48 protein-coding genes and 1 pseudogene (1 of these 49 running past the window's edge) are annotated in these 56,603 nt (G+C 74.0%); 28 read left to right on the top strand and 21 right to left on the bottom strand.

Annotation, left to right across the window (positions count from 1 at the left end):
* The 4 genes in view from ACZ7HT_RS26190 to ACZ7HT_RS26175 are tightly spaced (at most 51 nt apart) and all read left to right on the top strand, a layout consistent with a single transcriptional unit that may run on beyond the window.
* On the top strand, window positions 1-243 hold the final stretch of the coding sequence (locus ACZ7HT_RS26190; protein ID WP_471170471.1) for a HAMP domain-containing protein. It extends 2,001 nt beyond the left edge of the window; only the last 243 of its 2,244 coding nucleotides appear in the window; its start codon lies off the left edge, out of view; the stop codon is at window positions 241-243.
* A 7-nt stretch (window positions 244-250) separates the two neighbouring features.
* Window positions 251-1,831 (top strand): poly-gamma-glutamate synthase PgsB, encoded by a 1,581-nt coding sequence (pgsB, locus tag ACZ7HT_RS26185; RefSeq protein WP_471170470.1) that lies wholly within the window; start codon window positions 251-253, stop codon window positions 1,829-1,831.
* 51 nt (window positions 1,832-1,882) lie between these two features.
* Complete coding sequence (locus tag ACZ7HT_RS26180) at window positions 1,883-2,368, top strand: poly-gamma-glutamate biosynthesis protein PgsC/CapC (RefSeq protein ID WP_184930657.1); 486 nt, start codon at window positions 1,883-1,885, stop codon at window positions 2,366-2,368.
* Window positions 2,369-2,412: 44 nt separating this feature from the next.
* Window positions 2,413-3,483 carry a C40 family peptidase gene (locus ACZ7HT_RS26175; protein ID WP_471170469.1) on the top strand — a complete coding sequence of 357 codons (1,071 nt, stop codon included), beginning with the start codon at window positions 2,413-2,415 and terminating at the stop codon, window positions 3,481-3,483.
* A gap of 75 nt (window positions 3,484-3,558) precedes the next feature.
* On the opposite strand, the gene ACZ7HT_RS26170 is transcribed toward ACZ7HT_RS26175, so the two are convergent.
* Window positions 3,559-4,587, bottom strand: coding sequence for a helix-turn-helix domain-containing protein (locus ACZ7HT_RS26170; RefSeq protein ID WP_471170467.1), 1,029 nt, complete (start codon window positions 4,585-4,587; stop codon window positions 3,559-3,561).
* A 117-nt stretch (window positions 4,588-4,704) separates the two neighbouring features.
* On the opposite strand from ACZ7HT_RS26170, the gene ACZ7HT_RS26165 reads away from it, so the two are divergent.
* A complete protein-coding gene (locus ACZ7HT_RS26165; protein ID WP_471170465.1) occupies window positions 4,705-5,601 on the top strand; it encodes an alpha/beta hydrolase in 897 nt (298 codons plus the stop codon).
* 33 nt (window positions 5,602-5,634) lie between these two features.
* Window positions 5,635-6,789, top strand: a complete 1,155-nt coding sequence (locus ACZ7HT_RS26160) for a serine hydrolase domain-containing protein (RefSeq protein ID WP_471170463.1) — start codon at window positions 5,635-5,637, stop codon at window positions 6,787-6,789.
* 7 nt (window positions 6,790-6,796) lie between these two features.
* Here ACZ7HT_RS26160 and ACZ7HT_RS26155 read toward each other — a convergent pair whose 3' ends face one another.
* From ACZ7HT_RS26155 to ACZ7HT_RS26135, 5 genes are all read right to left on the bottom strand, one after another.
* Complete coding sequence (locus ACZ7HT_RS26155; RefSeq protein ID WP_471170461.1) at window positions 6,797-8,182, bottom strand: aldehyde dehydrogenase family protein; 1,386 nt, start codon at window positions 8,180-8,182, stop codon at window positions 6,797-6,799.
* A 163-nt stretch (window positions 8,183-8,345) separates the two neighbouring features.
* The gene (locus ACZ7HT_RS26150) at window positions 8,346-9,254 is read right to left on the bottom strand and encodes a dihydrodipicolinate synthase family protein (protein ID WP_471170460.1); all 909 of its coding nucleotides are present in this window, start codon (window positions 9,252-9,254) and stop codon (window positions 8,346-8,348) included.
* Window positions 9,255-9,327: 73 nt separating this feature from the next.
* A complete protein-coding gene (locus ACZ7HT_RS26145; RefSeq protein ID WP_471170458.1) occupies window positions 9,328-10,785 on the bottom strand; it encodes an FAD-dependent oxidoreductase in 1,458 nt (485 codons plus the stop codon).
* The gene (locus ACZ7HT_RS26140; RefSeq protein WP_471170457.1) at window positions 10,766-11,080 is read right to left on the bottom strand and encodes a (2Fe-2S)-binding protein; all 315 of its coding nucleotides are present in this window, start codon (window positions 11,078-11,080) and stop codon (window positions 10,766-10,768) included. Before ACZ7HT_RS26140 ends, ACZ7HT_RS26145 begins: the two co-directional genes overlap by 20 nt.
* Before the next feature lie 34 nt (window positions 11,081-11,114).
* Entirely contained in the window at window positions 11,115-12,278 is a 1,164-nt protein-coding gene (locus ACZ7HT_RS26135) for an NAD(P)/FAD-dependent oxidoreductase (protein WP_471170456.1), read from the bottom strand.
* Between the two features lie 133 nt (window positions 12,279-12,411).
* On the opposite strand from ACZ7HT_RS26135, the gene ACZ7HT_RS26130 reads away from it, so the two are divergent.
* Window positions 12,412-13,668: an NAD(P)/FAD-dependent oxidoreductase gene (locus tag ACZ7HT_RS26130; RefSeq protein ID WP_471170454.1), complete on the top strand. Its 1,257-nt coding sequence runs from the start codon at window positions 12,412-12,414 to the stop codon at window positions 13,666-13,668.
* Here ACZ7HT_RS26130 and ACZ7HT_RS26125 read toward each other — a convergent pair whose 3' ends face one another.
* From ACZ7HT_RS26125 to ACZ7HT_RS26110, 4 genes are all read right to left on the bottom strand, one after another.
* Window positions 13,669-14,598, bottom strand: coding sequence for an ornithine cyclodeaminase family protein (locus ACZ7HT_RS26125; RefSeq protein ID WP_471170452.1), 930 nt, complete (start codon window positions 14,596-14,598; stop codon window positions 13,669-13,671). It abuts the gene before it with no gap.
* A gap of 212 nt (window positions 14,599-14,810) precedes the next feature.
* On the bottom strand, window positions 14,811-15,770 hold the full coding sequence (locus tag ACZ7HT_RS26120; RefSeq protein WP_471170450.1) for a proline racemase family protein: 960 nt from the start codon (window positions 15,768-15,770) through the stop codon (window positions 14,811-14,813).
* An 85-nt stretch (window positions 15,771-15,855) separates the two neighbouring features.
* Window positions 15,856-18,210, bottom strand: a complete 2,355-nt coding sequence (locus ACZ7HT_RS26115; protein ID WP_471170448.1) for a collagenase — start codon at window positions 18,208-18,210, stop codon at window positions 15,856-15,858.
* A 218-nt stretch (window positions 18,211-18,428) separates the two neighbouring features.
* The gene (locus ACZ7HT_RS26110; RefSeq protein WP_471170446.1) at window positions 18,429-19,436 is read right to left on the bottom strand and encodes a tetratricopeptide repeat protein; all 1,008 of its coding nucleotides are present in this window, start codon (window positions 19,434-19,436) and stop codon (window positions 18,429-18,431) included.
* Window positions 19,437-19,566: 130 nt separating this feature from the next.
* On the opposite strand from ACZ7HT_RS26110, the gene ACZ7HT_RS26105 reads away from it, so the two are divergent.
* Window positions 19,567-20,256, top strand: a complete 690-nt coding sequence (locus ACZ7HT_RS26105; RefSeq protein ID WP_471170444.1) for an esterase/lipase family protein — start codon at window positions 19,567-19,569, stop codon at window positions 20,254-20,256.
* 4 nt (window positions 20,257-20,260) lie between these two features.
* Here ACZ7HT_RS26105 and ACZ7HT_RS26100 read toward each other — a convergent pair whose 3' ends face one another.
* Window positions 20,261-21,322 carry a C45 family autoproteolytic acyltransferase/hydolase gene (locus ACZ7HT_RS26100; RefSeq protein WP_471170442.1) on the bottom strand — a complete coding sequence of 354 codons (1,062 nt, stop codon included), beginning with the start codon at window positions 21,320-21,322 and terminating at the stop codon, window positions 20,261-20,263.
* Between the two features lie 139 nt (window positions 21,323-21,461).
* On the opposite strand from ACZ7HT_RS26100, the gene ACZ7HT_RS26095 reads away from it, so the two are divergent.
* Entirely contained in the window at window positions 21,462-22,475 is a 1,014-nt protein-coding gene (locus ACZ7HT_RS26095) for a LacI family DNA-binding transcriptional regulator (protein WP_471170440.1), read from the top strand.
* Between the two features lies 1 nt (window position 22,476).
* On the opposite strand, the gene ACZ7HT_RS26090 is transcribed toward ACZ7HT_RS26095, so the two are convergent.
* Genes ACZ7HT_RS26090 through ACZ7HT_RS26080 form a run of 3 tightly spaced genes read right to left on the bottom strand, consistent with a single transcriptional unit; the run spans window position 22,477 to window position 26,527 of the window.
* Window positions 22,477-24,069 (bottom strand): FAD-dependent oxidoreductase, encoded by a 1,593-nt coding sequence (locus ACZ7HT_RS26090; RefSeq protein ID WP_471170439.1) that lies wholly within the window; start codon window positions 24,067-24,069, stop codon window positions 22,477-22,479.
* Window positions 24,070-24,086: 17 nt separating this feature from the next.
* The gene (locus tag ACZ7HT_RS26085; protein WP_471170437.1) at window positions 24,087-25,046 is read right to left on the bottom strand and encodes an AurF N-oxygenase family protein; all 960 of its coding nucleotides are present in this window, start codon (window positions 25,044-25,046) and stop codon (window positions 24,087-24,089) included.
* Complete coding sequence (locus tag ACZ7HT_RS26080) at window positions 25,043-26,527, bottom strand: flavin-containing monooxygenase (protein WP_471170436.1); 1,485 nt, start codon at window positions 26,525-26,527, stop codon at window positions 25,043-25,045. The genes ACZ7HT_RS26085 and ACZ7HT_RS26080 overlap by 4 nt, the downstream gene beginning before the upstream one ends.
* 166 nt (window positions 26,528-26,693) lie before the next feature.
* On the opposite strand from ACZ7HT_RS26080, the gene ACZ7HT_RS26075 reads away from it, so the two are divergent.
* The 3 genes and pseudogenes from ACZ7HT_RS26075 to ACZ7HT_RS26065 all read left to right on the top strand — a co-directional run bounded on the left by ACZ7HT_RS26075 (window position 26,694) and on the right by ACZ7HT_RS26065 (window position 28,558).
* Window positions 26,694-27,374, top strand: coding sequence for a TetR/AcrR family transcriptional regulator (locus tag ACZ7HT_RS26075; RefSeq protein ID WP_471170433.1), 681 nt, complete (start codon window positions 26,694-26,696; stop codon window positions 27,372-27,374).
* A gap of 187 nt (window positions 27,375-27,561) precedes the next feature.
* Window positions 27,562-27,909 (top strand): annotated as a pseudogene (locus tag ACZ7HT_RS26070) (sensor histidine kinase); the annotation flags it as partial.
* 1 nt (window position 27,910) lies between these two features.
* Window positions 27,911-28,558 carry a response regulator gene (locus ACZ7HT_RS26065; RefSeq protein ID WP_471170431.1) on the top strand — a complete coding sequence of 216 codons (648 nt, stop codon included), beginning with the start codon at window positions 27,911-27,913 and terminating at the stop codon, window positions 28,556-28,558.
* Window positions 28,559-28,599: 41 nt separating this feature from the next.
* Here ACZ7HT_RS26065 and ACZ7HT_RS26060 read toward each other — a convergent pair whose 3' ends face one another.
* From ACZ7HT_RS26060 to ACZ7HT_RS26040, 5 genes are all read right to left on the bottom strand, one after another.
* Entirely contained in the window at window positions 28,600-30,216 is a 1,617-nt protein-coding gene (locus ACZ7HT_RS26060; RefSeq protein ID WP_471170430.1) for a flavin monoamine oxidase family protein, read from the bottom strand.
* A 134-nt stretch (window positions 30,217-30,350) separates the two neighbouring features.
* Window positions 30,351-32,648 (bottom strand): amidase family protein, encoded by a 2,298-nt coding sequence (locus ACZ7HT_RS26055; RefSeq protein ID WP_471170429.1) that lies wholly within the window; start codon window positions 32,646-32,648, stop codon window positions 30,351-30,353.
* Window positions 32,648-34,453: a branched-chain amino acid ABC transporter ATP-binding protein/permease gene (locus tag ACZ7HT_RS26050; RefSeq protein ID WP_471170427.1), complete on the bottom strand. Its 1,806-nt coding sequence runs from the start codon at window positions 34,451-34,453 to the stop codon at window positions 32,648-32,650. Before ACZ7HT_RS26050 ends, ACZ7HT_RS26055 begins: the two co-directional genes overlap by 1 nt.
* Window positions 34,450-35,688 carry an ABC transporter substrate-binding protein gene (locus ACZ7HT_RS26045; RefSeq protein WP_471170425.1) on the bottom strand — a complete coding sequence of 413 codons (1,239 nt, stop codon included), beginning with the start codon at window positions 35,686-35,688 and terminating at the stop codon, window positions 34,450-34,452. The genes ACZ7HT_RS26050 and ACZ7HT_RS26045 overlap by 4 nt, the downstream gene beginning before the upstream one ends.
* A complete protein-coding gene (locus ACZ7HT_RS26040) occupies window positions 35,649-36,524 on the bottom strand; it encodes a branched-chain amino acid ABC transporter permease (protein ID WP_471170423.1) in 876 nt (291 codons plus the stop codon). Before ACZ7HT_RS26040 ends, ACZ7HT_RS26045 begins: the two co-directional genes overlap by 40 nt.
* A gap of 246 nt (window positions 36,525-36,770) precedes the next feature.
* On the opposite strand from ACZ7HT_RS26040, the gene ACZ7HT_RS26035 reads away from it, so the two are divergent.
* From ACZ7HT_RS26035 to ACZ7HT_RS26020, 4 genes are all read left to right on the top strand, one after another.
* Window positions 36,771-37,730, top strand: a complete 960-nt coding sequence (locus tag ACZ7HT_RS26035; protein ID WP_471170421.1) for an AraC-like ligand-binding domain-containing protein — start codon at window positions 36,771-36,773, stop codon at window positions 37,728-37,730.
* 448 nt (window positions 37,731-38,178) lie between these two features.
* Window positions 38,179-38,829 (top strand): helix-turn-helix transcriptional regulator, encoded by a 651-nt coding sequence (locus tag ACZ7HT_RS26030; RefSeq protein WP_471170419.1) that lies wholly within the window; start codon window positions 38,179-38,181, stop codon window positions 38,827-38,829.
* Window positions 38,829-39,446: a Pvc16 family protein gene (locus tag ACZ7HT_RS26025; protein WP_471170417.1), complete on the top strand. Its 618-nt coding sequence runs from the start codon at window positions 38,829-38,831 to the stop codon at window positions 39,444-39,446. The genes ACZ7HT_RS26030 and ACZ7HT_RS26025 overlap by 1 nt, the downstream gene beginning before the upstream one ends.
* Window positions 39,443-41,629, top strand: a complete 2,187-nt coding sequence (locus tag ACZ7HT_RS26020; RefSeq protein WP_471170415.1) for an ATP-binding protein — start codon at window positions 39,443-39,445, stop codon at window positions 41,627-41,629. The genes ACZ7HT_RS26025 and ACZ7HT_RS26020 overlap by 4 nt, the downstream gene beginning before the upstream one ends.
* Before the next feature lie 56 nt (window positions 41,630-41,685).
* Here ACZ7HT_RS26020 and ACZ7HT_RS26015 read toward each other — a convergent pair whose 3' ends face one another.
* Entirely contained in the window at window positions 41,686-43,308 is a 1,623-nt protein-coding gene (locus ACZ7HT_RS26015) for a COG1470 family protein (protein ID WP_471170413.1), read from the bottom strand.
* A gap of 416 nt (window positions 43,309-43,724) precedes the next feature.
* Between ACZ7HT_RS26015 and ACZ7HT_RS26010 the strand changes: the two genes are divergently transcribed.
* The 4 genes from ACZ7HT_RS26010 to ACZ7HT_RS25995 are packed head-to-tail and all read left to right on the top strand — an operon-like array spanning window position 43,725 to window position 46,380.
* Complete coding sequence (locus tag ACZ7HT_RS26010) at window positions 43,725-45,305, top strand: phage tail sheath family protein (protein WP_471170411.1); 1,581 nt, start codon at window positions 43,725-43,727, stop codon at window positions 45,303-45,305.
* Window positions 45,306-45,365: 60 nt separating this feature from the next.
* Entirely contained in the window at window positions 45,366-45,809 is a 444-nt protein-coding gene (locus tag ACZ7HT_RS26005) for a phage tail protein (RefSeq protein WP_471170409.1), read from the top strand.
* Complete coding sequence (locus tag ACZ7HT_RS26000) at window positions 45,809-46,231, top strand: hypothetical protein (protein ID WP_471170407.1); 423 nt, start codon at window positions 45,809-45,811, stop codon at window positions 46,229-46,231. The genes ACZ7HT_RS26005 and ACZ7HT_RS26000 overlap by 1 nt, the downstream gene beginning before the upstream one ends.
* Window positions 46,228-46,380 carry a DUF6760 family protein gene (locus ACZ7HT_RS25995; protein WP_167346856.1) on the top strand — a complete coding sequence of 51 codons (153 nt, stop codon included), beginning with the start codon at window positions 46,228-46,230 and terminating at the stop codon, window positions 46,378-46,380. The genes ACZ7HT_RS26000 and ACZ7HT_RS25995 overlap by 4 nt, the downstream gene beginning before the upstream one ends.
* Before the next feature lie 1,082 nt (window positions 46,381-47,462).
* Here ACZ7HT_RS25995 and ACZ7HT_RS25990 read toward each other — a convergent pair.
* Window positions 47,463-47,681 (bottom strand): hypothetical protein, encoded by a 219-nt coding sequence (locus tag ACZ7HT_RS25990; protein ID WP_471170404.1) that lies wholly within the window; start codon window positions 47,679-47,681, stop codon window positions 47,463-47,465.
* 979 nt (window positions 47,682-48,660) lie between these two features.
* Between ACZ7HT_RS25990 and ACZ7HT_RS25985 the strand changes: the two genes are divergently transcribed.
* Genes ACZ7HT_RS25985 through ACZ7HT_RS25950 form a run of 8 tightly spaced genes read left to right on the top strand, consistent with a single transcriptional unit; the run spans window position 48,661 to window position 56,484 of the window.
* Window positions 48,661-49,230 carry an extensin gene (locus tag ACZ7HT_RS25985; protein ID WP_471170401.1) on the top strand — a complete coding sequence of 190 codons (570 nt, stop codon included), beginning with the start codon at window positions 48,661-48,663 and terminating at the stop codon, window positions 49,228-49,230.
* A gap of 36 nt (window positions 49,231-49,266) precedes the next feature.
* The gene (locus tag ACZ7HT_RS25980; RefSeq protein WP_471170398.1) at window positions 49,267-49,704 is read left to right on the top strand and encodes a phage tail protein; all 438 of its coding nucleotides are present in this window, start codon (window positions 49,267-49,269) and stop codon (window positions 49,702-49,704) included.
* Window position 49,705: 1 nt separating this feature from the next.
* Window positions 49,706-50,446, top strand: coding sequence for a CIS tube protein (locus ACZ7HT_RS25975; RefSeq protein WP_471170395.1), 741 nt, complete (start codon window positions 49,706-49,708; stop codon window positions 50,444-50,446).
* Window positions 50,443-52,257 (top strand): VgrG-related protein, encoded by a 1,815-nt coding sequence (locus ACZ7HT_RS25970; protein WP_471170392.1) that lies wholly within the window; start codon window positions 50,443-50,445, stop codon window positions 52,255-52,257. The genes ACZ7HT_RS25975 and ACZ7HT_RS25970 overlap by 4 nt, the downstream gene beginning before the upstream one ends.
* 16 nt (window positions 52,258-52,273) lie before the next feature.
* Window positions 52,274-52,672 (top strand): GPW/gp25 family protein, encoded by a 399-nt coding sequence (locus tag ACZ7HT_RS25965; protein WP_471170389.1) that lies wholly within the window; start codon window positions 52,274-52,276, stop codon window positions 52,670-52,672.
* Between the two features lie 10 nt (window positions 52,673-52,682).
* The gene (locus ACZ7HT_RS25960; protein WP_471170386.1) at window positions 52,683-54,671 is read left to right on the top strand and encodes a putative baseplate assembly protein; all 1,989 of its coding nucleotides are present in this window, start codon (window positions 52,683-52,685) and stop codon (window positions 54,669-54,671) included.
* Window positions 54,668-55,237 carry a phage tail protein gene (locus ACZ7HT_RS25955; protein ID WP_471170383.1) on the top strand — a complete coding sequence of 190 codons (570 nt, stop codon included), beginning with the start codon at window positions 54,668-54,670 and terminating at the stop codon, window positions 55,235-55,237. Before ACZ7HT_RS25960 ends, ACZ7HT_RS25955 begins: the two co-directional genes overlap by 4 nt.
* A gap of 5 nt (window positions 55,238-55,242) precedes the next feature.
* On the top strand, window positions 55,243-56,484 hold the full coding sequence (locus tag ACZ7HT_RS25950; protein ID WP_471170380.1) for an NADase-type glycan-binding domain-containing protein: 1,242 nt from the start codon (window positions 55,243-55,245) through the stop codon (window positions 56,482-56,484).
* The last annotated feature ends 119 nt before the right edge of the window (window positions 56,485-56,603 follow it).

Raw genomic sequence — 56,603 nt, 5'->3', positions numbered from 1 at the left:
GCCGCGATCATCTTCTGCCTCGGCTGGGTCTATCTGGTGGTCGTGCGGCCGCTGCGCGCCCTCGCCGGCAGTGCCGAGAAGCTCGTGGACGGCGACCTCAAGACCGTGCTGTACCCCGTGTACCAGGACGAGGTGGGCGCCGTCGTCCGCAGCCTCGAACTGCTGCGCCAGCAGGCGCAGGCCCTCAGACACAACCAGGCGCGCCGGTCCGCGGAGACCGGGCCCGGCGTCGGCGGAAGGTGACAAGGCCGTGCTCTACCTCTACTTCGTCCTGCTGATCAGCGGGGTGTTCCTGCTGATCGCGGGCATCGTGGAACAGCGCAGGCACTACGCCGCCCTCCACACGATCCCGACCCGGGTGCTCGTCAACGGCATCCGGGGCAAGTCCTCCATCACCCGGCTGTGCGCCGGAGCCCTGCGCGGCGGCGGTCTCGTGACCGTCGCGAAGACGACGGGGACGGCGGCGCGCTTCATCCACCCCGACGCGACCGAGGAGCCGGTCTACCGGAAGTTCGGCATCGCCAACGTGGTGGAGCAGATCGGCATCGTCCGCCGGGCCGCCACCTACCGGCCGCACGCCCTGGTCATCGAGTGCATGGCGGTCATGCCCGCCCTGCAGGAGGTCAACCAGAGCAAGCTGATCCGCTCCACGATCGGCGTCCTGTGCAACGTGCGCGAGGACCACCTCGCCGAGATGGGCCCGACCCTGGACGACGTGGCCCGCTCGCTGTGCCGCTCGATGCCGGAGGACGGCATCTGCGTGACCGCGGAGAAGGAGCGCTTCCACATCCTCCAGGAGGAGGCGGACGCCCGGAACTGCCGGCTGATCTACGCCGACCCCGAGACGGTCAGCGACGCCGAGCTGCGCGGTTTCAGCTGGTTCACCTTCAAGGAGAACGTCGCGATCGCCCTGGCCGTCGCGGAGCTCCTCGGCATCGACCGGCAGGTCGCGCTGCAGGGCATGTACGACGCGCCGCCGGACCCGGGCGTCCTGTCCGTGGAGCGCTACGTCACGCCCGACGACCGGCGGCTCGCCTTCGCGAACGTGTTCGCGGCGAACGACCCCGAGTCGACCCTGATGAACGTCAACCAGCTGCTCGACCTCGGCGCCATCAGCCGCCCCCTGAACGTCGTGATCAACTGCCGTCCCGACCGCGTCGAACGCAACGGGCAGATGGGCGAGATCATCCCCGACCTCCAGCCGGACAACGTCTTCGTCATCGGCCACCCCTCGAAGAGCGCCATCGACGCCATCCCCGCCGAGTGGCGGGACCGGGCGGTCGACCTCGGCGGCGACCGGCGCCCGGCCGAGGACTTCATGCCCGCCCTGCTCGGCCGGATGCCCGACGGGTCCTCGCTCGTCGCCATCGGCAACATCCACGGCCAGGGCGAGGAGCTGCTCGAGTACCTCGCCGAACTCCCGGCCGACGAGAGCGCCGACCCCCGCGCGGACCACGGCGCGGACCACGGAGCCGGCCACGGAGCCGTCCACGATGCCGGCCCCGGAGCCCGCGACGGCGCCTATGCCGTCGCCGACGAGACCGGTCCGTACGCGGCTCCGGCGGGGTACGGGTACGGCCGGCCGCAGCGCCTGGATCCGTACGCCACGTACCCGACGGCGTACGAGGAGCGGTACCAGGCCTCCCAGACCCAGGAGATCCCCATGGTGCGGATCCCCCTCCAGCCGGTCGACGAGCAGCCCGGGCCGGTGGTCCTCACGGCCCAGCGCGGTCCCGACGACGGATGGTCCGTCCCCGGGCCCGAGGATTCGTTCGGCTGGTTCCAGCAGCCGCCGCAGGAGAACGGGGAGCGGACCCACCCGCATCCCTGACCCGACGCCGACCGCCCGCCTCACCGCCCGTCACCGCTCCCGGAGCCCCCGTTGACCACCGCCGCCCTGACCCCCGAGATGGCCGCCCTGGGCATCGCCATCGGCCTGTTGTTCTCCCTGCTGTGCTACCTCACCACCAACCTCTCCCCCGGCGGGATGATCACCCCGGGCTGGATCGCCCTCACCCTCATCGAGGACCTCCAGCGCGCGGCCATGGTCGTGGGCGTCACCGCCCTGACGTACGCGGGCACCAAGCTCATGCAGCGGCTCGTCATCCTGTACGGCAAGCGGCTGTTCGCCGCGGTCGTGCTCCTCGGGGTGCTGCTCCAGGCCACGGTGATGATCGTCCTGTCGATCGAGTTCCCGCTGATGTACGGCAACCAGACCCTCGGGTTCATCGTCCCCGGCCTCATCGCCTACCAGCTCGTCCGCCAGCCCAAGGGGCCCACGCTCCTCGCGACGGCCTCCGTCTCGATGCTGGCCTACATCGTCGTCGCCGCGGGCCTGCTGCTCGGCGTCATGCCCGCCGCCGCCTGAAAACCGTCGTCCGCGAACCGCCGCCTGAGAATCAAGGAAGAACCATGGCAGGGAAGAAGAAGTCACGCACGCTCCTCTCGGGCCTCGCGGTACTCGGGCTCGTCGCGACCTCGGGCTACCTCACCGTGGAGCTGCGCAAGCAGGACGACCCGGGCGTCACCGAGGTGCGCAACGTCGGCGTGCTCAACGGGACCAAGCCCAAGACCGAAGCGACGGGCGGGGAGAGCTGGTCCCGCCTGGAGAACCCCGCGCGCAGCGTGCTCCGCGGCGCCGACGGCCAGGTGGCGGCGGTCATGACGGACGGCGCGCGCACCACGAAGCTCACCGGGCCCGCCCGTACCTTCGCCGAGCCGACCTCCACGGCGTCGAAGGTCTCCACGACCGACTGGATCCGTCTCATGCCGAAGCCCTGGGCCAAGGGCGCGGAGAAGGAGAAGTGGTTCAAGGACTGGTACGCGGAGAACGCGGACAGCAAGGAGGACGACATCTTCGCGTTCGCCTTCCAGTACGTGGCGGGGGCGCCGCAGCGCAAGGACGAGCAGGGCCGGGTCATCGCGGGCGACGCGAACTTCGGGCCGCTGAACACCACCGGAGCCGAGGGCGGCGACCTCCGCCTGGAGCAGTCCGACTTCTACGACTTCCTCGGCGTCCGCTACCCCTTCCGGGACGGCTCCGTCGGCACGCCGGAGGCACCCAAGGCCCGGTCCCTCGACTGCTCCGGCTTCATGCGCATGGTGCTCGGCTACCGTGCCCGCTACCCGCTGATGTCCTCGGACAAGTCCGGTGACGGCCTGCCCCGCACGGCGAACGGCATGGCCCGCTCCGACCGGGGCGTGGACATCCTGCCGCTGACCGGCATCGGCGCCGCGAACCGCCCCTCCACGATCGACCAGCTGCAGCCGGGCGACCTCGTCTTCTTCAAGCTCGACACGCGCACCGGGCAGCGGCTCGACCACGTCGGCATGGTCCTCGGGTACGACACCGAGGGGCACCTGATCTTCGTGTCCAGCCGCGAGGAGGTCAACGGACCCACGATCGGTGACGTCGGCGGTGTCTCCCGCCTCGACGGCAACGGCTACTACGCCAAGACGCTGCGCAGCGCGAAGCGCCTCTGACGCAGGAGCCACCCGGCGGTTTCGTCGGCGGTCAGCCGGGCCTTGGCCTCGTTGATGAGGGCCTGCCGAGCTGGATCAGCCGTGGATCAGTCTCCATGTGGTGAGGGCGAGCCGGGCGCGGGTCAGGCCTGTGGGGGCGGTGAGGTCCAGGGTGAGGGTCTTGCCGATGTGGTCGAGGCGGCGGGCGATGCTGCTGTGGTGGAGGTGGAGGGCCTCGGCCGCGCGGCGGACGGAGGCGGTGGCGCAGTAGCTGTCCAGGGTCTCCAGGTCCTCCGGGGACAGGCGGTCGATCGCGGTCACGTCGGGGTTGTCCCGTACGGCGTCCTCGGGGATCTCCGCCAGGAGGGCAAGCGCGCCCAGGTCGGTGTGGTGGACGACGGGTTCGCGGGCGGTGGTGAAGCGGAGGGCCGTGCGGGCCTGGCGCCAGGAGCGGTCGGGTCTTCCGCCGGTGCCGATGCCCGCCCGTACCCCTGAGGGGAAGCCCGTACGGTCCAGGGTCGTGGCCAGGATGACGCCCACGTCGGCGAGCGGGGCCGCCTTCACCGGCCGGGACGGGCACACCAGGGCGCCGACCCGGTCGAGCGGGAGGCTCGTGCGGACGGCGGCGACGTGGACGGGGAGGTCGGGGGCGAAGCCCAGGAGGCGCAGCGCCCGGGCCCGGGCGGCATCGTCGCTGCCGGAGCTGACGGCCAGTTCGACGAGGGCGGGGTCGGCCATGGTGGTGCGGGCGGGCCCGTAGCGTTCGGCGGCGGCCGCGGCGGCGAGCGCGAAGCGGTCGAGGAGGACCTCGTCGAGCGGGTTGGGCGGTCCGGGGCGCTCCAGCCAGACCGTTCCGATCTCCTCTTCGTCGAGGGTGACCGGCGCCTCCGTGGACGGGGGTGCCGGCGGGGTGGTCGCCTCCGTGCCGTGGGGCGAGACGCGGGTCGGGCGGCCGGTGCCGTGGAGCCGTATCCCGGCGACGCACTCGGCCAGGCCCGCCGAGGCGCGGGCGAGCGCCGGGAGGTCGACGCGGCGGCGCATCAGGGTGTCGTAGAACGCGACGATGCGCATCGCGCCGTCGACGTACGGATCGAGTCCCGACAGCCGTACGGCCAGTGCCTCCATGACAGAAGGATCGCAGACGGGCCGGGGAGCCGGGTGCGCCGTTCGGCGCCTGTTCGGGGCGGGATGCGCGACGGATGGCGGGTGACCCCTCCGGGGCCGGCCCGGAGGATGGCCGTCATGGATCCCGAACTCGAAGCCTTCGTCCCCTTCTTCCCGCAGACCGACCTGTCCGACCCGGTGGCCTCCCGCGCGTACTTCGCCGATCTGGCGGCCGCCGTCCCGGCGCCCGACACCTCGGAGTTGGACGTCGAGGACGTGCTCGTGCCCGCCGACCCGGACGTGCCCGTACGGATCTACCGGCCGCGCGGGGCGCAGGGTGCCGTGGTCTGGCTGCACGGCGGCGGGTACGTCATGGGGAACGTGGACACCGAGCACCCGTGGGCCGCCCGCATCGCGGAGACGTCCGGCGCGGTGGTGGTCTCGGTGGGCTACCGGCTGGCCCCCGAGCACCCGTTTCCCGCCGCCCTGGACGACGCGTACGCCGTACTGGAGTGGACGGCCGGGCACGCGGCGGAGCTCGGCATCGACCCGGCGCGCATCGCGGTCGGCGGCCACAGCGCGGGTGGCGGTCTGGCGGCCGGGGTGGCGCTGCGGGCGCGTGACGAGCAGGGGCCGCCGATCCGCTTCCAGCTGCTCAACCAGGCGGGGTTGGACGACCGGCTCGAGACGTGGTCGGCGCGGACTTTCACCGACACGCCCTGGTACCACCGGGGCAAGGCGTCCGCCGCGTGGGGCCACTACCTGGGCTCCCGGCCCGCCACGCCGTACGCCGCTCCCGCGCGGGTCGCCGATCTGTCCGGCCTGCCGCCGGCGTACGTCGCCTCCGCCGAGTTCTGCCCGAACCGCGACGAGGACATCGCCTACGCCGTGCGGCTGCTCCAGGCGGGTGTGTCCGTCGAGCTCCACCAGTGGCCGGGGACGTTCCACGGGTCGCAGGCGATCCTCTCGGCCGAGGTCTCGCAGCGGCAGAACGCCGAACTCGGCGCCGTCCTGCGCCGTGCCCTCGCCGACTGAACCCACACCTCCTCCGAAGAAGGGACCGATGTCATGAACATCCGCACCATGGGTACGTCCACGGGCCTCGACCCGGTGGCCCTGCAGTCCGCCCTGGACGCCGTCCACCACGCGGGAATTCCCGGCGTGTTCGCCGAGGTACGGGACGACGGCCGGATCTGGCGCGGTGCCGCGGGCGTCGCGGACGTCGACACCGGCCGTCCCGTGACGGCCGACATGCGGCACCGCGTCGGCAGCATCGCCAAGACCTTCACCGCGGCGGCCGTGATGCAGCAGGTCGAGCAGGGGCGGATCGGTCTCGACACGCCGGTCGGGGACCATCTGCCGGAGCTCGTGCCGGGCGAGCGCGGCCGGCGGATCACGGTGCGGATGCTGCTCGACAACACGAGCGGCATCCCCGACTACCTCACCTACGCCTTCCCGTCGCTCCGCGGGTTCCCCACCCGTCTGGACGTCTCGGCGCAGAGCATCGACGACAACCGGTTCCGCACGTGGCGGCCCGCCGAGCTCATCGAGCTGGGGCTCTCGGCACCTCCCACCGGCGAACCGGGCGGCCCCGCGGGGGTGTACTCGAACGTCAACTGGCTGATCCTCGGCGAGCTCCTGGAGCACCTGACCGGTATGCCGGCCGAGGAGTGCATCACCCGGAACGTCATCGAACGCGCCGGGCTCCGGCACACCGGGTTCCCGGAGGGGACGCGCGTCGAGGGACCGCACTCGCTGCTCTACGAGGCGTTCTACGGCCTGATCCACCCACCCCGTGACTACAGCGTCTACGACAATTCCTGGGTGGGCGTCGCGGCCGGTCTGGTGTCGACGATGGAGGACCTCAACCGCTTCTACGCCGAGCTGTTCGCGGGCCGGATCGTCGGCCCCGAGTCGCTCGCGGAGATGCGGCGTACGATCCCGGCCACCGCCCTGGACGGGTCGCCGATCCAGTACGGTCTGGGCCTGCACAAGGTCGAGACCCCCCGCGGCACCTTCTGGGGGCACGACGGCACCGTGTGGGGAGCCGGTGCCGTCTCCCTGACCAGCGCCGACGGCAGGCGTCAGATGTCCGTGGCGATCAACCTCATCCGGTGGAACAGGCCGGACGCCTCCGGGCGGCCGCAGCCCCACCCCATCGACGGCGCCGTCAAGGCGCTGTACCAGGAGGCGTTGTGCGGCGGGGCCGCCACGGCGTCGTGAGACGGGGTCACACCCCCTGGCCGGCCGGGGCCAGGGTGTACGTCCGGCCCGAGGTGTAGAACTCCAGGCCCGCCCTGCCCTGTTCGCGGGGTCCGTGGCTGGAGGCCTTGGAGCCGCCGAACGGCAGGTGGAAGTCGACGCCGCTGGACGGGGCGTTGATCCGGATCATCCCGGTGTCGAGCAGGTCGAGGCCGCGCAGGGCCGTATTCAGGTCGGCCGTGTGGACCGAGGTCACCAGGCCGTACGGGACGGAGTTGGCGATCCGGACCGCGTGGGCGACGTCGTCGGCGGCGAGCAGGGAGGCGACCGGGCCGAAGACCTCCTCGCGCAGCAGGCGGTGGCCCGGGGTGACCTTCTCGACCAGGGTGGGGGCGCCGTACCAGCCGGGCCTGTCGAGCACGGTGCCGCCGGCGAGCGTGGTGAGCCCCCGGCAGGTCTCGACCACCCGGTCGCGGGCGGCCTCGTGGATGAGCGGCCCGCACACGGTGGCCGGGTCGGCGGGGTCGCCGACCTGGAGGGCCCGCAGCGCTTCGGTGAGCGCTTCGCGCAGCGGGTCGAGGGCGGCGCCGACGGCGATGACCCGGCTGGTGGCGGTGCACTTCTGGCCCGCGAACCCCGCGATGGCGGCGGCGATGTGGCCCGCGGCCTGCTCCATGTCCGCGTCGGGCAGCACGAGGGCCGCGTTGAGGCCGCCCATCTCGGCCTGCGCCGGGATGCCCCGCGCGGTCGCGGCCCTGGCCACGGCCTGGCCGACGGGGGTGGAGCCGGTGAAGGAGACGACGTCGGCGGACGAGACGAGCGCGTTGCCTTCGGTGGCGCCGCCGGGAAGGACGGTGAACACCCCTTCCGGCACGGCCTGTCGGACGATCTCGGCCAGGCGCTGGGCGCAGGCCGTGGCCTCGGGGGCGGGCTTGAGGACGACCGTGTTCCCGGCCGCGAGAGCGGGTGCGGCCTTCCAGGTCGGGATGGCGAAGGGGAAGTTCCAGGGCGTGATGAGCCCGGCCACGCCGTGCGGGCGGCGCCGGGTCAGGAGCAGTCCGCCGCCCGCCGAGGTCTCGTGGACCTCGCCGGTGGGCTGGAAGGGGGCCTGCGCGTAGTAGCGCCAGATCGCGGCGGCGCGGGCCACCTCGGCCCTGGCCTCGGTGAGCGGCTTGCCGACCTCGCGGACGGCGAGCTCGGCGAGTTCGCCGGCCGCGGCTTCGACGGCGGTGGCGATCGCGCCCAGGGCGGCCGAGCGTGCGGCGGCTCCGGCCCGCAGCCAGCCGGGCTGCGCGGTGCGGGCGCGTTCGACGGTGTCGACGGCCGCGAAGGCGCCGGGGGTGGTGATCCGCAGGAGCACGTCGGCGGGATCGGCCGGGTTGCGGGAGATGAGGGTGGGAAGGACGTCGGTCATGGGAGGAGGCCTCCGGGGAAGGGGTCGCCTGGGGTGAGGGTCGGGGCGGAGCGGCACAGCGCGGACGTGGCCGACGGTGGACGTCGCCGACGGCGGGCGTCGGCGACGGCGGGCGTCGGCGACGGCGGGCGTCGGCGACGGCGGGCGTCGGCCGTGGCGCGGCTCAGCGGTGGCCGTCGGCCACGGCCTTCTCCGTGGCGGTCCGGATCGCGGCCTCGGTCGCGCCGGTGAGCGGGTGGCGCGGCGGACGGGTGGGACCGCCGGGGCGGCCGGCGATGTCCATGGAGAGCTTGATGGACTGGACGAACTCCGTCTTCGAGTCCCAGCGCAGCAGCGAGTGCAGGGACTTGTAGAGCGGGAGGGCCGTCTCCAGATCGCCGGCGACGGCGGCGCGGTAGAGGGTGGCGCAGCTCGCGGGGAAGGCGTTGGGGTAGCCGGCGATCCACCCGACGGCACCGGCCACGGCCAGCTCCAGGAGGACGTCGTCGGCGCCGATCAACAGGTCGAGTTCCGGTGCGAGTTCGGCGATCTCGTACGGCCGGCGGACGTCGCCGCTGAACTCCTTCACCGCGACGATGCTGCCGTCGCCGTGCAGCCGCGCGAGCAGGTCGGGGGTGAGGTCGACCTTGGTGTCGAAGGGGTTGTTGTAGGCGACGATCGGGATGCCGACTCCGGCGACCTCGGTGTAGTGGGCACGGACGGCCGTCGCGTCGGCGCGGTAGGTGTTGGGCGGCAGGAGGAGGACCGAGCCGCAGCCGGCCTCGGCGGCCTGCTCGGCCCAGCGGCGGGACTGCGCGCTGCCGTAGGCGGCGACGCCCGGCATGACGCGCGCGCCGTCCCCGGCCGCTTCGACGGCGGTACGGACGACCTGGGCGCGCTCCTGGTCGGTGAGGGTCTGGTACTCGCCGAGGGAGCCGTTGGGGACGACACCGTCGCAGCCGTTGGCGATCAGCCAGGCGACGTGCTCGGCGTAGGCGTCGTGGTCGACGGAGAGGTCCTCGCGGAAGGGGAGGGTGGTGGCGACCATGATGCCCCGCCAGGGCCGGTCGGTGTTCCAGGTGGTGGTGGTCATGTCGATGACCTTTCTATGGTGTGTGACATTTTATAGATGAGCCAAGAAGAGAGGCCCGCTCGGGCCTCTCCCCTCAGGAAGTCCCGGGGTGCGGATCGGCCGGCTCCTCGGGGAGCGCGGCGAGCGTCGAGAGCCGCACCGGTACCGCGAACGGGCGGCGTTCCGCGGGTGGTTCGGCCGTGCCGCCGCGGGCGGCGAGGCACGCGACGGCCGTCCCGCACATCCGGCCCTGGCACCAGCCCATGCCGGCCCGGGTGAGGAGCTTGACGGTGCGCGCGTCCCGCGCGCCCAGCTCGGTGACCGCCTCGCGGATGCGCCCGGCACCGACCTCCTCGCAGCGGCACACGTCCGTGTCGTCGGAGAGCCAGTCCGGCCAGCCGGGCCCGGGGGCGTGGGCCGCTGACATCACGTCGGCGAAGGCGCGCATCCGGTCCCGGCGCCGCCGCAGTCCGGCGATCCGGCCCTCGCCCGTCCGGCGGCCGAGGAGCCGCGCGGCGATCGCACGGGCGGCCAACTCGCCTTCCGTACGGGCGAGTCCTGCGCCGCCGACTCCCCCGGTCTCGCCCGCCGCCCACAGGCCGGGCTCCGAGGTCTCCTGGCGGTCGTCCAGGGCGAGGCCGAGGGTTCCGTCGGGGAGCCGTCGGGTGGCGCAGCCGAGGGTGGTGGCCAGTTCGATCTGCGGGACGAGGCCGTGGCCGACGGCCAGGGCGTCGCAGGCGATCCGGCGTCCGGTGCCGGGCACGGGCCGCCAGTCGGCGTCCAGGCGGCTGACGGTGACGGCCTCCACGCGGTCGGTGCCGTGTACTTGGGTGACGGCGCTGCGCAGGCGGACGGGTACGCGATGGCGGAGCAGGGCGGTTCCGTGCAGCAGGGCTTCGGCCGCCTTCGCCGGGTTGGCCAGGAGTGCCCGGGGGCTGCGGGCGTACCGGAGGTAGCCGGCGGCCTCGATCACGGCCGGGACCTGTGCGCCGGCGGCGGCGAGGGAGGAGGCGACGGCGAGCAGCAGGGGTCCGCTGCCGGCCACGACGATGCGCCGGCCCGGCAGTACGAGGCCGGACTTGAGCATGGCCTGCGCTCCCCCGGCGCCCACGACGCCGGGCAGGGTCCAGCCTGGGAAGGGGAGTTGGCGTTCGTACGCGCCGGTGGCGAGCAGCAGGGCCCTGGCCCGGATCCGGGCGGGCCGCTCCGAGGTTCCGTCGGCTCCGGTGACCGCGTGGACGGTCCAGGTGCCGTCGTCCTCCCGTACCGTGGACCACACGTGGTGTCCGGCGAGGTGGGTGACGTCGCTCGCGGCGAGGCGCCTGCGGAGGTCGGAGAAGGCCGACCAGTCGTGGTGCAGGGCCTCGGGCCGTACGGCCCCGAGGGCGGGCGCCGGGTGCCGGTAGAACTGGCCGCCGGTCTGGGCGGAGGTGTCGAGGAGGGCGACGGAAAGGCCGAGTTCGGAGGCCGTGACGGCGCCGGAGAGTCCCGCGGAACCGGCTCCCACCACCGCCAGGTCGTACGTCTCCGGCTCAGACGGTGAGGCGGTCATGGCCGTGTCCCTCCTGGGTGGTGATCGCGTCGCCGGGGCGGGCCGGGACCAGGCAGGCGCGCCGGTTGGGTTCGCCGTTGACGGTGGCGAGGCAGTCGTAGCACTGGCCGATGCCGCAGAAGGCGCCGCGCGGCCGGCGGCCGTCCCGGGTGGTGCGCCAGGCCAGGATGCCGGCGCCCCAGAGGGCGGCGGCGACGGTCTGGCCCGGCAGGGCGGTGACGCGACGGCCGTCGAAGGTGATCTCGAACGGCGGTTCGGGCTGTGCGCCGACGAGGTCGGCGGGGGTGCGGGCCACGGGCCCTCCTCTCGTGACGGTGGGTGCGCTGACCTCAGGCGACGGGTGCGGTGTCGGCGAACCGGTCGGGCCGGAACGGGTGGATGTCCAGGGGCGGTTCGTCCCCGGTCAGGCAGGCGGCGACGATCCGTCCCGTCACGGGGGCGAGTCCGATGCCCGCGCCTTCGTGGCCGCAGGCGTGGAGCAGGCCGGGGACGCGCGGGTCGGGTCCGATGGCGGGCAGGTGGTCCGGCAGGTAGGGGCGGAAGCCGAGGTAGGTGCGGATGGCCCGTACGGTGCCGAGGACGGGAAACAGGGTGGTGGCTCCGGCGGCGAGGCGGCGCAGGACGTCGGTGGAGAGCGTCCGGTCGAAGCCGACGCGTTCGCGGCTGGCGCCGATCAGGACCGGGCCCGCCGGGGTGCCCTCGACGACCGCCGAGGTCTGGAGGGCGGCGGAGCCGCTGGCGACGTCGGCCACGTAGTCGGCGGCGTACACCTTGTGGCGCACGACGCGCGGGAGCGGCTCGGTGACGAGGACGAAGCCTCTGCGGGGCAGTACGGGCAGGTGGACGCCCGCGAGTTCGGCCAGGGTGCCGCCCCAGGTTCCGGCGGCGTTGACGACGTGCGGGGCGTGGATCTCGCCCGCCGTGGTCCGCACGCCGCGGATCCGTCCGGCGGTGCCGGTGAGGAGGCCGGTGACCTCCTCACCGAGGCGCAGCCGGATCCGTCCGGCTCCGGCGCGCAGCAGCTGGGCGGCCGCGTGGGCGGGCATCACCTGGGCGTCCTGGGGATAGCGGAAGCCGCCCGCCAGGGTGGGTGCGAGGTGGGGCTCCAGGTCGTGGAGCCGGTCCTCGGGGACCTCCTGGGTGGTGACGCCCGCCTTCTCCTGGCGGGCCGCGAACGCGCGCAGGGCGCGCATCCCGGGCTCGTCCGAGGCGACGACGAGGCCGCCCTTCGCCTCGTACTCGACCTGGGGCGGCAGCCGATCGGACAGCTCGCGCCACAACGCGGTGGCGATCAGGGCGAGTTCGAGCTCGGGCCCTGGTTCCTTGTCGGAGACCAGGAGGTTTCCCTCGCCCGCCCCCGTGGTGCCGCCGGCGACGGGACCGCGGTCGACGACGGTGACGGAGAGGCCGGCTCGGGCGGCGTAGTGGGCGCAGGCCGCGCCGACGACGCCGGCGCCGACGACGATGACATCCGAGGTGTTTCTCGTGGGCACGGCAGTAATATTTCACATGGCACTCTGGTTGCCAAGACCCTTGAAGGCCCTGGTCCCTTGACAACCGCTCACCTTCATCGTCCTCATGTTCCTGACAGAAGCGGGACCACATCACGGGGGGGACGATCAGCGCATGACCAAGCCCGAGAGCACGGGACACGACTACGACGTCGTCATCAGCGGGGCGAGCCTCGCGGGCTGCACGGCGGCGATCCTGCTCGCCCGGCGCGGCGCCCGCGTCGCGCTCCTGGAACGCCGCTCGGACCCCGCGGCGTACAAGACGCTGTGCACCCACTCCCTCACGGCCAACGCCACCCCGGTCCTCGCGGAACTCGGCCTGCTCCCCGCCCTGGAGAAGGCGGGGGCCGTCCGGAACGAGGCCCGCTGGTACACCCGCTGGGGCTGGATCGAGCCGAGCGCCGCCCCGGGCCCCGAGCTCCCGTACGGGTACAACGTCCGCCGCAGCACGCTCGACCCGCTCCTCAGGTCCCGCGCGGCCGAGACCCCCGGCGTCGACCTGCTCCTCGGCCACCAGGTGACGGGGCTGATCCAGGAGGCCGGAAGGACCGTGGGCGTACGCGCGTCGACGCCCGAGGGCGAGCGCGGGATCCGGGCCCGTCTCGTGGTCGGCGCCGACGGCAAGGACTCGGCCGTCGCCAAGCTCGCCGGGGTGCCCACCCGGCAGCACGAGAACGCGCGCTTCGGCTATCTCGCGCACTTCCGGAACCTGCCCCTGCGCGACGGGATCAGCCACGCCTGGTTCCTGGTCCCCGACATGGCCTACGCGTTCCCGAACGACGACGGCGTGACGGTCGTGGCCGTACTCCCGGAGAAGAAGCGGCTTCCGGACTTCCGGAAGGACCTGGAGGGCAGCTTCCTCGACTTCGTCCGCTCCCTGCCCGACGCGCCGGACATCGACTCCGCCGAGCGCGTCACGAAGATCACGGGTGCGGTCGACTACCCGCTGCGCACCCGCAGGGCGACCGCACCGGGCCTCGCTCTCGTCGGCGACGCCGCCCTGACCGGTGACCCCCTGTGGGGAGTGGGCTGCGGGTGGGCCCTGCAGTCCGCGCACTGGCTGGCGGAGGCGGTCGGCCCGGCGGCGGCCGGCCGGGGCGACCTCGACCGGTCCCTCGCGGAGTACGCGCGGCGGCACCGGCGCCGCCTGAGCGGTCACCAGTTCCTGGCCGCGGACTTCGCCAAGGGCCGCCCGTTCAACCCCATGGAGCGGCTGATGTTCTCGGCGGCGGCACGGGACGGGGCACTCGCCCGGCACATGCACATGTTCGCCTCCCGCCTGATCGGTCCGCTGCGCTTCCTGAACCCCGTCGTCGTGACCAAGGCCGCGGCAGTCAATCTGCGGCACCGCAGGGCGGCCGGCACCCCCTGATCAGGTCGCGCGGGCCGCTCCGTACAGGGCTCCGGCGACGGCCAGGTCCTCCCAGGCCATGCCCACGCTCTTGAAGAGCCGCGGCCGCCCGGAGGGGACGCGGCCGTTCACCAGGTCGGCGAGGGTGCCCGCGACGTGGTCCTCGCCGATCGCCCCCTCGGCCAGCGGGACGAGGAGGTCGCCGGCCTCGCGGAGCGCCGCCGAGCGCGCCTCGACGTACACCTCGGCGCGGGTCACGAGGGCGGTGTCGGTCTCCCGGGCCGCCGGCTCGTGCGAGCCCACCGCGACGACGGTGGCGCCGGGGGCCACCAGCGTGCCGTCGAAGAGGGGTTCCCGGGCCGTGGTGCAGCAGACGACGAGGTCGGCCCCGTCCACGTCCTCGGGCGTCCCCGTGCGGGCGGGGACGTCGAGCGACCGCGCGTAGCCCGCGAGGGCGCGCGCACCGATCGGGCCGCGCCCGACGACGACCACCTCGGCGAGCTCGCGCACCGCGAGGACGGCGTCCAGGTGACCGTACGCCTGCGGTCCGGTGCCGAAGAGGACCAGGCGCAGCGGCCTGTCGTCCGGTGTCAGACGGCGTACGGCGAGCGCGGAGACGGCCGGGGTGCGCAGCTCGGTGAGGGCCGCGCCGTCGAGGAGGGCGAGGGGCCGGAGGCTCGTGCCGTCGAGGAGCAGGTAGGAGCCGGTGATGCGGGGCAGGCCGAGGGCCGGGTTGCCGGGGGCGACGCCCGCGATCTTCACGCCGGCGTACGGTCCGGAGGCGGCCGGCATGAGGAGGAGTTCACCGGCCGGGACGGGGACGGCCGTACGGGGCGGCGCGGCCTCCGGGTCGAACCCCGCCCGCAGGACGTCGGCGAGGACGTCGGCCGTCGCCGCCGGGGTGAGGAGACGGGCCATGGCCGGGGCGTCGATAAAGAGCAGGTCGCTCATCAAACCTCCTTTAGGGTGAATCCCCGCGCCGGTGCCGGGTGCTAGGGTCGAGAATCGCTGAGCGAGAACCAAGCCAGCGTTACATCTCCGGTCTTCGGGGAGGCCGGGCTGGTACCAACCCGGGTGGTGTCGACCGCGTAAGACTGGATCGTTCGCTGAGCGACCGAGCAGCGTGAGCCAGAAATCCCCTTCACCATGGCGAAGGGGAGGGTTCAAAGCAGGAATCCCGTGCCCAGCTCGTCGTGCGGGTCGAGGATGAAGGTATGGGTGCCGGTGCGGTGAGTCGCACCGGTCACCTCTGTGATCCCGCCGGGGAGCAGCCGGCCGGTGAACACGGTGTCGGCCACGGACTCGTGGGTGAGGACGTCCCCGGGGCCGAGGCGTCCGTCCTCGCCGAGCAGGGCGAGCCGGGCGGAGGTGCCCGATCCGCAGGGCGAGCGGTCGATCTGCCCGTCGGCGAAGACGGCGACGTTCCGCTGGTGCGGCCCGGTGGGGGTGTCGGGCAGCTCGTCGTACAGGATGACGCCGTACACGTCGTGCTCGGGGAACGCGGCGCGGATCTCCCGCCCGGCCCGGACGAGCGCGGGCAGCGAGGCCGGGGCCGTGTCGAGGCCGAGGGCGCGTGCGGGGACGGAGACGTACACGGCGCCGGAGTCGGCGAGGTCGGCCTCGACGGTGCCGTACGTGGTGGTCACGGGGACCTTGCGCGCGAGGACGCGCGTCGGGACGTTGCGGAAGGTGACGCCGGTGGTGCGGCCGCCCGCGCGGTGCACGGTCGCGGTGACGCGTCCCGAGGGCACGTCGATGCGTACGGGGACGTCGCCGTCGTCGGGTGCCGGAACGCGTCCGGTGTCGACGGCCCAGGCGCCGAGGGCGATCGTGCCGTGGCCGCAGGCGGTGGAGTAGCCGTCCTTGTGCCAGAACAGCACGCCGAAGTGGGCGCCGTCGTCGTCGGGCGGGACGATGAACCCGCCGTACATGCCCGAGTGTCCACGGGGCTCCCGGACAAGCAGGCGGCGCAGCTCGTCGAGCGGTCCGAGCCGCAGCGCGAGGGCACGGCGCTCGGCGACGGTGTCGCCGGGCATCGGCGGCAGGTCCTCGTCGACGATCCTGAACGGCTCGCCTGCGGTGTGGTAGTCGGTGGTGCGGACCGAGTGCGGGGTGGTGCTCACGGAGTACGGCCTCCAGAAGGGGGATCGAGGTGCCGGGCCGGCCCTTCCCCCCCGTGGAAGGACCGGCCCGGACGGGTGGGTGCGGTCAGCTGCGGAGGGGGCCCTCGCAGCTGAAGCTCGACGTGCCCGCGACCTTGGTGGACCAGATGTCGATCGCGCCGAAGCTGCAGTTCATGTCGGCCAGGTTGTTCGACGCGGCGCCCGCCCGGTCGAGGATGAAGTAGTCGACCGTCTCGGACATGTCCTTGAAGTTCTGGTCCTCGCTGGCCCAGTTGGACAGGTTGGCGGTGATCCGCCCGGTGCAGAGGAAGCGGCGCTTGCCGGGCTCGCCCTTCTCCACGCAGTCGGGGGTGTTGTAGGTGGCGGTGGCGAAGGAGGACCTCACCGACGCGACGTCGGCGTCGCGGAGCTGGCCGTTGGGCGTGTACGCGGTGTTGGGGACGTACAGCTGGTCGACCTTGGCGATCTGCGCGTCGAGGAAGCGGTCGTAGGCGCGCTGGAGGTTCGCGTCGGAGCCCATCCGGTCGCGCCACGCGTCGTACGCCGCGACGTCGTTCGCCCGGAGGTGGGTGTACATCTCCCGGAGGAGGGAGGGCTTCTCGGTCCAGAGGAACTCGAAGAACGTGCCCGCGTAGTTGTAGAAGCGGAAGCCGTCGCCGTCGTAGGTGGCGTGGAGGAGCTGCTGGACGCTCATCCGGGGGCCGCCGCCGGCGGTGTCGTTGATGATGCCGCGGACGAGGGACTTGCGGACGGCGATGCCGTTGTCGCGGGTGGCTCCGTCGAAGAACTCGGCGGTGCCCTCGTCCATGGCGGTGGTGCGGTCGCCCTGGTACCAGGGGCCCTCGCCGAAGGAGCCGGGGACGGCCCAGCGGCCGTTCAGGTAGTGGGTGTACTCGTGGCGGAAGAGCTCTTCCAGGGTGAGCGAGGAGTCCTGCGGGACGCGCCGCTGGTACGTGTAGAAGGTCGCGCCCTTCTCGATGTAGACGCCGCCGTTGTTGGTGCCCATGCCGGTGAGGAGGGGGTGGTAGTTCTCGTAGTCCGCGCGCGAGGCGTAGAGGACGATGTTCAGGGAGGTGTTGGAGTCGCCCGCGAGCGGCTGGTCGGTGCCCAGGACGCGGTGGTACTGCGCCTTGACCTGCTTGCTCGCGTAGTAGAGCTGGTCGACCGTGGCCCGGTCGAGGGCGGTGCGGACCTTGATGCCGCCGTTGTCGTAGGTGTACGTGTACGGGAAGAGCTGCTTCTCGATGTCCTCCTTGCACACACCGTACTGCTGGCAGGCCTCGTAGGTGTTGAGCCAGGAGACGGCCTTCGCCCACGGCTCGCTGCCGCGGCCGAAGGTGTCGACGACGGTGGTGAGCATGGCGCCGAGGTCGGCGACGACGCCGTCCTTGAGGCCCGCGACCTGGCCGAAGCGGCCGTACTCGCTCACGGCGTCACGGGCGACCCAGGCGTTGGCCGTCCCCTTGAGGTGTCCGTAGCCGGCGAAGGCCTTGAAGGTGGCGCGGTACGCCGGGTCGGCCGCGACGGCCGCGTGGAAGGCCGCGTCCTGGTTGCCCGGGTAGACGCCCAGGTAGTTGACGGACAGCGCGGCGAGCGCGGCACCGGCCCAGGCCGGGTCCTGGTTCGTGGCGGTGTGCGAGGGGTCCATGGTGGCCAGGACCCGCTTGATCAGGGCGAGCTGGTACTGGCGCAGGCCGGGCGCGCTCGCCGCGTAGAGCGCTTCGCGGAGGGTGTTGGCGTTGCTCTTCGTGACGTCGAAGGTGCGGGCGGCGGTGCCGAAGTCGGCGACGGCCTGCCGCATGGCGTTCACGGTGGGCGCGTCGGTGATGTCGATCTCGCCGCGCGAGTAGTCGTGGTACACGACGGCGTGCAGGTACGTGAACATCTCCTCCAGGTGGGAGGTGTTCCGTCCGTCGTGGGAGGCGGCGAGGCTCGATATGCGGCGGGACACGGCCTGGACGTGGGCGTCGGACATCACGGGTGCGAGCCGGGCGTCCCAGGTCCAGATGAGGCCGCGCAGACAGCCGTCGGCGGTGACCGCCGGGTCGGCGAGGAAGTCGGCGAACTGCTCGGGGGCGAGGCCGGTGATCCCGTCGAGCGTGCAGGGGACGCCGGCCTGCGTGTCGGTGGCTGCCGCGGCGAACGAGCGTGCGGTGGCGGCGGACTTCGCCGGGCCGGGAACGCGGCCGGCGGTGTGGCCGCCGGGGGCGGGGGCCGGTCCGAAGGTGGTGCGCGGGGCGGAGGCGCGGTGCTCCGCCTCGTCGAAGGGGTTGGCTCCCGGCTGCGCCTGCGGGGCCGGTGCGCCGAGGACGGGGGCCGGGGCGGCGGGCTGGTCGTCCGTGCCCGCCGCGGAGGCACCGGCCTGGCCGGCGGAGGCCAGGAAGGTGACCGCGATGGCGGAGGCGAGCAGGGACGAGCGCACACGTCTGTGGAGGGACAACGGAACTCCTGCTGATGAGGGGGGTTGATGCGGGGATGGTCCGCGAATGGTCGGTTCGCGAACTGGTCTGTGTGGCACGGCGGGTGACGGTCGATCACCGGGCCGTGTGCGGTGTAACATAGTAATGTGAAATTGCACTGACAAGCCCTGTGACGACACGAGTTCACCGGCAGGGCCGGCGGACCTCCCCGAAAGACGGTCAATCCGTCACAGATGCCTCAGGATTCGGCGGCCTTCCGGCGCCACGCCCGCGCCTGGCGGAGATGGCCCTGCGCCTCCGAGATGCGGGCGAGGTGGAGCATCGCCCCGATGTGACCCGCCTTGGCCGCCTTCTCGTACCAGCCCTGCGCCGCGTACAGATCGCCGCCCAGCTCCTTGGAACGGCCGAGCGCGACGCACGCGTCGACGTCACCCCCGCGGGCGCGCTCGGTCAGCCGCCTCTCGTACTCGCCGACCAGCTCGGCCTTGGTGAGCATCCTCCCGAGCAGCCGGTCGCCCTCCGCGTCACCGGCGGCGCCGGACTTGCGGTACCAGGCCTTCGCCGCCTCCCTGTCCCCGCGCTCGAGGGCGAGGGTCCCGAGGGCGTTCATCGCGGCGGTGCTGCCGCCGTCCGCCGCCCGGCGGGACCAGCGCTCGGCCTCCACGGTCTCGCCCCGCTCGTACAACAGCTTCCCGAGGAGGTACGCGGCGTCGGCGAGACCCGCCTCGGCGGCCCGCCGGAACCACTCCTCGGCCTCGGCCACGGCTCCCCGGTCCCGGCTCAGCTCCCCGAGGACGCCCATCGCGTACGGGTTGCCGCCCTCGGCCGAACGCCGGTACCAGAGGACGGATTCCGCGTGCTCCCCCCGCTTCCGCAGGAGATACGCGACGATCTCCATCGCCCGTACGTGTCCGGCCCCGGCGGCCGCCCGCAGCAACGGCTCGGCCTCGGCGTGCCGTTGCCAGCCGTGGAGCAGCACGCCGAGGGTCACACCGGCCTCGGGATGCCCCGCCGCGGCCGCCCGGCGCAGCCAGCGCTCGGCGCCTTCCCGGTCGTCGCGCGTACCGAGTCGCAGGCCGTACTGGAACATCGCCGCGACGTCCCCGGCCTCGGCGGCCTCGCGAAGGCGCTCCGTGTCGTCCGCGCGCCTGGCGCCGTCTCCGCGCCCGCCGTCGCCGCCGTTCCCGCTGCCGCCGCCGTTCGCGTTGTCGCCGCCACTCCCCCGGCGGCCCCATCTCCCCCGCACGTGCGCCCCCTTCACGATCGCCTTACGGACACCGGGGGCCCGACGAAGCCGCGCAGGGGGCTGGTCATCCGCCCCCGCAGCCCCCACCATGCTGCTGACTACTCGTGCGTAACTCATTTTAGGGGAAAGCGTGTTGAGACTCCGTGGCCGGATCGTCGTTGCACTGCTCGCGCTCGTCGCGCCCCTGTTCCTGCCGGCGGCAACCGTCCACGCCGAGGCGTCCTCCCGTACCCCGGTGGTGTTCGTCCACGGCTACAACGCCGACCCGGGCGTGTGGGGCGGACTGCGCGCGGACTTCAAGGCCGACGGGTACACCGACGCGGAGCTGTTCTCCTTCGGCTACGACACGCACCAGTCCGTCAACGAGGTCCTGTCGGGCCGGCTCGCCGCGTACGTCGAGGGCGTCAAGCGGCAGACCGGGGCCTCCCGGGTCGATCTCGTCGCCCACTCCTTCGGCAGCCTCGTCACCCGGTGGTACGTGAAGTTCGACGCCGCGGGCCAGTCCTCCGTCGCCCACTGGGTCTCCCTGGCCGGCCCCGACCACGGCACCTCCACGGCATGGGCGTGCGCGCTGTGGGACCAGGCCTGCCGGGACATGAGCCCGGGCTCGTACGTCCAGAAGAAGCTCGCCGAGGGCGACGAGACGCCCGGGGCCGTCCGCTACGCCACCTGGTGGTCGAACTGCGACGAGGTCATCAACCCCGACAGCAGCGTGCCGCTGGCCGGCGCCGTCAACAACGGCGCCGGCTGCCTCAAGCACAACGAGCTCCTCGGCGACGACGCGGTCTCCCAGGGGGTCCGCGCGTTCCTCGGAACCTGAGGCGTCAGAACCTCGCGAGTCCCGTCGCCGGGGCCTCGTGCGGCGCGCCGGCCAGGTAGTCGATCGCACAGTGGGCGGTGTCGAGGCCGACGGTGAGCAGGGTGCCCCACTGCTCGTGCGGGGGCTTGTGCGCGTCGGGCCGCATGCAGACGACGGCGTCGGCCCCGCCCTCGCCGCAGAAGGCCCGGGCCCGCTCGGCGGGTGAGAGGTCCGGCATCGCGGCGCGTACCGCGCGCAGGTGGGCGAGCCGCTCCGCCGTCATCGAGTCGGCCGGTCCGGTGTCCCCCGCCGCGAGTCCGGTGTCGAGGAAGTGGTTGGTGTGCAGCAGCCAGCCGTCCTCCCCCGCCGGGACCACCGCGAGTCCGGCGGGCGAGAGCTCCAGGCTCGCCGCCGAGGAGCCGGCGGTGACCACGGTCAGCGAGGTGGAGGCGCTGACGCGTGCCGTCGAGGCGATCTCGACGGCCTGGTCGAGGGTGTCCGCCTCGTCGAGGATGCGGCGGGCGACGGCGTGCACGGGCACGCCGCCCGCGGAGTCGGACGCGTGGAACAGGATGTTGAAGTGGACGCCGAGACCGGCGCTGTTCACGCCGATCTTGCCGGGGGCGCCGAACTCGGTGAAGAGCTTCACCGAGCGGCCCTCGCCCGGCGTCAGCGCGTGCAGCAGCGCGTCCGGGACGAGCAGGTCGTGCCAGTCCCAGGTCTGCACGGTCTGCGGCGCGGCCCCGGCGGGCGCGAACACCGCCGTCGAGCACTCGCCCTTGCCGGGCTCCGGGCACGCGGCGAGGATCTCGGTCCTGGCACCGACGGCGGCCACCGTCCAGCGCTCGACGCCGGCGGCGTCGGCGCAGGCGTCCGACTCCTCGGCGAGGTGCGGCGCCCAGGCCCGGAGCGCCTCGTGGCTGCGGCCGGCGAGGTCGCGGACCTGGTCCGCCGGCAGGCCGAGGACGGCGAAGTGGTCCCGGTAGAGCTCGGCGACGCGCCGGACCTGGGCGCCGAACCGGGTGCCGAGCAGCGTCCCGCGCTCGCGGGGGTCGGTGGTCTCGGTGGTGAGGGTGTGCAGTTCCACGAGGGCGTTCCTTCGGGAGGGTGAGGCCGCGGGCCGACAGGGGCGGCGCTCATCAAGCTAGGAACGTAAAACGTTTTATGCAATGCTTGGCGGAATCATTCCTTCCAGGACACCCAGGACTCCCAGGGCGGGCGGCACGATGGCACGGACGCGGGGCGTCACGATCAAGGACGTGGCGCGCAGGGCGGGGGTCTCCATCACCGCCGTCTCGCACGCCCTCAACGACAAGGGCACCCTCAGCGCGGCCACCCGCGCCCACATCCGCACCGTCGCCGACGAGATGGGGTACGAGGCCGACGCCCTGGCGCGCGGGCTTCGCCGCTCCACGATGGGGGCCGTCGGTCTGGTCCTGCGCTCGCTCGACGCCCTCGGCGACTACGCGCCGGCGGGCGTCGACGTCTTCGAGCGGTTCGTCGGCGCGTGCGCCTCGCAGGCCCTTGCCCGTGGCCTCAGCCTCATGCTGGTGCCCGACCTGACGCGGGCGCCGGTTCCGCCGCTCGCCTTCTCCCTGGACGGCTACATCGTGACCAACCCGCATGTGGACGACCCCGTCGTCGCGCGCCTTGAGGAGCGCGGCATCCCGTACGTGACCTACGGCCGCCCGCCGGGACGCCCGGACTTCACGCAGTGGGCCTCGGAGGACGACCGGGCCTCCGCCCGCCTGATCCTGGGCCACCTGGAGAGCGCCGGGGCACGCTCGGTGGCCCTGGTGCGGGGCACCGACCCGAACGCCTGGAACCTCGAACACCAGGACACGTACCTCGGCTGGTGCGCGGAGGGGGGCCGTACGCCCCGGTTGTACGAACTCCCCGAGCGCGCGGGCGTCGAGGGCGGTGCGGCCCTCGCCGCCAGGATCGTCGAGGACGGGCTGCCGGACGCCGTGTTCTGCCTCACCGGGCGGCACGCGGCGGGCGTGCAGCGGGGCCTCCTGGCGCGCGGCGTGCGGGTGCCCGAAGAGACCATGGTGGTCACCGGTTCCGACTCCGAGCACGCCCGCACCAGCCGCCCCGCCATCTCCGCGCTCGAACTGAACCCGGTCGACAGCTCGGCGGCCCTCCTCGACCTCCTCCAGTCCCTCATCGCCGGCCGCCCCGCCGACTCCCCCCGCCTCACGCAGGCCCGCTTCCGCCCGAGGGCGTCGACCCGGCGGTAGGTCAGCGGGAGGGGAGCGGCCCACGCCGCGGCACAGGACGGGCGGCGGCGAGTAGCTCCTCCCTGTCGACGATCTTCACGCGGGGGCGTCCCTGGCCCTGCCCCGCCGCGCGCTCGGCGTCGTCGATCGCACGCCAGCCGTCGAGGCCGACGGCGTCCGGGTGCCCGCCGGACACCGGACCGCCGACGGCGGGGGCGGTGAGCAGGCCGGCTTCGAGGTCGTCGAGAAGGGCGGAAACGGTCTCCTGGGCGCAGGACTTGTTGGTGCCGATGAACCCGCCGGGACCGCGCTTGATCCAGCCGGCGACGTACACACCGGGCCGGACCCTGCCCCTCTCGTGCGGCACGGTGCCGGTCGTCTCGTCGAACGGGAGGCCGGGGACGGGACGGGCGCGGTAGCCGATCGCGCGCAGGACGAGGTTCGCCTCGATGGTCTCGGTGCTCTCGGCCCCGTCCGTGGTCTCGACGGTCAGGCCGGTCACCCGGTCCTCGCCGAGGATCCGTACCGGGCGGGTCCGGAAGCGCAGGACGATGCGGCGCCGTCCCGGTTCGGGGGTCCGGGCGGCCAGTTCGGCGAGCACCCGGGTCTTGGGCGTGGCGTCGGCGGGTACGTCGGCCGGCCAGCCCTCGACGAGGATGCCGACGCCGTCGAGGGCGGCGAGGGCGAGCAGTTCGGGCAGCGTGAACGCCGCCTCGGCCGGTCCGCGGCGCCCGAACACGACGACCTCGCGGACGCGGCTGGTCCGCAGCGCGGCGAGCGCCCGGTCGGAGATGTCGGTACGGGAGAGGGTGTCGGGGTCGGCGGTCAGGACGCGGGCGACGTCCAGGGCCACGTTGCCGTTGCCGATGACGACGGCCCGTTCGCCGTCGAGGGCGTAGCGGGTGGCGCTGTGGTCGGGGTGGCCGTTGTACCAGGCGACGAAGTCGGTGGCGGAGGCGCTGCCGGGCAGGTCCTCGCCGTCGATGCCGAGCCGCCGGTCGCCGGCGGCGCCCACGGCGTAGATCACGGCGTGGTGGTCGCGGAGCAGGTCCTCGTGGTGCAGGTCCCGACCGATCTCCGTGTTGAGCCGGTACGAGAATCCCGGCTGGCTCTCGACGGCGCGGAACAGCCGGGCGACCTGCTTGGTGTCCTGGTGGTCGGGCGCGACTCCCGCTCGGGCGAGCCCGTACGGGGTGGGCAGCCGGTCGTGGACGGTGACGCTCACGCCGGGGTACCGCAGCAGCTCGTCGGCGGCGAAGAGACCGGCGGGACCGGCGCCGACGACGGCGACCCGCAACTCGGCTGCGGAGGTGCGGCGTTGCGGGGGGACGATCGCCATCGGCGCCCGGTCCTCGTGCGGTTGGGCGTCGTAGTAGGCGCGGTTGAGTTCGAGGAACGGCAGCTCCGCCTCGGTGAGCTTGGTGTGCGGCTTGAGCGCGTCCACGGGGCAGGCCGTCACGCAGGCGCCGCAGTCCACGCAGGTGCGGGGGTCCACGTACAGCATTTCGGTCTGTCCGAAGCCCGGTTCGCCGGGGGCGGGGTGGATGCAGTTGACCGGGCAGGCGAGCACGCAGGAGGCGTCGGCGCAGCACGACCGGGTGACGACGTACGGCATGGGGAGGGTTTCTCCGTTCAGGCGGCGTGCGGGGCGGGTTCGCCGCGGTGGCGGGAGGGCCGGCCGTCGATGCGGAGGGCCTTCCACACGCGCCGTGAGGTCCGGTTCATCAGGCCGATGTCCTCGGCGAGCATGCGTACGTCGGAGAAGAGGTCGCGGAGCATCTTCTCGCCGTCGGGCGACCTCCAGAAGATGTCCTTGATCACCCAGTGGGGGACGCCGATCGTCTCGGCGGTCTTCTTGTCGGGGACCATGATGACGTCGCCGAGCACCCGCATGATCACCGGGAAGGCCACCGAGAGCGCGCCCCTGCGCGCCTTGCCGTAGCCGGGGACCTTGACGCGCAGGAACTCGTGGGCGAAGGAGATGTGCCGGGCCTCCTCGGCGACGTGGATCTGCATGAGCCGGCGCATCAGCGGGTGCATGTCCTCGCCGCCGCGCAGGATCGCCTTCTGGAGGTGGTCGATGGGCTCCTCCCCGGCGAGGACGCCGGTGAAGAAGGACTCGGGTATCAGCGAGCCGGCCAGCGGCAGGAAGCGGCTGAGGATCCGGAAGGAGCGTCGTCCGCCGGGCACGTCGGTTCCCGCCCGGTTCACGAACTCCTGGAACATCTGGGTGTGGTGGCACTCCTCCGTGACCTCATGGGTGAGGTAGCGGAACTCCGGGTTCTGGTTGCGGAGGGAGAAGAGGTAGTCCATCACCCCGCGGATGAGGACGTTCTCGAACTGCATGCCCACCTTGACGATGTTGGCGTACCGCCGGAGCCCGATGCGCGTCCGGACCTCCAACGGCTGTGCCTGGTACCAGGGGTGGCCGCCGAGCGGGTCGGCGGCGGGGAGCACCCAGCGGGGGTCGGCGGGGTCGATGGCGAAGTCGGGGTGGTCCCAGTCGATGTCGGTGAACGCGTCGAAGTGGATGTGCACCGAGGCCTCGGACAGGGTCCGGAGCCTCTCGTGGTAGCTCTGCACGCTGGTCATCTTCGTCCTCCTTCGGTGGGCACGCGGTCGAAGCGGAGTGCGGGGTCCTCGATCGGCGACCGCCGCAGCGCGCGGCGGTCGCGGTAGTAGTCGTTCCAGATCCGCCACGGGTCGCGGGTGCCCTGGCGGGGCGTGATCGCGTCGCCGCGCGCGATGTAACCGGAGGTCAGCGACTCGCCCATGACGGAGACGGAGGAGCGGTCGGCCTCGGTGGCGACGGGGGTGACGGCGGTGAGGCCGTGCCGGTCCATGTGGGCGAGGAGCCGGCTGACGTAGGCGGAGGCGAGGTCGGCCTTGAGCGTCCAGGAGGCGTTGGTGTAGCCGATGATCATCGCCAGGTTGGGGACGCCGTCCAGCATCACGCCCTTGTAGAGGAGGTGGTCGCGGGTGACGACGGGCTTTCCGTCGACCGCGAGTTCCATCCCGCCGGCGAGCTGCATGCGCAGTCCGGTGGCCGTGACGACGATGTCGGCGGGGATCTCCTCGCCGGACCTGACCTTGACGCCGGTCTCGGTGAAGGTCTCGATGTGGTCGGTGACCACGGACGCCCGACCGTTCTTGAGCGTGGTGAAGAGGTCGCCGCCGGGCACGACGCACAGCCGCTGGTCCCAGGGCTTGTACGCGGGGGTGAAGTGGTGCATGTCGACGCTCTTGCCGAGCCGGGCCCGCACGGCACCGAGGAGCACCTTGCGCATGAGGCGGGGGGCCTTGCGGCACAGGGCGTACAGGGCGCGCTGCATCGCGATGTTCCGGGTGCGCCCGACGCGGTGGACGAGCCCGGCCGGGACGCGCAGTCTGCGCAGGAGGACGGAGAGGGGGTCGTCCGCGGGGAGCGCCAGGATGTACGTGGGTGAGCGCTGGACCATGGTGACGTGGGCGGCCGTGGGGGCCATGGCGGGGACGAGGGTGATGGCGGTGGCGCCGCTGCCGATGACGACGACGCGCTTGCCGGTGTGGTCGAGGTCCTCGGGCCAGTGCTGCGGGTGGACGAGGGTGCCGCGGAAGCGCTCCTCGCCGGGGAACTCCGGGCGGTGGCCCGCGTCGTAGTCGTAGTAGCCGGTGGCGCCGACGAGGAAGCGGGCGGTGAGGAGGCGGGTCTCGCCGGTGGCCTCGTCGAGGGTCTCGACGGTCCAGCGCCCTTCGTCGCTCGACCAGTCGGCGCGGACGGCCCTGCGGCCGAAGCGGATGTGGCCGGCGAAGCCGTGCTCCTCGGCGGTTGCCCGGATGTAGCGGCGGATGTCCGTGCCGCCGGCGAGGACCTTGGTGCCGTGCCAGGCGCGGAAGCCGTAGCCGAAGGTGTACATGTCGGAGTCCGAGCGGATGCCGGGGTAGCGGAACAGGTCCCAGGTGCCGCCGATCGCGGTGCGCCGCTCGATGATCGCGTACGTGGTTCCGGGGTTCCCGCGCAGCAGGTGGCAGGCGGCACTGATGCCGGAAAGTCCCGCGCCGACGATCAGCACGTCGACGTGCTGGTTCTCCATGTCCATCCCCTCCGCGACCGGTGGTGCCGGTGCATTCTCCCCCGGGTGCTTCTCCCCCGGGCACCGGAATTTACCTGTGTCACCGCGTCCAGGATACTGGCGGTAACGTGAGCTGCGCCACCCCGGGCACGCCGCCGTTTCTTGATCGCCGGGTACGATCCACGCTGTGGCCGAGGACAGAGAGACACGCAACGGCGGGCGCCCCGACGGCCGCGACACCCGCTGGACCGGCCACCGGGCCGAGCGCCGCGACCAGGTCCTCACCGCGGCCCTCACCGTCATCGGCCGCGAGGGAGCGGCGGTCAGCGTGGCCGCGATCGGCGCCGAGGCCGGGATGCCCCGCTCCGTCGTCTACCGGATCTTCCGCAGCCGCGAGGACCTCGACGAACAGATCCGCGCCCGCATCACCGACGACCTGATGGCCGCGCTCACCCCCGCGCTCGCTCCCCGGGGCACGATCCGCGAGGCGATCGAGCACGCCGCCGGTACCTACGTGGACTGGGTGGCGCGGCACCCCGAGCTCTACCGGTTCCTCGGCAGCGGCTCGCCCGCCGTCACGGGCACCCGCACCGCCGTCGCCCTCCACCTCGCGCGGCTCCTGGACGCGTACGCCGAGCGGTTCCTCGACGGCGATCCGGCGCCCACCGGCTTCAACCTCAACCTGGCGTTCGGCATGGTCGGCCTGGTGGACGGCGTGGTGAACCAGTGGGCCGCCCACCCCGAGTCGAGGAGCTCCCTCGACGACCTGACGCGCTTCCTGAGCGACGCCCTCTGGGGCGTCCTCGCGAGTGCCACCCTGCGCCTCGGCCTCAAACTCGACCCCGACCAGCCGAGCGACCTGAGCTGACCCGCGTCTTCGGCCCCGTGTCCACCGACCGGTGGACACCAGGTTCCACCGTCCGATCCTGTCGGCGGGACGGCTCCGCCGACGAGCCTGGGACGCATGACGAACCCGACCGTACGCATGGCCCGTCTCAGCGCCCGGCACCCCTGGCGCGCGCTGATCGGCTGGCTCCTCTTCGTGGCGCTGTCCCTGGGCGCGGGACACGGGGATCACGGTCGACGCGGAGCTCGCCGAGGACGTCGACTGCGACCAGCAGACCCGGATCGCGCTCCTGCGCTGCACCCAGGAGTCGCTGGCCAACGTCCGCAAGCACGCCGACGCGAGCACCGTCGGCGTGGTCCTCGCCTAGAGGCCGTACGCCGTCGAGCTGGAGATCACCGACGACGGACGCGGCTTCGTCGTCGAGGAGTCCCGGGGCTTCGGTCTTGACGGCATGCGCAAGCGGCTCGCCGAGCTCGGCGGGGAACTGACGGTGACCAGCTCGGTCGGGGACGGCACCCGCGTCCTCGCGACCCTCCACACGAACGGACGGCCCTGACATGCCCGAAGCGCACGAGCCCCTCCGGGTCGTGGTCGTCGACGACCACACCGTGATGCGCGCCGGAGTGGTGGCCCTCCTGGCGCCGGTCCCGGACGTCGCCGTCGTCGGGGAGGCGGCCGACGGCCGGGCCGCCGTCGAGGTCGTCGAGCGGCTCGCGCCCGACGTCGCGCTCGTCGACCTGCGCATGCCGGTCATGGACGGGGTCGAGGCCACCGCCGCGATCACCGCGGGGCCCGCACCGACCCGGGTGCTCATCCTCACCACGTACGACACCGACGTGGGGATCGGACGGGCCGTCGAAGCCGGGGCCGTGGGCTACCTGCTGAAGGACACGACCGCCGAGCAGCTCGCGGAGGCCGTCCGCTCCGCCGCCCGCGGCGAGACCGTCCTCGCCCCCCGCGTCGCCGAGCGCCTGGTCGCCCTCATGCGCCGCCCCGCGCCCGTCGTGCTGACCGCGCGGGAACAGGACGTGCTCGGCGCGGTCGCCGACGGGCTCTCCAACGCCGAGATCGGCCGGCGTCTCGTCATCGCGGAGGCGACGGTCAAGACCCATCTCCTGCGCGTCTTCGCGAAGCTGGACGTCGGCGACCGCACCCGCGCGGTGGTCGTGGCCCTGGAGCGGGGCCTGCTCCCCGGCCGGGGCTGAGGCCGGGCCCGCCGGATCTCCTCCGGCGGGCCCGGCGCGGACTACGGCGCGACGCCGAGGTCGGTGAGGACCTCGTCGGCGGCCCGCTGCCCCGATTCGGCGCCGCCCTCCATGTAGCCCTGGGCCACCGAGGAGGTGTGCTCGCCCGCGAAGTGGGTGTTGCCCTGGCGGACGCCCTCGTAGCCTCCGTACTGGTGGGCGTACCCGGTGGGCATGCCGGCGTACGAGCCGTACGCGTTCGGGTGGAGCGGCCAGGCGGCGAGCGTGGCCTTGCCGGTCCAGTGGGCGGTGAGGCCCGGGAAGACCGGTTCGAGCTGGGCGAGCGCGGCCTGCGCGTACCAGACGATCTGCGGGTCGGCCGCCGTGCGGAACGGCGTGGACGGGGTGAAGTCCGCGGCGTGGCCGCCCCCCGCGTACACGGTGAGGATGCCCTTGCCGCCGGGCTGGGCCCGGCTGGAGTCCCAGGAGGTCTGGTAGCCGGTGTCGCTCATCGTGCTGCCGCTCGCGATCCCCCACGGCCCTGGGGAGTTCCAGTGGCGGGTGTCGAACTGCAGGGAGAGCTTGCAGTTCTGACCCATCGCCATGGCGGCGATGCCGGCGAGCTTGCGGGCGTCGAAGCCGGAGGCGGACAGGTCGAGACGCTGGAGCACGCCGGCGGGCAGGGCCAGGATCGTGTGGTCGGCGAGCACCGTCCGCGTACAGCCGGAGGCGGTGAACGTGAGCAGTTGCCGGCCCCCGGCGGCGGCCGCCACCGACTGCAGGCGCCAGCCGTGGCGCACCGTCCCCGGGGGCAGGGCCGCGGCGATGGCCTGCGGGAGGCGCTGGTTGCCGCCGCGGATGTGGTAGCGGGTGTCGCTCTCCCCGTACAGCGCGAAGCTGCCGGGGGTCGCCTGGTAGGCCAGCATGCCGATGATGCCGAGCGCCGACGAGGTACGGGTGTCCATGCCGAACTCGGTGGTGTACGCGACGTCGAGGAGCTGCCCGAACGGCGAGGCGTACCCGCCCGGGACGCGGGTGGCGATCCAGTCGTGGATCGACATGTTCGACAGGGCCACCGCGCCGGGGCTGTTGGCCGCGTCCCAGGCGACGGGCCAGTCGAAGGTGGCGAGGTCCTGGTTGAGGACCGGCTTCAGCTTCTTGAAGTCGGCACTCGCGTCGGCGTAGCGGTAGTAGGCGCCGTCGAAGCGGTAGACCTCGGTGGCGCCGGCGGGCTCGGCGGCGTGCAGGTCGTCGAGGGGCAGGCCGAAGCGGGCGGCGAGGTTCTGCATGAGGGTGTGGCCGGTGTCGATCAACTCGCCGCCCCACTCGGTGACCTGGCCGTCGCCCCAGTAGGCGCCGGCCGGGTTGGAGTACATGCGGCCGCCGACCCGGGTGTCGGCCTCGTAGACGGCGGAGGCGATGCCGTGGTCGGCGAGGCGCAGGGCCGCGTGGAGTCCGGCGATGCCGGCGCCGACGATCGCGATGACGGGCTGAGGGGCGGTGTCGGCGAGGGCGGGCCGGGCCGCGCCGACGGAGGTGGCGGCGGCCAGGCCCACGCCGGCGGCGATGCCGCCGAGGACGGCGCGGCGGGAGGGTCCTCCGGCCGTCGCGTCGGCGGTTTCGGCGGAGTGCTCGGCGACGATCCGGCGCAGCATGCGGGCCGGGGCGGTGCGTGCCATGTACGGCTCCTTCGATGGGGGGCCGGTTCCCTGGGTGGGGGAACCGGAGGCGGCGGGGTGGAGCTCTCCCGTACGCGGTCCGGGGCTCAGTCGGAGTAGCGCGCGGGGCGGCGTTGCGGCCGGCCGTCCGGGGCTCAGCCGGAGTAGCGCGCGGGGCGGCGCCGCGGCCAGCCGTCCAGGGCCTCCAGTTCGGCGGCGACCCGGATCAGGGCGGCCTCGTCCCAGGGGCCGGCGATGAGCTGGCTGCCGACGGGGAGGCCCTCGGCCGAGGTGAACGTGGGCAGGCTGACGGCGGGCTGGCCCGTGATGTTGCAGATCGAGGTGAAGGAGATCATCCGGGTCTCCGTGGTGCGCGGGCCGCCGGGGTCCGCGTTGGCCTCCTTGAGCAGCGCGTCGACCAGCGGCGGCAGGCAGGCCATGGTGGGGGTGAGGAGCAGGTCGAACTCCTCGCCCCACTGCGCGCGGACCGCGCGGGCCTCCTCCGCGAGCAGGGCCGCGGCCCGGGTGTACTCGCCCGAGTGCTTCCCGGTGGCCCGGTCCATCCGGAACCGGAGGTGCGGCTCGGCGAGTTCCGGCTGCTGGTACGGGGCGGCCCAGAGCGCCGCGTCGAGGACGGTCTGCGCGTACCCGGTGATCGCCTCCTCGCTGAAGAAGCGGGGGGAGGCGGGGGCGACGTGGTGGCCGAGGCGTTCGAGCAGCCGGGCGGTGTGCTCGGCGGCCTCGACGCACTGCGGGTCCACGGGGAGGCCGGTGGGCGCCGTGGTGAGCAGCCCGATGCGCAGGCGCCCGCCGTCGAGGCCGGCCTCGTCGAGGTAGGGGCGGACGGGGGCGGGGGCCTGGTACATGGCGAGCCGGTCGGGTACGGACATCGCGTCGAGCAGCGCGGCGGCGTCGCGGGTGGTGCGGGTGATGGCGCCCTCGACGGTGGCGTGCTCCCAGCCGGGTATCTGCTGGGGGACGCGGCCCCGGCTGGGCTTGAGGCCGAGCAGTCCGCAGGAGGAGGACGGCATGCGGATCGAGCCGCCTCCGTCGTTGGCGTGGGCGACGGGCGCGAGCCCGGCGGCGACGGCCGCGGCGGCGCCGCCGCTGGAGCCGCCCGCCGAGTGCTCGGGGCTCCAGGGGTTGCGGGTGCTGCCGAAGCGGCTGTTGTCGGTGGTCGAGAGGAGGCCCATCTCGGGCGAGTTGGTACGGCCCATGAGGAGGAACCCGGCGTCGAGGAGGCGCCGGACGACGGGTTCGGTGAGGGTGCGGGGCCGGTCGTCGACACCGTACGAGCCGTACGTGGCGGGCTGTCCCTCGACCTGGGTCAGCTCCTTGACGGGGACGGGAACGCCGTGGAACGGCGGGAGGGGGCCGCCGGCGGTGACGGCCTGCTCGGCGCGGCGAGCGGCGGCGAGGACGGCGTCCTCGTCGAGCCAGGTGAACGCGGCGAGTTCCGGGTCGTGCTCGGCGATCCTGCGGAGGTAGGTCTCGGCGATCTCGACGGGGCTGAGGTCACGACGGCGGACGGCCGCCGCGAGGTCGGTGGCGGAGGCGAATGGGTCCATGGGGGCTGCTCCAGGTGGGATGGGGGCGAGGGTGTCGACGAGGCGGCGGACGTCGTCGGGGCTATCGGCGCGGCCGGCGGGCAGCGGGCCGATCGCGCGGGCCCGGACCCTCCCGAGCGGTCGCGCAGGCCCGGACCCGTCCGCGTCGTCAGCGGACCGCGAGGAGGGCGTCGGGTCGCTCGGGCCGGGCGATTCCGTGTCGTCAGCGGACCGCGAGGAGGGTGTCGAGGCGGTCGCGCAGGCCGGGGCCGTTCGGCGCGTCGAGGACGACCCGGCCGGCCTCCATCGCCACGACGTGCCTGCTGTGGTCGAGGAGCGCTCCGGCGTGCTGGTCGACGAGGAGGACGGCCGTCCCGGCGGCGGCGATCGTGCCGAGCGCCTCCAGGACGTCGGCGACCACGGAGGGCTGGAGGCCCTGGGTGAGTTCGTCGACGCGATCAGGGTCCGGCCGGCGAGCATCGCCCGGGCGATGCCCAACTGTTGTTTCTGGCCGCCGGAGAGCGTGCCGGCCTGCTGTCCGGCGCGGTCGGTGAGCAGCGGGAAGACGGTGTACGGGTCGACGGCCGGGACGGTGTCGCGGCGGCGGGCGAGGCGGAGGTTCTCGGCGACGGTGAGCGCGGGGAACACGCCCCGGTCCTCGGGCATGAGCGTGGCGCCGGCCCGGGCGAGGAGTTCGGGTCGGCCGGGCGGCAGGGCGCGTCCGTCGAGGGTCACGGTGCCGCCGTGCCGGTCGGCGAGCCCGAAGACGGTCCGCAGCAGTGTCGTCTTCCCGGCGCCGTTGCGGCCGATCAGGGCGGTGATCTCGCCGCCGCGCACGGTCAGGTCGGTCGGCCGTACGACCGCGGCCTGTCCGTATCCGCCGGCGAGGCCCGTCAGTTCGAGCATCAGCGCGCTCCCAGGTAGGCGGTGCGGACTGCGGGGTCGGCGGCGACGGAGTCGAGAGGGCCGCGGGCGAGGACCTGCCCCTCGGCGAGGACGACGACCTCGTCGGCGAGTTCCCGCACGATGTCCATGTCGTGCTCGACCACGAGCAGGGCGCAGCCGGTGCGCCGGTTGACCTCGCGGAGTTCGCGGGTGAGGCGGCGCGCGTCGTCGGGTCCGAGGCCGGCCGCGGGCTCGTCGAGGAGCAGCAGCCGGGGACCGGCGGCGAGGACCATGGCGAGTTCGAGGCGGCGGCGGTCGGCGAGCGGGAGGGCGCCGGCGGGCCGGAGCTCGTCCTCGGCGAGGTCGCGGAACTCGGCGGGCGGTTCGACGGGTTCGGGTGCCTCGATGCGGGCGAGGCGGAGGTTGTCGGCCGGGGAGAGTTCGGCGACCACGCTGGGGATCTGGAACATCCGGCCGACGCCGAGCCCGACCCGGCGGTGGACGGGCAGTCCGGCCGCGTCGGTGCCGAAGAGGCGGAGGGTGCCCGCGTCGGGGACGAGCTGTCCGGCGACGACGTTGAGGAGGGTGCTCTTGCCGGCGCCGTTGGGTCCGATGAGGCAGACGCACCGGCCGGCTTCGACGGTCAGGTCCACCCCGGCGAGCACCTGGACGGGGCCGAAGGACTTCCGGATGCCGGTGACGGCGAGGGGGAGGCCGTCGCTCGCGCTGTGCGGAGCCGTACGGTCGGGGAGGCCGTCGCTCGGGTTGTCCGGAGCCGTACGGTCGGGGGCTCGGCGTGGGGCTTGGCGGGCCGCCGCCGGGAGCCGGACGTCGGGTCCCGGGCCTGCCAGCCGGCGGCGCGGGGCGGCGGTGAGGCCGGCGGGTGCGACCTGGACGACCAGCAGGAACAGGGCGGCGAGGGCGAGGAGGTACCAGCCCTGCCAGGTGGAGCCGAGGTACTGCTGGCCGACGGTGACGGCGACGGCTCCGGCGAACGGGCCCACCGTGGACTCGCGTCCGCCGAGCGCCAGCCAGATGAGGACGGACGTCGACAGGCCGAGGCCGAACACCTGCGGCGAGACGAGCCCGGCGACGGGGGCGTACAGCGCTCCGGCGAGGGCGGCGACGGCCGCGCTCACGGCGAAGGCGGTGGCGCGCACCCTGGTGGTGTCGATGCCGCTCTGGGCGGCCCGCTCGGGGTTCCGGGAGGCCGCGACGAGGCGGGCGCCGAACCGGGCGCGTACGAGGAGTACTCCACAGGTGGCGACGACGGCCGCGACGGCGCCGAGCGTGACGTAGTACGAGGTCACGACGTCAGGCCCGGAGACGGAGAGTCCGTTGGTCCCGCCGGTGACCGGGGCGAGGGTGGTGGCGGCGCGCTGGAGCAGGAGTCCGACGCCGATGGTCAGGAGGATCAGCGGCGCGTCGGGGACCGGGGCCGCCAGGCCGATGCGGACGACGGGCAGGGCGATCAGCACGGCGGCGGCGACGGCCGCGGCGACCGTCGCCGCCCATGGGAGGTGGTGTTCCTGGGCGAGGGCGACGGCGTACGCGCCGAGCCCGAAGAACGCGGCGTGTCCGACGCTCAGGAGTCCCGCGCGGCCCCAGCTCAGGTCGAGGCCGTACGCGAAGAGGCCGTGGCACAGGCCGAGGGTGAGGGTGGCGACGGCGAAGGCGTCGAGGCCGAAGGGGGCGGCGAGGAGGGCCGCCCCGGCGAGGGCGGGGAGCGCGAGCCGCAGCGCGCGCCGGACGCCACGGGTGGACGCGGCGGGAGCGGCGGGAGCGGCGGGAGCGGCGGGAGCGTTCGACGCTGCGGGGACGGTCACGAGCAGCCCTTCTTCGGGGTCGTGTCGGTGACCATCGGGTGGGTCCGGGTGACGTCGTACGCGCCGTCGCCGCCGATGGTGACCTCCCGCATGTCGGCCTGGAGCACGTGGTTGCCGGCGTCGAAGCGGGTGCCCTCGCCCAGCGGGCTGTCGTAGGACAGTCCGCCGATCGCCTTGTTCACGGCCTCGGGATCGTTCGATCCGGCCTTCTCGGCGGCGGCGAGCAGGAACTTGACGCCGAAGTAGGCGTTGCCGGCGACTTCGGGGACGGGGGCCTTCCACTGGTGGGCGGCCCGGTAGTCCTTCACGAAGGCGAGGCTCTCGGGGGCGTCGAGGCGGTCGCTCCATCGCACCGTGTGCGTCCGGCCGGTGACGAGCGGTCCGAGCGCGGGCTGGAAGTCGGCGTCGAGGGAGGCGCCCTCGAAGCCGAGCCGCGGGGTGAGGAGGCCGAACTGCTGCGCCTGCTTGGCGAAGGTCACCGCGTCCGCGCCGACGACCATGGAGAGCACGGTGTCGGGGGCGGCCGACTTCAGGCGGCCGATGACCGGCTGCCAGTCGGTCTGGCCGAGGGGGCTGTACTCCTCGGCGACGACGGTGCCGCCCGCCTTCTTCACGAGTTCCTCGGCGATACCGGCGTAGAAGTGGGGGTAGTTGTAGTCGGAGCCGACGAGCGCGACCTTGGTGCCGTGCTTACGGACCAGGCCTGGCACGGTCGGGGCCAGCATCTGCCGGGTGGATTCGCCGAAGCCCCACTGGTAGGCGAAGCAGTGTTCGGTGTCGCCGAGGATGGCGGTGCCGAACGGCACGTGCGCCTCGTCGGCGACCCTGCCGACCGCTTCGGCGGTGTCGCCGGTGATGGTGCCGAACAGCATGGTCACCTTGACCTGGCGGACGAGCCGGCGGGCGAGCTGGGTGGAGTTGGCGGGGTCCCCGGCGTCGTCGACGACGACGTACTCCACGGGGCGGCCGTGCACGCCTCCGTCGGCGTTCACCTTCTTGACGGCGAGTTCGAGGCCGTTGCGCAGGGCCGTTCCGACCTGGGAGACGGGGCCGGTGAGCGGGACGATCACGCCGATCTTCACGGGTCCGCCGGTGGCGGGGGCGTCGTCGTCGGAGAGTGCCGCGCCCTGGCAGCCGGTGAGGGCGAGGGCGAGGGCGGCCGCCAGAGCCGGCGCGGTGGTGCGGAGTGCGGGCGTCATGCGGCGCTCGCGGGCGCGGGGGTACGACGGAACCATGCGGAGAACCTTCCGATCCAGGGGCGTGAGCGGAGTGCGGCGATCGCGACGACGACGGCGTAGAAGAGGGCTTCGGCGAGGGTGTCGGAGAGCCAGGTGCGGAGCAGTACCGACAGGGTGGAGATCAGCAGGGCGGCGCCCGCCGCGGTGGCCAGGGATCCGGGGCGGCTGAGGAGCAGCCCGAAGAAGACGGGGACGAGCAGGCCGAACCCCATGCTGGGGTGCACGGCGAGGACCGGGCTGTAGAGGGCTCCGGCGAGCACCGCGAGCAGGCCGCCGATGATGAAGGCCGTGGCGCGCATGCGACGCGGGTCGGTGCCGAGGAGTGCCGCCATCGCCGGGTTGTCGGCGACGGCCCGCAGTCTCAGTCCCCAGTCGGTGCGGTGGGCCGCGAGCAGGACGAGGGCGATGACGAGGATCGCGGTCAGCGCGCAGACCAGCCGGTAGGTGGGGTAGGGGGTGCCGAGGACGTCGAGCGTGCCGTCCACGGGCACGTCGACGGTGCGCGAGGTCCCGGTGAAGAGGAGCTCGGCCCCTTGCCGCAGCGCCATGCCGAGACCCCAGGTGACCAGCATGGCGGCGAGGCCGTCGGAGCCGGGGCGGCGAAGCAGCAGCCGCTCGACGACCAGGAGCAGGGGCGCGCCGGCGGCGAGGGCGAGCAGGGTGCGGAGCCCGAAGGGGGCGGCGGTCGCGGTGGCGGCGGCGTAGGCGCCGGTCATGGCCAGGTCGCCCTGGGCGAGGTTGACCACCCGGGTCGCGGCGAAGATCACCGCGATGCCGACCGTGAGCAGGCCGTAGAGGCCGAACTGGCCAAGGATGGCCAGAAGTACATCCATCTGTTACCGCCTCTGTGCTTCCGGGTGCAGCGGGGACTCTGCGAGCATCTGGCAATCCCGCGGTGGGCACTGGTCCGTCAGCGCAGAGTTCTGTGCCGGCAGTGCGCGGACCGGACGGCGCGCCCAGGGGCGTCCGGTGCGGGGCCGGGCCGGGTGCGTCCGGTGCGCGGGGGCCGCGACGGGTGTCCCCGGTGCGGGGCCGGGCCGGGATTCTCCGGTGCGGGCGGGTGTGTGAGGGGGAACGACATGCCGGTGGAGCGCCGGGACGACGGCAATCTGGTCTTCGGCTATCTCGACACGGCGTCGGCGGACCTGTCGGGTGCCTCCGACACGGTGCTGGTCCGGGCCCGGGCCGGCGACGAGGGGTACGCCGCCGACATGCGGCCGAGCCGCTTCGGTGCGCTGAGCGGCTGCGACATCAGCGGGGACCAGGAGATACGGGTGATGCCCCGGCCCTCCCCCGCGGCGCCGCGGCCGGGCCACCTCCTGGGCCTGCTGGTGTCGGGGCGCGGCGAGCTGGAGCAGGACGGGCGGCGGGCCGCGCTGGCGCCGGGCGACTTCGTGCTCTACACGGGCGCGCGGCCGTTCCGGCTCGAACTCGGCGGCTCCCACCGGTACTTCGTCCTGGCCCTGGACGCCGGTACGACCGGGCAGCTGGCGCGGGCGGAGGCTGCGGTGACCGCCAACGCGGAGCTGCCGCGCTCGCCGAGCGGCCGGGTGCTCTCGGCGTTCCTCGGCGAGCTGGCCGAACGAGCCGACGGGTTCGGCCCCCTGGCCCGACGGGACATGGGCGAGCACGTGTCGGCGATCCTGCGCACCCTGCTGCGCGAGACGGGCGGCGCCGGGCCGGTGTCCGGGACGGGTGCGGCGGGCGTCATGGACCGGATCCTCGCGTACGTCGACGGGCATCTGGCGGAGGACCTGTCACCGGGGACGGTCGCGGCGGCGCACCACATCTCCGTACGTCATCTGCACACGCTGTTCCGGGAGTCGGGCGTGACGGTGAGCGATCACGTGCGGCGCCGCCGCCTGGAGCGGATCCGCGCGGACCTCGTCGATCCCGGACTGGCGCATCTGCCGGCGTACGTGCTCGCGGCGCGCCGGGGCCTCGGCGAGGCGAGTCACTTCAGCCGGGTGTTCCGGGCGGAGTTCGGTCTGTCGCCGCGTGCGGTACGGGAGCAGGCGCGCGTCCGCACCGAGCCGTGACGGCGCCGCGGGAGGCGGCGTCTTCTCACGCGTGCCAACCCCTTGGACACCCCGCCGATGCGCACCTACGATGCGCGGTGATCACCGCCGCCCACGGCCGCCGCATCACCGCCGGCCGGCCGGGCCCCTCCCCTGCTTCAACATGCCGTGAGCTCGTTGCCGCCCGGCGGGACTCCCAAGTGGTGGGCACCACACGGGAGGAGCGTTGTGGACGGCCCCCGCGTGCGGTTCGTGAACACGGCAGCGGAGCGTTAGCGAGACGTGAGCACCGCGCGGGAAGCTGGTCGAGACCATCGTGGCCGGAGTACCGGCCACGGACCAGCAGACCACGGGGAGCCTCACCGTGCGTGGCGACCACCGGCCGGGAGGCCGCTGCCGCGCCGGTCGCCTCCGGGCGCCCGACCACGCCCGGACGGGAGAGGCACGTGAGAAAGAGCAGGTAGCGGGAGTGCTCACCACGCGGGTGACGGTGACCGTCCACGCGTCCGATCCGCTGAGCCGGGCCGGACTCATCAGCCATTTGAGGCACCAGCCGACCATCGACTTCGCCCCCGAGCACGACGACGGAGTCCGGGGCGACCCCGCGGTCGCCGTGATGCTCGCCGACCGGATCGACGAACCCACCACCGCCGAACTCCGGCGCCTGCTGCGCGGCCGCGACCAGCGTGTCGTCCTCGTCGCCCGCGAGCTGCGCGAACCCGACCTCCTGTCGGTCGTCGAGTACGGGGTACGGGCCATCATCTGGCGCCATCAGGCCACCGAGCAGCGGCTGTTGAGCGCCGTGCACAGCGCGGCCCGCGGCGACGGCGAACTGCCGCCCGACCTGGTCAGCCGCCTCCTGAACCAGGTGGGACGGCTCCAGCGGGCGACGGCGGCGGGCACGGGCACCGGCGGGGCGGTGCCGCTCTTCGGGATGGCGCCGCGCGAGGTGGACGTGCTGCGGCTGCTCGCCGAGGGGCTCGACACCCGGCAGATCAGCGAGAAGCTCGCCTACTCCGAGCGCACCGTCAAGAACATCCTGCACGCGCTCATGACCCGTCTCCAGCTCACCAACCGGGCGCATGCCGTCGCGTACGCGCTCCGCGAAGGCTACATCTGATGATCCACGAGATAGACGAGGCGCTGCGCCGGCTGCTCGCCCCCGCCGTCACGGGCGACATCGCCTTCGACGCCCCGACCCGCGACTGGGCGGCCCGCCGCAACACCCCCACGCTCAACGCCTACTTGTACGACATCCGCGAGGACGTGGCCCGGCGCGAGCGCGGTGCGGTGGCCGAGCGGGACGCCGACGGGATCGTGACGCGCAGACGCCAGCCGCCGCGCTGGTTCCGGCTCTCGTACCTGGTGACCGCCTGGACCTCCCGGCCCGAGGACGAACACCGGCTCCTGTCGGGCGCGCTGGCGCTGCTCCTGCCGCACGAGGCGCTGGGCGGAGACGCGGTGCCGGAGTCCGTGCGGCCGATCGCCGCGTCCCTGCCGCTCTCCGTCGCGGTGCCGCCCGCGGAGTCGCGCTCGCTCGCGGACATCTGGTCCGCGCTGGGCGGCGAGCTCAAGCCCTCGCTCGACGTCGTCGTCACCACACCGTTCCCGGTCACCCCGGTGTACGCGGCGGCGCCGCCGGTCACCGAGGGCGCGGAGGTGGTGGTGCGCGGGATCGACGGCGTACCGGGGGACTCCAGGCCCCGGATGCGACGACGTGTGGGAGGTGGCGCGTGACCGGGGACGACCTCACGGATCCGACCGGTGTGCTCGGCCTGCTCGCCGCCCTGCGCGGCCGGGTCGCCGCACTGGTGGACGCCCGGAGCACCGGGGACCCCACGGCGGGCGATCCGCTGCGCGGCCTGTACGTCACGGAGGAGACGGCCCGCCGCATCGCGGCGGAGCCGGGACCGGGGGCGGGGACGGGGGCGTCTAAGGAGGGCGGGGTGCGGGTTCCGGACGCGGGCGCCCAGGCAGGGCACGACGGCGACCCGCTTCCGGCCCTGGGCGTCCCGGCAGGGGACCACGGCGACCCCCTTCCGGCCCCGGGCGTCCCGGCAGGGGACCACGGCGTCCCGCTTCCGGCCCCGGGCGTCCCGGCAGGGGACCACGGCGTCCCGCTTTCCCACCCGGGCGATACCGGCCGGCTCGCCGGCCTCGCGCGGGCGTTCGGGCTCACCGGGCTCGACGCGCACGTCCTCGTCGCGGCGCTCGCGCCCGATGTGGACCGGGGTTTCGCGGCGTTGTACGGGTACCTCAACGACGACGTGGGTCGGCGCCGCGCCACCGTGGCGCTGGCCCTGGACCTCGCGGGCACGGGTCCTTTCGACCCGGCCGCCCGCGACCGGTTCCATCCGGCCGCACCGCTGCGCTCCGGCGGCCTCCTGGAGGTCGAGGACGAGGACAGGCCGCTGCCCGGGCGGGCCCTGCGCGTGCCGGAGCGAGTGGTGGCGCACCTCCTCGGCGACGACGGACGTCTCGATGCGCACCTGGCGTCCGCCGACGTCGAGTTCCTTGAACCCTCCGGCGGCGGGATCGCGACCTCCTCCCCGCTCGGCGCGCGGGTCGTCGCCGCCGGGCCCGTCACCGTCCATCTGCGGGAGCGTGTCCCCGGGGCCGCGACCGACGGGGTGGTGGCCGCGCTGCGCGCCGCCGGACGGCCCGTGCTGCGCTACCGGCCGGAGTGTGTGGACGAGACGGTGGCGCGGGCGCTGCTGCGTGAGGCCCGGCTGCGCGGCGCCGCCGTCGTCGTCGAGCCGCTGCCCCCGCGGCCCGGGCCGCTGGTGCGCGCGCTGGCCTCGTCCGGGGTGACGGTGGTCCTCGCCGGCACCGAGGCTCCCGATCCCCGGTGGGCGCCGCACGCGGAGCTGATCGCGCTCGACGCGCCGGGCGACGCGGAGGGACCGGGCGACCTCTGGCACCGTGAACTCGGCTCGCTGGACGTCGACTTCGACCTGGACGCGGCGACCGCCCCGTACCGTCTCAGCGGAGACCAGGTGCGCCGGGCGGCGCGTTCCGCGCGGGCGCTCGCCGCGTTCGAGGGCACGGCACTGACCTTGGCGCAGCTCCAGCGGGGCGCCCGGCTGGTCTCGGCGCCGCTGCTCGACAGCCATGCGCGGCGGATCCGGCCGGCCGTCGGGTTCGCCGATCTGGTGCTCCCCGAGGAGCCGCTGGGTCTGCTGCGCGAGCTGACCGGCCGGGCCCGCGACCGGGACAGGGTGCTCGGCGAGTGGGGGCTGCGGACGGGAGGCGGGCGCGGGCGCGGTGTCGTCGCGCTGTTCGCCGGGGAGTCCGGCACCGGCAAGACGCTGGGGGCGGAGGTCGTCGCGGGCGAACTGGGCCTGGACCTCTACGTGGTGGACCTCTCGTCGGTCGTCGACAAGTACGTCGGCGAGACGGAGAAGAACCTGGAGCGGATCTTCGCCGAGGTGGACCGCACGGACTGTGTGCTCCTCTTCGACGAGGCCGACGCGGTCTTCGGCAAGCGGTCGGAGGTGAAGAGCTCGCACGACCGGTACGCCAACCTGGAGAGCGCCTATCTCCTCCAGCGTCTGGAGGCGTTCGACGGGATCGCCGTGCTCACGACGAACCTCAGGGCCAACATCGACGAGGCGTTCACCCGTCGTCTCGATCTGGTCGTGGACTTCCCGTTCCCGGACCCCGGGCTGCGCCTGTCGCTGTGGCGCTCCTGCCTGGCGGGCACGCCGAAGGCGGAGGGCCTGGACGAGGAACTCTCCCGGTGCGCCGTGGAGTTCGAGCTGGCGGGCGGTGCGATCCGCTCGGCGGCGGTGACGGCCGGCTATCTGGCGGCGGCCCGCGGGGCGGCCGTGACCGGCGAGGACGTACGGGCCGGGGCGCGGCGCGAGTACCGGAAGGCGGGACGCCTCGTCCCGGACGCGGGCGCTCCCTGGGCGCCGTGACATGACGGAGGGGGGCACCCGTGCGGGTGGCCCCCTCGGCCGGTCGCGCCGGCGGCTCACATGACGCTGCCGCCGACCATCTTGTGCAGGGTGTCCCAGTCGACGGTGCCCGTCGCGGTGAGTCCGACGGCCGCCTGGTACTGGCGGATGTGGTCCTGGACGCTGCCGTCGTTCCGGGTGGCCTTCACCTGACCCGTCCGGAGGTTGTCGATGCCGGAGCGGGCGTTCGTGCGCGCCACGGAGAGGTCGTGGTCGCTGAACTGACGGTTGTACGCGTTCCAGAAGGCGGCCATCAGCTGGGTGTTCTCCATGCTGCTGCTCCCCGGCTTCACCTCGTCGGGCGTGATGCCCTGGGCCCAGAGGGAGACGAGGGTGGAGCGCCCGAGGGTGCCCTCCGTGTCGTTGTCCAGGATCTCGCCGGAGTTCTTGCCGTTCGCGACGGCGTCGTCGACGACGGCGTGCTGGTAGCAGGCGATCGAGTCGCGGGTCGCCCTGTCGATCACGCCGCGCGTCCAACTCCCCGTGAGCTTGCAGGCGTTGCTCATGTGCGCGAGGCGCTCCTGCGCGTACTCGACGACGAGGTCCTTCGGGTCGCCCTGGACCCAGGGGGGAAGGGTCTTCGTCTGGGCCGGCGGGGGCGGGGGCTGCTGGTTCGCGCCGTCGTCGGAGCCCGGTCCCGGGTCGGTCGGCGCGCCTCCGCCGGATCCGCCGCCGGTCGTCCCGCCACCCGGGCCGCCGGCGCCGTCGTCCGTACCGCCGTCTCCGTCGGCCGGCGGGCGGGGCCCGTCCAGCGGCGGGGGCTGGTCGCCGGGCGGCTTCCCGCCGGGCGTGGGGCCGCCGGTGTCGCCGGGCGGGGGCGCTGCGGGCAGCTCCTTCCCGCCGCCCTGCTGCCCGGGCCTGGGTGCGCCGGTCGCCTGGATCTCCTTGGCGGCGCTGACGATCTTCGGGGAGAAGCCGAACCAGAGCACGGCGAAGGCGATGGCGGCGGTCACGAGGAGTCCGCCGGCGACGACGAGCCAGTTCCCGAAGACGGGCCGCTGGTCGTAGGTGGCCTCCAGGTCGAGTGCGGTGTCGTCGCCCGCCCGGCGGACGGCCACGGTGAAGCGGTGCGACTCCTCGGAGCCGGTCCACCGCACGGCCTGCGGCCGCACGGTGAGTTCGCCGAACGCGGCGCGGCCGGGGGCGATCTGCACGGCGTTCGGCCGCAGGTCGAAGGTGAGCCGGTTGGCGTCGTCGCGGGCGATCAGGGACGCGGTCAGCGGGGTGTTGCCGAGGTTGTCGACGGCGATCCTGGCCCGGCCCCGGAAGCGGCCGATGAGCGCGGGCGGCAGCAGCTCGGCGCGGGTCTCGGTGAAGGGCGTGACGGTCAGCCGGCCCTCCACCACGTCGCGGGCGCCGGCGTTCTCCCTGGGGTCGACGCGGACGCCGTACGCGAGGGGTCCGGCCTCCACGTCCGAGGAGCGGGGCGGGGCGAAGGTGATCTCGGCGGTCCCCTCGCTGCCCGGGTAGAGGCGGAGGACGTCCGGCTCCACCCGGGACCAGCCCGAGGGTTTGCCGACGAGGGAGAGCCGGTACTCCTCGACGGTGTCCCCGGTGTTGCGCACCCGTAGCCGGGCGGAGGTCCGGGCCCCCGGCTCGACGGTGACATCGGCCGGGTCCAGAGAGGTCCAGATGGTCATGGACGCAGGCTAGGGGGGCGGGGGTGGGTCGCGGCTGCCCGAAAGGGCCGGTGCGAGGGCAACACGGATTGCCCCGACGCACCTTGGGGGCGGTACGGCACGGACGACCGGGCCCCCCGGCCGGTGGGCGCTCCGGCCCTACCCTCGCACGCCGGGGCGCCGTGTCAAGGGGTGCGGGTGTCCCCGGCGCCGATACGGCTCCGACGGCCGCGACCGTACCGGCGAGGGAAGGTCCGGCCCGGGGAGCGTGACCGTTGGGGCATCCCCGGCTGCCCTCGCGAGCGCCCCTTCTTCCCTGGTCGGGGCGGTTGGGGCTGGGCGAGAGTCGTCATCGTTCGGCCGATGTCCGTGCGGACGCCCCGGCGCCGATGGCCGATTTCACCATCGTCAGCAGCATGTGATCGGAGTAGAGCTCGATGCCCACCTACCTGTCCCCCGGCGTCTACGTCGAGGAAGTCGCCAGCGGCTCCCGGCCCATCGAGGGCGTCGGGACCTCCGTCGCCGCCTTCGTCGGCCTGTCGCCGGCCGGGCCGCTGAACGAGCCGGTGCTCGTCACCAACTGGTCTCAGTTCGTCGCGTCGTTCGGTGACTTCACGGACGGGTACTACCTCGCCCACTCCGTGTACGGCTTCTTCAACAACGGCGGCACCGCCGCGTACGTGGTGCGCGTGGGCGGCGGGGACGCCCAGGGCGCCACGGAGCCCGTAGGGGCGGCCGCCGCCGCGCCGCGCGAGCTCGCCGTCGGCGAGGCCGTCGCGCTCGGCACCTTCCGGGTCGCGGCCATCGCCGCCGGCTCCGAGGCGGGCGGGGCGCTCACCGTCGAGGTGCAGGACGTCGAGGGCGAGGCCGAGCGGTTCAAGCTGGTCGTCAGGGACGGCGAGAAGGTCGTCGAGAGCTTCGACGCCTCCGCGAAGAAGAGCGCCCGCAACTACGTCGTCGCGCAGGTCAAGCAGCGCTCCAAGACCATCGTCCTGGAGGAGGCCGTGGCCGGCGGGCAGCTCGCCAGGCCCGACGCGCAGACCGTGACCCTGGCCCCGCCCGCGCAGGCCCCCGCCCCGGTCGCGGTACGGGACGACGCCCTCGCCGCGATGGAGTCCGGGCAGTTCATCGGCGACTCCGCCGACCGCACCGGCTTCGGTGGTCTGGAGGCCTTCGACGAGATCAACATGGTCGCCGTGCCGGACCTGATGGCGGCCTACCAGCAGGGGCTCATCGACGTGGAGCAGGTCAAGGCCGTCCAGCTCGGCCTGATCGCGCACTGCGAGCTGATGGGCGACCGCATGGCGATCCTGGACCCGCCGCCGGGCATGAACGCCCGTGACATCCGCAAGTGGCGCCAGGAGACGGCCGGTTACGACTCCCGGTACGCGGCGCTCTACTACCCGTGGATCAAGTCCTTCGACCCGGCCGGCGGCCAGACCCGTTCGGTGCCGCCGTCGGGTCACATGGCCGGCGTCTGGGCCCGCAACGACGCCGAGCGCGGTGTCCACAAGGCGCCCGCCAACGAGATCGTGCGCGGCGCGGTCGACCTGGAGCTCCAGATCACGCGCGGCGAGCAGGACCTGCTCAACCCGCTCGGCGTCAACTGCATCCGCGCCTTCCCGGGCCGCGGCATCCGGGTGTGGGGCGCGCGGACGCTGGCCTCCGACCCGGCCTGGCGGTACCTGAACGTCCGCCGCTACTTCAACTACCTCGAGGAGTCGATCCTCGTCGGGACGCAGTGGGTGGTCTTCGAGCCCAACGACCAGTCGCTGTGGGCCCGTATCCGCCGCAACATCTCCGCGTTCCTCGTCAACGAGTGGCGCCAGGGCGCCCTGTTCGGCCAGCGCGCCGAGGACGCCTTCTACGTGAAGTGCGACGAGGAGACCAACCCGCCGGAGTCGGTGGACCTCGGCCGGGTGGTCTGCGAGATCGGCATCGCGCCCGTGAAGCCGGCGGAGTTCGTGGTCTTCCGCCTCTCGCAGTTCCAGGGCGGCGGCGGCGAGCTGGAGGAGTAGCCCGCCCTCCCCCACCGAGTCCGTACCCCTTCCCACCCCTCATGAACAGGAGTGACCCGCATGGCCCTCGACACCGGTGACGCCCTCACCACCCACAATTTCGGCCTGCAGATCGACGGCGTCATGGTCGAGACCCTGCAGGAGATCAGCGGCCTCACCATGGAGCAGGACGTCATCGAGTACCAGCAGGTCTCGGCGGACGGCAAGCCCATCATCAAGAAGCTCCCCGGCGTGAAGAAGGCCGGCGAGTGCACGGTGACCCGCGGCGCCACGCAGTCCGCCGCGTTCACCGAGTGGATCACCGCCTCCATGGCCGGCGACATGGGCACGGCCCGCAAGAACGCGTCCATCATCTTCATGGACTACCAGCTGACCGAGGTGAAGCGGTACAACCTCCGCAACGCCTGGTGCACCAAGGTCGCGCTGAGCTCCACCAAGGCCGGTGACGCGGCCGCCCTGACCGAGCAGGTCACCATCACCTTCGAAGAGCTGACGCTCGGCTGATGCGACGCGAAGGATCGGCGGGGGCGGCGCCGTCGGACCGCCGACAGGAGCCGCTGCGCACCGAGTTCGAGTTCGAGCTGCCGCGCGGATTCGTCGACGAGGCGGGCACCGTGCACCGGCACGGGGCGATGCGGCTGGCCACGGCCCGGGACGAGCTGCTGCCGCTGCGGGACGTCCGGGTCCGCGAGAACCCGGCGTACCTGTCCGTGGTGCTGCTCGGCCGGGTCATCACCCGGCTCGGCACGCTCCCGTCGGTCCACGACGGGACGGTGGAGAACATGTTCGCCTCCGACCTGGCGTTCCTCCAGGACTTCTACCGGCAGATCAACGCCGAGGGCCACACACGGGCCGCCGTCGCCTGCCCGCACTGCGAGGAGTCCTTCGAGGTCGAGCTGGCCGGGAGCCGCCTGGGGGAATCGTGACGTACGCGGCCGACCGGATCGAGGAGGAGACCGCGTACCTCGCCTTCCACTTCCACTGGGGCATGGACGACATCCTCGACCTGGAACACGCGGACCGGCGCAGGTACGTGGCACAGGTGGCGTCGCTGGTGGAGCGGTCGCAGGCGTAAGCACGGCAGGGGGAAAGGAGGTTGGCAAAAGGGATGGGCATGTTCGAGAGATGGCGGGCGCGGAGGTCGTCCGGAGCGGAGCCGGTCACGGAGTCCGTCGCGCCGGCGACGGCGCCGGGGGATGCGTGGCTCGGGCTGCCGCCCGTGCAGCGCGTCCTCGACGGGACCTCCCGCACCATCACGGAGCACGGCTTCGCGTCGTCGCTCGCCACCCACTGGAACCCCTCCTTCCAGACCGGCCTCGGCCACGGCGCGGTCCCGGACGCGCCCGGAGGCGTACTCCTCGACGCGGTACGCCCCGTCCGCCCGCCGTCGGGCACCCCGGCCCCGGAACTCCCGGGCCTGCGACTGCCGGTGGCGGGACCCCCTGCGACCGGCACCACCCCGTCGCCGCCGATCCAGCGCGCACCCGAGGCCCACGACGGCCGGAACGGGCAGACGCCGGAGGTCTCGGCCTCCAAGGGACCCGCCGGACCCGCGCGGGTACGGGGTCAGGCGACCGCTCCCGCGCAGCGTCAGGCCTCCACGCCAGGGCGAGGAAACGCGGCCGCTCCGGCCCGGAGCGAGGCGGCGGGCCCGGCCGAGGGCACTGCGGCTCCGGTACGGGGCGGGACGGCGGCTCCGGTACGGGACCAGGCGTCCCCCCAGGCACGGGGTAGGTCCGCCGGCCCGGCTGAGGACGGCAAGGCTCCGGCACCGAACGGGGCAGCGGCCCCGGCGAAGGGCCGCGCGTCCACCCCGGCACGGGGTACGGCGGAGGGCAGCACGACTCCGGCACCGGGCGGGGCAGCGGCCCCGCTACGGGGTCGCGCATCCACCCCCGCACGCGGCAGCGCCGCCAATCCGGCAGAGAGCAGCACAACTCCGGTACCACGCGTGGCAGCGGCCCCGCTACGGGGCGCGGCAGCCGGGCCGGCACGGGACAGCGCTGCTTCTCCGGCGCGGGCCGACGCAGTCGCCCCCGTACCGAGCGACGCGACCGCTTCGGTCCGGGGTGAAGCGACCGCCCCGGTACGCGGCCGCTCGGCCACCCCGCCCGCGACCAGCGCCTCCGCCCCGTCTCCGTCCCGCCCCCAGGCGGTTCAGCGTGCCGCCGCGACCGACCCGGTCCGGTCCGTCGCGCCGTCCGGGCGCGAGGCCGTCGGCACCCCGCGCGCGGAGACGCGGGCTGTGGGTGCCACGCCCTCCGGGCCCGTCCGGCCCGCGCCCGCGCGGCGCTCGCCGCTGCTCTCCGCCCGGCCCGTACAGCCTCCGCGCCACCTGGCTCCTGCCGGTGCCGCGAGGCCGTTCGCGGCACCCACGCCCACCACACCTGCCGGTGCCACGCCCGCACCCGACAATGCCGCGCCGGAGCCCTCGCGCCCCGGGCGGCCCCAGAACGTCCCGGGCCCTGGTTCCCCCACCGGGCCCGGGACTCCCGTCGGCGCGCCCGACACTCCGGTGCAGCGCCGCCCCTCCGTACGGCGCGCGCGTCGCGCGCCGGGAGCCGACTGGAGCACGGCGACGACGACACCGCCGCCGTCGGAGGCGCCCGCGGCGGCTCCGACGCTTGCGGCACCCCCGGCGGCCCCGGCGAGTCCGGCGACCCGAGCGATCCCGGCGATCCCGGCGATCCCGGCGGCCCCGGATACTCCGGCGTGCCCGGCTGCTACCTCAGCCGCTCCGGCGCCCCTGGCCACCCCAGCCGCCCCGGCGACTCCGGCTATCCCGGCAGCCCCGGCCACTCCAGCCGCCGCTCCAACGCCCCCCGTCGTTCCGACACTCCAGACGGCCCCCGCGACCCCCGCCGCTCAGGCACCCCCGGCTACCAAGGTCGCTCCCGCCCCTCCCACCGCCCCGACCACTCCGGGCACTCCTGCCAGTTCCACCACCCCGGCCGCTCCCGCCACTCTGGTCACTCCGGATACTCCTGCCACTCCCACCACCCCGCGCACCCCTGCCACTCCCACCACCCCGCCCACCCCCGCCGCCCCCTCACGCCGAACAGACCCCGCACCCGCTACCGCGTCCCTCCCCCCGGCGCGCCCCGGGAATCCGGTCGCGCCGGACCCCCGGGCATCCGGGCCGCACCGCGCCGTCGCCGCAACGCCGCCCGTTCGGCCGGGCCTTGGCGCGCCCGTTCAGCGCTCGCTCGCCGATTCGCCCTCTCCTCAGGCCAAGCCCGTACCTCGTCGGTCCCCGATCGGGGCCCCGGTCATTCCTCCCCTCGCCCCTCCGGCACCCGCACCCGCGCCCGCGGCCACCGCCGCACCGACCCGCCCGGTCGAAGCGCCGGCACCGGTGCGGGCGACGGCCGCGCCCCTCCCCGTCGTCACCCTCGCCGACCTCCCCCGCGCCACCGCGCCCGCGGTCCAGCGGCGTTCCGTTCGGCCGCTCGCCACCACCCGGCCGCTCGCCCCGAGCATCCCCGGGACCGTGAGCGCGCCCGCCCCGGCGACCGTTCCCCTCTCCCGCCCGGGCCCTCCGCCCGCCGTCCAGCGGTCCGTCGTCCCCCTCCCCGAGCCGGCCGTGGTGCGGCCGACCGCCCGGCCGGTGGTCGTACAGCGTCAGAGCACGCCCGCTCCCGCGCCGCCCGCTCCCCCTCCGGCACCCCCCGTCCCGATCCAGCCGACCGCCGCCGCCACCGCCTCACCGCAAGCAGCACCCCGCGCCGCCCCCACCGTCGCCCGTACCGCGACCGCCTCACCGCCCGCGCGGCAGCCCGCCCCCGAAGCGGCTCCCGACGCCGAATCGCCGACGCATCTCGACGAGTTGGCCCGGCGTCTCGTCACGCCGCTCTCGCGCCTGCTGCGCGCCGAGCTCCGTGCCGACCGCGAGCGGGTGGGCCGGCTCCGCGACCACGGCCACTAGCAAGCACCCCCGACCCGCCTACCGAGAGACCCGCCCATGCCCACGCAGCTGGACCCCGCATCCACCGTCTTCTTCAAGCTCACGATCGACGGCCAGGACCTCGGCCTGTTCAACGGCTGCGACGGCCTGTCCTCCGAGGTGGAGGTGGAGCAGCGCCGGGAGGGCGGCAACAACGGCTTCGTGTGGCAGCTCCCCACCCGCGTGACCTTCTCGACCATCCGCCTGACCCGTCCCCTCACCCCGGACACGGCGAAGGTCGCCGCCTGGATCTCGTCGCTCGCGACGGGCATCACGCGCCCGACGGCGCAGATCGCGGCGCTGCGCGCGGACGGGTCGACGGTCGCGCAGTGGGGGCTCGTCGAGGTGCTGCCGGTGCGCTGGACGGGGCCGACGCTGGACCCGGCCAATCCGGCCGTCGCCACCGAGGCGCTCGAGATCGCGCACCACGGTTTCACCGACGCGGGGGGCGCCTGAGATGGCCGGGATCATGGGCGCCCTCGCGGCCCGGGGACTGTCGCGCGCCTCGCTGTCGATCCATCAGCCGCCGACGGACCTCGGCGGTTCGATGGGGGGCCGGATCGGCGAGGTGAAGTTCCAGTTCAACCCGGACCAGCTGGAGTTGAGCCGGTCGGCGAAGTGGCACACCGAGCCGGCGGTGGCGTACACCCGTGGCGCGCCGCCGAAGTTCACCGGCAGCGAGCCCGCCCGGCTCCGGCTGGAGGTGTTCCTCGACCGGTCGGACGATCCGTCGTCGAACGACGTGCTGCAGCAGGTGGAGCTCCTGCTGTCCTGCTGCGAGGTGACCCAGCAGAGCATCGGCGCGAAGGCGCCGTCGCCGCCGTGGGTGGAGTTCTCGTGGGGGTCGTTCTCGACGGTGCGGTTCGTCGCGTACGTGACGGACGTCTCCGCGACGTACACCCTCTTCAGCCCGAGCGGCATCCCGATCCGTGCCACCTGTTCGCTGTCGCTGACCGAGGTCGCCACCGCGACCAAGAAGCAGAACCCGACGTCGGGCGCGCTGTCGGCCCGCAAGGCGCACCGTACGGTCGCCGGGGACTCGCTCGCCTCGCTGGCCTGGCGGGAGTACGGCGACGCGACGCGCTGGCGGGTCATCGCCGAGGCGAACGGCATCGACGATCCGATGCGGCTGCGCCCGGGCACGGAACTGCTGCTCCCGTCCACCACCGACATGCCGGAGACCGAGGGCGCCTCATGAGCGAGAAGACCTTCACCACCGTCCTCCACGTGCAGCTCGACGGCACGCCGCTCCCCGACCCGCTGGCGGTCCGGCTCACGGAGGGCTGGGTGGACGCGAGTGTCAACGTCCCGTCCGCGTTCCAGCTGACGTTCAGCGACAAGGACGGGACGCTCACCGAGAAGTTCCCCTTTCTGAAGGTGGGGGCCATGGCGGTGCTGTCCCCGTTCACGGACGGGCGTCTCGGCGAGCCCATGCTGACCGGTGAGGTCACCGCCGTGGAGGTGGACGCGACGCCCGGGCACGGGCGGTACCTGATCGTGCGGGGCTACGACCCGGGGCACCGGCTGCTGCGCAACCGGCGGGTCGAGGGCTACCCGAACATGACCGCCTCCGACATCGTCCGGAAGCTCGCCGCGCTCAACCGCATCCCGCTCGGCAAGGTGGAAGCCACGCCCACCGTCTACGAGTTGGCGACCCAGCCCAACATCACGGACTGGGACTTCCTGTCGCGCCTTGCCCGGGAGAACGACGTCCGGCTCTCGGTCGACGCGGCGGGCCGCCTCGTCTTCGCCGCTCTGCCGCCGGCCTCCTCCGCCCCCGCCGACACCACGCCGGCCGCGGCCAGCCCGTACGTCCTGGACTTCGGCGCGAACACGCTGCACAGCCGGGTGTCGGTGACGGCCGCCGGGCAGGTGGGGAGGGTGGACGTGCGGGGCTGGGATCCCCGTACGAAGCAGGCCCTGTCCTCGCCGACGCCCGCCGTCGCGAGCCGGGACATCGTCTCGGACATCACCCCGGCACAGCTGTCGGCGCCCTTCGGCGCGGCCGAACTCGCCGCGACCGGCACGCCGTTCACGACGCAGTCGGAGGTGACGCACGCGGCGGCCGCGCTCGCCGACGACGTCACCGGGTCGTTCGCGGAGGTGGAGGTCGCCGTCACCGGCAATCCGTCGCTGAAGCCGGGGCAGCCGGTGGCCGTGAAGGGTGCCGGGTTCCCGTTCGAGGGGCGCTACACCGCGACCGGGGTGCGCCATGTCTTCGCGTCGGGGCGGCAGTTCACCACCTGGCTGACGGTGTCGGGCCGGCAGTTCCGTTCGCTGTACGGGACGGCCTCGGGCGGCGGGGAGCCGGCGCCGCCCATGCCGGGCGTCGCGGTCGCGCTGGTCACCAACACCAAGGATCCGCTGTCGCTCGGCCGGGTCAGACTGCGGTTCCCGTGGCTTTCCGCGACGTACGAGAGCGGCTGGTGCCGGGTCGCCCAGCTCGGCGGGCGCGGCGGCGGTGGTCTCGTACTGCCCGAGGTGGACGACGAGGTGCTGTGCGCCTTCGACCGGGGCTCTCTTGAACACCCGTATGTTCTCGCGGGGTTGTACAACGGCGTCGACCGGCACACTCCGGCCACGGACCGGGTCGCGCCCGTCGATCCGACGAGCGGCCGGGTGCAGTGGCGTGCGCTGACCTCGCGCACCGGGCACACCGTGGAGCTGCGCGAGGAGGGCGGCCGGACGCGTGCCTCGCACGGCATCCGGCTGCGGACGTCGAAGGGCGGGCTGAGCGTCGAGCTGAACGAGGCGCGCACGACGCTGACCATCGACAGCGACGGCACGGTCACGATCAGCGGGGCCCGGGGGGTCACGGTCGAGTCGGGGATGGATCTGACGCTCTCCGCCGCCGGGAAGATCCGGCTGAACGCGGGTCTCGGCGTGGACATCAAGGCCGGGGCGAAGTTCAAGGTGTCGGCGCTGACCCAGGCCGTCGTGAACGCGCCGATGTTCGTCACCTCGACCGTCCCGATGCCCAACCCCGTCGCGGCGAACCTGCCGTTCTGAGCAGAAGGAGGACGCCATGAGTGAGCACTTCGTCGGTGCCGGTTGGGGCTTTCCCCTGCGCACCGGGCCGAGCGGCTCGATCGCCCTGGTCCGGCGCGACCGCGAGATCGAGGAGTCGATGCGCCTGGTGCTCGCGACGGCGCCGGGCGAGCGGCCGATGCGGCCCGAATTCGGCTGCGCGGTGCACGAGTTGGTGTTCGCTCCGGTCAACGACGCGACCATGGGCCGGGTCCGGTACGAGGTGATGTCCTCGCTCGACCGCTGGGAGCCGCGGATCGAGGTGGAGGACGTCACGGTCGCCCCCGCGCCCGGGCAGCCGACCACCCTGTACATCGACATCCGCTACCGGGTGCGCGGCGCGAACAATCCGCGCAACCTCGTCTTCCCCTTCTACGTCATCCCCTCCGAGGACTGAAAGAGCCGCCATGGCCCTGCCCGCACCCCATCTCGACGACCGCCGCTTCCAGCAGTTCGTCGACGACGCCAAGCGCTACATCCAGCAGGCGTGCCCCGAGTGGACCGACCACAACGTGTCCGATCCGGGCGTCACCCTGGTCGAGGCCGTCGCGCACATGGCGGACCAGCTCGTCTACCGGCTCAACCGGGTCCCGGAGAAGAACCACCTGGCCTTTCTCGACCTGCTCGGTGTGACGCTCTTCCCGCCCGCCGCGGCCCGCGCCGACATCACCTTCCGGCTCTCCGCGCCGCAGCCCGAGCCGGTGCTGCTGCCCGTCGGCACGGAGGTGTCCACGGGGCGCACGGAGACGGAGGAGGCGGTCGTCTTCGCGACGACGGCCGATCTGACCGTCGTGCCCTGCGCGTTGACCCGTCTGCTGCGGCAGGAGGCCGGGGGGACGCCGGAGGACCGGTCGCAGGACATCGTGGGCGGCGATGACGTCCCCGCCTTCTCCGCTCTGCCGCGCGTCGGGGACGCGTTGCTGCTCGGGCTCTCGGCCGCCGTGCCGGACTGTGTGCTCGTCCTCGACCTGGACAGCCGGGTGGACGGCGTCGGCGTGGACCCGCGCCGCCCGCCGCTGGTGTGGGAGGCCTGGTCGGCGGCGGAGGGCTGGGTCGCGTGCGAGGTCGACGAGGACTCCACGGGCGGGCTCAACCGGCCGGGCGAGGTGGTGCTGCACGTGCCGTCCGGGCACGCGGTCTCGCGGCTCGGCGGGCACGAGGCGGGCTGGGTGCGCTGCCGGGTCGTGGACCCGGTCGAGGGTCTGCCGTCGTACAGCGAGTCGCCGACCGTACGGGCGGCGGCCGCGTTCACCATCGGCGGCACGGTGCGGGCGGCGCACGCGGAGGCCGTGCGGGACGAGCGTCTGGGCGAGTCCGAGGGCGTCCCGGGCCAGCGGGTACGGCTCGCGCACGCTCCGGTCGTGGACCGGCCGCCGCTACTGCTCCAGGTCGCCGAGCGGGCGGACGGCGGCGGGGACGAGGAGGACCCGGAGGCCGGCTGGCAGGAGTGGTCCGCCGTCCGCGACTTCGCCTCCTCGCGCCCCGGTGACCGGCACTACACCCTGGACGCGACGACCGGCGAGATCGCCTTCGGCCCTTCCGTACGCCAACCGGACGGCACCCTGCGGCAGTTCGGTGCCGTGCCGCCGAAGGGCGCGGCGATCCGCGCGGTCCGTTACGGCACCGGCGGCGGCCGCGCGGGGAACGTGGCCCGCTCCACGATCACCGTCCTGCGCAGCTCCATCCCGTACATCGCGCGCGTCGAGAACCGCGAGGCGGCGCGGGGCGGGGTGGACGGGGAGACCGTCGAGGAGGCCAAGTCCCGCGCGCCCGTCACCCTGCGGGCGCAGGAACGGGCCGTCACCGCGCGCGACTACGAGGAGCTGGCCCGGCGGGCCGCTCCCGAGGCCGCGCGGATCTCCTGCCTGGCGGCGGACGCGGCCGAGGCGGGCGACAACGCGGTCCGGGTCCTGGTGGTACCGCAGGCGGTGCCGGACCGGGGCGGGCGGCTGCGCTTCGAGCAGCTCGTCCCGGGCGACGAACTCCTGTCCCGGGTCACGGGCTTCCTCGACGAGCGGCGCCCCCTGGGCACCCGGCTCGCCGTCGGCCCGCCGTTCTACCAGGGGGTGACGGTGGTCGCGACGCTGCACTCGTTCCGGGCGGCCGAGGCGGAGCGGGTGCGCGCCGAGGCGCTGGACACGCTGTACGCGTACCTGGACCCGCTGACCGGCGGCGCGCACGGCGAGGGCTGGCCGTTCGGGCGCCCGCTGCGCGCCGGGGAGGTCTTCGCGGCGCTCCAGCGGGTGCCGGGCGTGGAGCTGGTGGACGAGGTGCAGCTGCACCCGGCGGATCCGCTGACCGGCCGGCGGGGTGAGGCGACGGACCGCATCGAGCTGGCGCCGTCCGCGCTGCTGTTCCCGTTCGACCACCGCGTCCGTGTGATCGAGGCGCGGTGACCGGCTCCGCGCGCGGTACGGTCCCGGGCCTCGCGACCCCGTACCCGCTGGGGGCGGCGCTGCCCGCCGTCTACGCGGAGGACGACTTCGGGCAGCGGTTCGTCTCCGGCCTCGACGTCGTCCTCGCTCCCCTGTTCAACGTCCTCGACTCACTGGAGGCGTACTTCACGCCCGCTCTGGCCCCCGCCGACTTCGTGGACTACCTGGCGACCTGGGTGGGTGCGGAGCTGGACGGCAGCGAGCCGCTGCCGCTGCGCCGCCACGCGGTCGCCTCGGCCGTGGCGCTGCACCGGGTCCGCGGCACCCGGCGGGGACTCGCGGCGGCGGTGCGGCTGGCCTTCGGCGTCGCCCCGGAGATCACCGAGAGCGGCGGCGCGAGCTGGTCCGCCCGCCCGCTCGGCCCGTTCCCCGGGGCACCCGTGGCCGGGCTGCACGTCCTCCTGCGGGTGGCCGACCCCGCCTCGGTCGATCCGCACCGGCTGCGGGCGGTCGTGGCCGCGGCCCGCCCGGCGCACCTGCCGTTCACCGTCGCGGTGACCACTTCCCGTACAGCAGAAGGAGCATGACCCCCATGAGTGACGCGCCCCAGTCCCGCCCCTGCCCGGACTGCGCGAGCCCGGTGCGGACGTCGGACCAGTCGTTCTGCGACGGTTGCGGAGCGTTCCTGCGCTGGGACACCCCGGCCGGTGAGGCACCGGAGACCTCCGTCGGGCCTGCCGGTTCCGCACCGGAGGCCGGGTCCGCACGGGAGGCCGGGTCCACTGCCGGATCGGAGGAGGTCACCGCCCCGCTGCCCGCCGTACCCTCGTCCACCGAGGCGGCCATGCCCGTACCCGTACCGGAGGCGAGGACGGGGTCCGAGGGACCCGACTCCGTGAGGCCGACGCCCGAAGAGCCGGTGCCCGGACGCCCGACGGCACCGGCAGCGTCGACGGCACCGGACGAACCCACCGCTCCGGCCGCCGACCCGCCCTCGGACACCGTCGCGCGCTCCCTGCTCGTCCCGGTCCCCGAGTCCCGGCCCGCGGAGCCGGCCGTCGCCGCTCCCGTGCTGCCCGCGCGTCCGGAGGCGGCGCGTCCGGCGGTACGGGCCGCCGCGGCGCCCGCCCCGGTCGAGGGCGGCACCCCGTGCCCGGCCTGCTCGCTGGCCAACACCCCGGGCCGTCACTTCTGCCGTTTCTGCGCGACCCCGATGGTCCCGGAGCGGCTCTCCACGGCCGAGGGCCCGTACGCCGGCCGGCGGCCCGGTCTCGCCCGCGACCGGAGCCGCGTCCTCGTCCGGGCCCTGATCGCCGCGGCGGTCGTGGCCGTGGTGGTCGGCGGTGTCTTCGGCGGCCCGCCGGCCGCCCGCGCGGTGCAGGACCACTTCGCCACGCGCGTCCCGGTACACCCGGTCGCCTGGCTGGCCTCGCACTCCGCGCCGAAGCAGGACCCGAGGCTGGCGGGCGACGGCTACTCGAACACCTGGTGGGGGACGGGGTACGCGGGGGACTCGGCGGGCCAGTACCTGGAGGCGCGTTTCGCCGAGCCGACCGATCTGCTCAGCGTGCTCATCACCCCCGGCAGTGCGAAGAACACGACCCAGGCGGACGGGCAGGCCACCCCGCAGACCTTCGATCTCGTGGTGAAGGACGCCGCGGGCGAACTCCACGTCTCGCACCACCGCATCGACGACGGCGGGACCCAGCGTGTCGACGTGCGCGTCCGGGACGCCCTGTCGGTCCAGCTGGTGCTGCGCACGGCCTGGCGCGCCGACCCGCGCAAGCAGGTGGCCGTCGCGGAGCTGGAGTTCTTCGGCAGGTCCGTCTCCTGAGCCCCACCCCGTACGGACGCGGGAGTGGGGGGGGGGGGGGGGGGGGGGGGGGGGGGGGGGGGGGGGGGGGGGGGGGGGGGGGGGGGGGGGGGGGGGGGGGGGGGGGGGGGGGGGGGGGG

This window comes from Streptomyces sp. NPDC037410, assembly GCF_055602235.1.
The sequence above is the reverse complement of the archived record's forward strand: the minus strand, read 5'-3'. Positions and strand labels throughout refer to the sequence as shown.

Excerpts from the sequence above, each read along its gene's own strand:
- ACZ7HT_RS26170 (WP_471170467.1), bottom strand. The coding sequence starts at position 4,587 with ATGGAGGCACTGGCCGTACGGCTGTCGGGACTCGATCCGTACGTCGAC.
- ACZ7HT_RS25975 (WP_471170395.1), top strand. The coding sequence starts at position 49,706 with ATGGCCGGGATCATGGGCGCCCTCGCGGCCCGGGGACTGTCGCGCGCC.
- ACZ7HT_RS26065 (WP_471170431.1), top strand. The coding sequence starts at position 27,911 with ATGCCCGAAGCGCACGAGCCCCTCCGGGTCGTGGTCGTCGACGACCAC.
- ACZ7HT_RS26060 (WP_471170430.1), bottom strand. The coding sequence starts at position 30,216 with ATGGCACGCACCGCCCCGGCCCGCATGCTGCGCCGGATCGTCGCCGAG.
- ACZ7HT_RS26085 (WP_471170437.1), bottom strand. The coding sequence starts at position 25,046 with ATGACCAGCGTGCAGAGCTACCACGAGAGGCTCCGGACCCTGTCCGAG.
- ACZ7HT_RS26160 (WP_471170463.1), top strand. The coding sequence starts at position 5,635 with ATGAACATCCGCACCATGGGTACGTCCACGGGCCTCGACCCGGTGGCC.
- ACZ7HT_RS26000 (WP_471170407.1), top strand. The coding sequence starts at position 45,809 with ATGCGACGCGAAGGATCGGCGGGGGCGGCGCCGTCGGACCGCCGACAG.
- ACZ7HT_RS25960 (WP_471170386.1), top strand. The coding sequence starts at position 52,683 with ATGGCCCTGCCCGCACCCCATCTCGACGACCGCCGCTTCCAGCAGTTC.
- ACZ7HT_RS26080 (WP_471170436.1), bottom strand. The coding sequence starts at position 26,527 with ATGGAGAACCAGCACGTCGACGTGCTGATCGTCGGCGCGGGACTTTCC.
- ACZ7HT_RS26025 (WP_471170417.1), top strand. The coding sequence starts at position 38,829 with ATGATCCACGAGATAGACGAGGCGCTGCGCCGGCTGCTCGCCCCCGCC.
- ACZ7HT_RS26045 (WP_471170425.1), bottom strand. The coding sequence starts at position 35,688 with ATGGTTCCGTCGTACCCCCGCGCCCGCGAGCGCCGCATGACGCCCGCA.
- ACZ7HT_RS26130 (WP_471170454.1), top strand. The coding sequence starts at position 12,412 with ATGACCAAGCCCGAGAGCACGGGACACGACTACGACGTCGTCATCAGC.
- ACZ7HT_RS25950 (WP_471170380.1), top strand. The coding sequence starts at position 55,243 with ATGAGTGACGCGCCCCAGTCCCGCCCCTGCCCGGACTGCGCGAGCCCG.
- ACZ7HT_RS26125 (WP_471170452.1), bottom strand. The coding sequence starts at position 14,598 with ATGAGCGACCTGCTCTTTATCGACGCCCCGGCCATGGCCCGTCTCCTC.
- ACZ7HT_RS26090 (WP_471170439.1), bottom strand. The coding sequence starts at position 24,069 with ATGCCGTACGTCGTCACCCGGTCGTGCTGCGCCGACGCCTCCTGCGTG.
- ACZ7HT_RS26095 (WP_471170440.1), top strand. The coding sequence starts at position 21,462 with ATGGCACGGACGCGGGGCGTCACGATCAAGGACGTGGCGCGCAGGGCG.
- ACZ7HT_RS26035 (WP_471170421.1), top strand. The coding sequence starts at position 36,771 with ATGCCGGTGGAGCGCCGGGACGACGGCAATCTGGTCTTCGGCTATCTC.
- ACZ7HT_RS26150 (WP_471170460.1), bottom strand. The coding sequence starts at position 9,254 with ATGACCACCACCACCTGGAACACCGACCGGCCCTGGCGGGGCATCATG.
- ACZ7HT_RS26015 (WP_471170413.1), bottom strand. The coding sequence starts at position 43,308 with ATGACCATCTGGACCTCTCTGGACCCGGCCGATGTCACCGTCGAGCCG.
- ACZ7HT_RS25970 (WP_471170392.1), top strand. The coding sequence starts at position 50,443 with ATGAGCGAGAAGACCTTCACCACCGTCCTCCACGTGCAGCTCGACGGC.
- ACZ7HT_RS26005 (WP_471170409.1), top strand. The coding sequence starts at position 45,366 with ATGGCCCTCGACACCGGTGACGCCCTCACCACCCACAATTTCGGCCTG.
- ACZ7HT_RS26155 (WP_471170461.1), bottom strand. The coding sequence starts at position 8,182 with ATGACCGACGTCCTTCCCACCCTCATCTCCCGCAACCCGGCCGATCCC.
- ACZ7HT_RS26040 (WP_471170423.1), bottom strand. The coding sequence starts at position 36,524 with ATGGATGTACTTCTGGCCATCCTTGGCCAGTTCGGCCTCTACGGCCTG.
- ACZ7HT_RS26055 (WP_471170429.1), bottom strand. The coding sequence starts at position 32,648 with ATGCTCGAACTGACGGGCCTCGCCGGCGGATACGGACAGGCCGCGGTC.
- ACZ7HT_RS26175 (WP_471170469.1), top strand. The coding sequence starts at position 2,413 with ATGGCAGGGAAGAAGAAGTCACGCACGCTCCTCTCGGGCCTCGCGGTA.
- ACZ7HT_RS26145 (WP_471170458.1), bottom strand. The coding sequence starts at position 10,785 with ATGACCGCCTCACCGTCTGAGCCGGAGACGTACGACCTGGCGGTGGTG.
- ACZ7HT_RS26010 (WP_471170411.1), top strand. The coding sequence starts at position 43,725 with ATGCCCACCTACCTGTCCCCCGGCGTCTACGTCGAGGAAGTCGCCAGC.
- ACZ7HT_RS25980 (WP_471170398.1), top strand. The coding sequence starts at position 49,267 with ATGCCCACGCAGCTGGACCCCGCATCCACCGTCTTCTTCAAGCTCACG.
- ACZ7HT_RS26165 (WP_471170465.1), top strand. The coding sequence starts at position 4,705 with ATGGATCCCGAACTCGAAGCCTTCGTCCCCTTCTTCCCGCAGACCGAC.
- ACZ7HT_RS25965 (WP_471170389.1), top strand. The coding sequence starts at position 52,274 with ATGAGTGAGCACTTCGTCGGTGCCGGTTGGGGCTTTCCCCTGCGCACC.